Annotated in this window: 58 protein-coding genes and 2 tRNA genes (1 of these 60 only partly in view); 36 read left to right on the top strand and 24 right to left on the bottom strand. The window is 34.4% G+C overall.

The features are described 5' to 3' along the window. Positions 1 to 7: 7 nt before the first annotated feature. Together GQ46_RS15235 and GQ46_RS15230 are read left to right on the top strand one after the other, a co-directional pair. Entirely contained in the window at positions 8 to 808 is an 801-nt protein-coding gene (locus GQ46_RS15235) for a DUF4138 domain-containing protein (RefSeq protein ID WP_027126729.1), read from the top strand. Between the two features lie 84 nt (positions 809 to 892). Beyond that, on the top strand, positions 893 to 1759 hold the full coding sequence (locus GQ46_RS15230) for a cation diffusion facilitator family transporter (RefSeq protein ID WP_025743359.1): 867 nt from the start codon (positions 893 to 895) through the stop codon (positions 1757 to 1759). 53 nt (positions 1760 to 1812) lie between these two features. Here the strand turns inward: GQ46_RS15230 and GQ46_RS15225 are convergent, their stop codons facing one another. The 3 genes from GQ46_RS15225 to GQ46_RS15215 all read right to left on the bottom strand — a co-directional run bounded on the left by GQ46_RS15225 (position 1813) and on the right by GQ46_RS15215 (position 3950). Beyond that, positions 1813 to 2334 carry an ORF6N domain-containing protein gene (locus GQ46_RS15225; RefSeq protein WP_025743358.1) on the bottom strand — a complete coding sequence of 174 codons (522 nt, stop codon included), beginning with the start codon at positions 2332 to 2334 and terminating at the stop codon, positions 1813 to 1815. Between the two features lie 21 nt (positions 2335 to 2355). Beyond that, positions 2356 to 3621 (bottom strand): site-specific integrase, encoded by a 1266-nt coding sequence (locus tag GQ46_RS15220; protein ID WP_025743357.1) that lies wholly within the window; start codon positions 3619 to 3621, stop codon positions 2356 to 2358. Positions 3622 to 3875: 254 nt separating this feature from the next. Then, a tRNA-Pro gene (locus tag GQ46_RS15215) sits at positions 3876 to 3950 on the bottom strand. A gap of 121 nt (positions 3951 to 4071) precedes the next feature. Between GQ46_RS15215 and GQ46_RS15210 the strand changes: the two genes are divergently transcribed. From GQ46_RS15210 to scpA, 7 genes are all read left to right on the top strand, one after another. Continuing rightward, the gene (locus tag GQ46_RS15210; protein ID WP_044403622.1) at positions 4072 to 5178 is read left to right on the top strand and encodes a PQQ-dependent sugar dehydrogenase; all 1107 of its coding nucleotides are present in this window, start codon (positions 4072 to 4074) and stop codon (positions 5176 to 5178) included. A gap of 2 nt (positions 5179 to 5180) precedes the next feature. Further along, positions 5181 to 5600, top strand: coding sequence for a c-type cytochrome (locus GQ46_RS15205; RefSeq protein ID WP_156133251.1), 420 nt, complete (start codon positions 5181 to 5183; stop codon positions 5598 to 5600). Between the two features lie 51 nt (positions 5601 to 5651). Next, the gene (gene udk, locus GQ46_RS15200) at positions 5652 to 6260 is read left to right on the top strand and encodes a uridine kinase (RefSeq protein WP_044403620.1); all 609 of its coding nucleotides are present in this window, start codon (positions 5652 to 5654) and stop codon (positions 6258 to 6260) included. Then, positions 6260 to 6562, top strand: a complete 303-nt coding sequence (locus GQ46_RS15195) for a septum formation initiator family protein (RefSeq protein ID WP_044403618.1) — start codon at positions 6260 to 6262, stop codon at positions 6560 to 6562. Before udk ends, GQ46_RS15195 begins: the two co-directional genes overlap by 1 nt. Beyond that, positions 6555 to 7907, top strand: a complete 1353-nt coding sequence (locus GQ46_RS15190) for a methylmalonyl-CoA mutase subunit beta (protein ID WP_044403616.1) — start codon at positions 6555 to 6557, stop codon at positions 7905 to 7907. Before GQ46_RS15195 ends, GQ46_RS15190 begins: the two co-directional genes overlap by 8 nt. A 52-nt stretch (positions 7908 to 7959) precedes the next feature. After that, positions 7960 to 8673, top strand: coding sequence for a hypothetical protein (locus GQ46_RS15185; protein ID WP_044403614.1), 714 nt, complete (start codon positions 7960 to 7962; stop codon positions 8671 to 8673). A gap of 245 nt (positions 8674 to 8918) precedes the next feature. Then, positions 8919 to 11075 carry a methylmalonyl-CoA mutase gene (scpA, locus tag GQ46_RS15180; protein WP_044403612.1) on the top strand — a complete coding sequence of 719 codons (2157 nt, stop codon included), beginning with the start codon at positions 8919 to 8921 and terminating at the stop codon, positions 11073 to 11075. 52 nt (positions 11076 to 11127) lie between these two features. Here the strand turns inward: scpA and GQ46_RS17265 are convergent, their stop codons facing one another. Both GQ46_RS17265 and GQ46_RS15170 read right to left on the bottom strand, forming a co-directional pair. Then, positions 11128 to 11547: a DUF2141 domain-containing protein gene (locus GQ46_RS17265; protein ID WP_052503502.1), complete on the bottom strand. Its 420-nt coding sequence runs from the start codon at positions 11545 to 11547 to the stop codon at positions 11128 to 11130. 91 nt (positions 11548 to 11638) lie between these two features. Further along, complete coding sequence (locus tag GQ46_RS15170) at positions 11639 to 12652, bottom strand: NAD(P)-dependent oxidoreductase (RefSeq protein ID WP_044403611.1); 1014 nt, start codon at positions 12650 to 12652, stop codon at positions 11639 to 11641. Positions 12653 to 13204: 552 nt separating this feature from the next. Here GQ46_RS15170 and GQ46_RS15165 point away from each other — a divergent pair. After that, complete coding sequence (locus GQ46_RS15165) at positions 13205 to 14413, top strand: metallophosphoesterase (RefSeq protein WP_044403609.1); 1209 nt, start codon at positions 13205 to 13207, stop codon at positions 14411 to 14413. Here GQ46_RS15165 and GQ46_RS15160 read toward each other — a convergent pair whose 3' ends face one another. Next, positions 14414 to 15868 carry a CotH kinase family protein gene (locus GQ46_RS15160; RefSeq protein WP_044403607.1) on the bottom strand — a complete coding sequence of 485 codons (1455 nt, stop codon included), beginning with the start codon at positions 15866 to 15868 and terminating at the stop codon, positions 14414 to 14416. A gap of 195 nt (positions 15869 to 16063) precedes the next feature. Between GQ46_RS15160 and GQ46_RS15155 the strand changes: the two genes are divergently transcribed. From GQ46_RS15155 to GQ46_RS15125, 7 genes are all read left to right on the top strand, one after another. Beyond that, positions 16064 to 16828 (top strand): ParA family protein, encoded by a 765-nt coding sequence (locus GQ46_RS15155; RefSeq protein ID WP_044403605.1) that lies wholly within the window; start codon positions 16064 to 16066, stop codon positions 16826 to 16828. A 2-nt stretch (positions 16829 to 16830) separates the two neighbouring features. Next, a complete protein-coding gene (locus tag GQ46_RS15150; protein WP_044403604.1) occupies positions 16831 to 17742 on the top strand; it encodes a ParB/RepB/Spo0J family partition protein in 912 nt (303 codons plus the stop codon). Further along, positions 17732 to 18334: a DUF5683 domain-containing protein gene (locus GQ46_RS15145; RefSeq protein ID WP_044403602.1), complete on the top strand. Its 603-nt coding sequence runs from the start codon at positions 17732 to 17734 to the stop codon at positions 18332 to 18334. Before GQ46_RS15150 ends, GQ46_RS15145 begins: the two co-directional genes overlap by 11 nt. Positions 18335 to 18446: 112 nt before the next feature. Continuing rightward, complete coding sequence (gene dapB, locus GQ46_RS15140) at positions 18447 to 19148, top strand: 4-hydroxy-tetrahydrodipicolinate reductase (protein WP_044403600.1); 702 nt, start codon at positions 18447 to 18449, stop codon at positions 19146 to 19148. A gap of 66 nt (positions 19149 to 19214) precedes the next feature. Continuing rightward, the gene (gene lepB / locus GQ46_RS15135) at positions 19215 to 20942 is read left to right on the top strand and encodes a signal peptidase I (protein WP_044403597.1); all 1728 of its coding nucleotides are present in this window, start codon (positions 19215 to 19217) and stop codon (positions 20940 to 20942) included. Positions 20943 to 20980: 38 nt separating this feature from the next. After that, a complete protein-coding gene (locus GQ46_RS15130; RefSeq protein ID WP_044403595.1) occupies positions 20981 to 21598 on the top strand; it encodes a WbqC family protein in 618 nt (205 codons plus the stop codon). After that, on the top strand, positions 21598 to 21906 hold the full coding sequence (locus GQ46_RS15125; RefSeq protein WP_044403593.1) for a DUF6122 family protein: 309 nt from the start codon (positions 21598 to 21600) through the stop codon (positions 21904 to 21906). The genes GQ46_RS15130 and GQ46_RS15125 overlap by 1 nt, the downstream gene beginning before the upstream one ends. Positions 21907 to 22032: 126 nt before the next feature. Here GQ46_RS15125 and GQ46_RS15120 read toward each other — a convergent pair whose 3' ends face one another. From GQ46_RS15120 to GQ46_RS15085, 8 genes are all read right to left on the bottom strand, one after another. After that, positions 22033 to 23055, bottom strand: coding sequence for an endonuclease/exonuclease/phosphatase family protein (locus GQ46_RS15120; protein ID WP_044403591.1), 1023 nt, complete (start codon positions 23053 to 23055; stop codon positions 22033 to 22035). Between the two features lies 1 nt (position 23056). Continuing rightward, positions 23057 to 23920 carry a rhomboid family intramembrane serine protease gene (locus tag GQ46_RS15115; RefSeq protein ID WP_044403588.1) on the bottom strand — a complete coding sequence of 288 codons (864 nt, stop codon included), beginning with the start codon at positions 23918 to 23920 and terminating at the stop codon, positions 23057 to 23059. Then, a complete protein-coding gene (locus tag GQ46_RS15110; RefSeq protein ID WP_044403586.1) occupies positions 23920 to 24666 on the bottom strand; it encodes a rhomboid family intramembrane serine protease in 747 nt (248 codons plus the stop codon). Before GQ46_RS15110 ends, GQ46_RS15115 begins: the two co-directional genes overlap by 1 nt. A gap of 3 nt (positions 24667 to 24669) precedes the next feature. After that, positions 24670 to 26517, bottom strand: a complete 1848-nt coding sequence (gene mutL / locus GQ46_RS15105; RefSeq protein ID WP_044403584.1) for a DNA mismatch repair endonuclease MutL — start codon at positions 26515 to 26517, stop codon at positions 24670 to 24672. Beyond that, positions 26518 to 26808 carry a hypothetical protein gene (locus GQ46_RS15100; protein WP_044403582.1) on the bottom strand — a complete coding sequence of 97 codons (291 nt, stop codon included), beginning with the start codon at positions 26806 to 26808 and terminating at the stop codon, positions 26518 to 26520. Positions 26809 to 26812: 4 nt separating this feature from the next. Further along, positions 26813 to 27043 carry a hypothetical protein gene (locus tag GQ46_RS15095; protein ID WP_044403580.1) on the bottom strand — a complete coding sequence of 77 codons (231 nt, stop codon included), beginning with the start codon at positions 27041 to 27043 and terminating at the stop codon, positions 26813 to 26815. Positions 27044 to 27211: 168 nt separating this feature from the next. After that, positions 27212 to 27694 carry a 6,7-dimethyl-8-ribityllumazine synthase gene (gene ribH / locus GQ46_RS15090; RefSeq protein ID WP_044403579.1) on the bottom strand — a complete coding sequence of 161 codons (483 nt, stop codon included), beginning with the start codon at positions 27692 to 27694 and terminating at the stop codon, positions 27212 to 27214. A gap of 2 nt (positions 27695 to 27696) precedes the next feature. After that, on the bottom strand, positions 27697 to 28479 hold the full coding sequence (locus tag GQ46_RS15085; RefSeq protein ID WP_044403577.1) for a tetratricopeptide repeat protein: 783 nt from the start codon (positions 28477 to 28479) through the stop codon (positions 27697 to 27699). 124 nt (positions 28480 to 28603) lie between these two features. Here GQ46_RS15085 and GQ46_RS15080 point away from each other — a divergent pair, with 124 nt between their 5' ends. From GQ46_RS15080 to GQ46_RS15060, 5 genes are all read left to right on the top strand, one after another. Beyond that, positions 28604 to 29683, top strand: a complete 1080-nt coding sequence (locus GQ46_RS15080) for a DNA replication/repair protein RecF (RefSeq protein WP_044403575.1) — start codon at positions 28604 to 28606, stop codon at positions 29681 to 29683. A gap of 72 nt (positions 29684 to 29755) precedes the next feature. Next, positions 29756 to 30175 (top strand): lipocalin family protein, encoded by a 420-nt coding sequence (locus GQ46_RS15075; RefSeq protein ID WP_044403574.1) that lies wholly within the window; start codon positions 29756 to 29758, stop codon positions 30173 to 30175. Positions 30176 to 30216: 41 nt separating this feature from the next. Then, a complete protein-coding gene (locus tag GQ46_RS15070) occupies positions 30217 to 30513 on the top strand; it encodes a DUF721 domain-containing protein (RefSeq protein ID WP_044403572.1) in 297 nt (98 codons plus the stop codon). A 102-nt stretch (positions 30514 to 30615) separates the two neighbouring features. Beyond that, positions 30616 to 30807 (top strand): cold-shock protein, encoded by a 192-nt coding sequence (locus GQ46_RS15065; protein ID WP_044403570.1) that lies wholly within the window; start codon positions 30616 to 30618, stop codon positions 30805 to 30807. A gap of 153 nt (positions 30808 to 30960) precedes the next feature. After that, on the top strand, positions 30961 to 31152 hold the full coding sequence (locus GQ46_RS15060) for a cold-shock protein (protein ID WP_044403567.1): 192 nt from the start codon (positions 30961 to 30963) through the stop codon (positions 31150 to 31152). Between the two features lie 75 nt (positions 31153 to 31227). Here GQ46_RS15060 and GQ46_RS15055 read toward each other — a convergent pair whose 3' ends face one another. Beyond that, positions 31228 to 33804: a M4 family metallopeptidase gene (locus GQ46_RS15055; RefSeq protein WP_044403566.1), complete on the bottom strand. Its 2577-nt coding sequence runs from the start codon at positions 33802 to 33804 to the stop codon at positions 31228 to 31230. Positions 33805 to 33909: 105 nt separating this feature from the next. After that, a complete protein-coding gene (locus GQ46_RS15050; protein WP_044403565.1) occupies positions 33910 to 34329 on the bottom strand; it encodes a nucleoside-diphosphate kinase in 420 nt (139 codons plus the stop codon). A gap of 87 nt (positions 34330 to 34416) precedes the next feature. Between GQ46_RS15050 and GQ46_RS15045 the strand changes: the two genes are divergently transcribed. The 3 genes from GQ46_RS15045 to GQ46_RS15035 are packed head-to-tail and all read left to right on the top strand — an operon-like array spanning position 34417 to position 37118. Next, positions 34417 to 35436: a bifunctional oligoribonuclease/PAP phosphatase NrnA gene (locus GQ46_RS15045; protein WP_044403564.1), complete on the top strand. Its 1020-nt coding sequence runs from the start codon at positions 34417 to 34419 to the stop codon at positions 35434 to 35436. Continuing rightward, positions 35429 to 35968 (top strand): gliding motility-associated peptidyl-prolyl isomerase GldI, encoded by a 540-nt coding sequence (gene gldI, locus GQ46_RS15040; protein WP_044403563.1) that lies wholly within the window; start codon positions 35429 to 35431, stop codon positions 35966 to 35968. Before GQ46_RS15045 ends, gldI begins: the two co-directional genes overlap by 8 nt. Before the next feature lie 31 nt (positions 35969 to 35999). Continuing rightward, positions 36000 to 37118, top strand: a complete 1119-nt coding sequence (locus tag GQ46_RS15035) for a peptidylprolyl isomerase (protein WP_369793447.1) — start codon at positions 36000 to 36002, stop codon at positions 37116 to 37118. Positions 37119 to 37194: 76 nt separating this feature from the next. Here the strand turns inward: GQ46_RS15035 and GQ46_RS15030 are convergent, their stop codons facing one another. Then, positions 37195 to 38655 carry an aminoacyl-histidine dipeptidase gene (locus GQ46_RS15030; RefSeq protein ID WP_044405183.1) on the bottom strand — a complete coding sequence of 487 codons (1461 nt, stop codon included), beginning with the start codon at positions 38653 to 38655 and terminating at the stop codon, positions 37195 to 37197. Positions 38656 to 38761: 106 nt separating this feature from the next. Here GQ46_RS15030 and GQ46_RS15025 point away from each other — a divergent pair, with 106 nt between their 5' ends. The 3 genes from GQ46_RS15025 (at position 38762) to GQ46_RS15015 (ending at position 44302) form a co-directional block, all read left to right on the top strand. Further along, positions 38762 to 39829 (top strand): DUF3810 domain-containing protein, encoded by a 1068-nt coding sequence (locus tag GQ46_RS15025; RefSeq protein WP_044403562.1) that lies wholly within the window; start codon positions 38762 to 38764, stop codon positions 39827 to 39829. A 79-nt stretch (positions 39830 to 39908) separates the two neighbouring features. After that, positions 39909 to 42929, top strand: a complete 3021-nt coding sequence (locus tag GQ46_RS15020; protein ID WP_044403561.1) for an amidohydrolase family protein — start codon at positions 39909 to 39911, stop codon at positions 42927 to 42929. Positions 42930 to 42997: 68 nt separating this feature from the next. Continuing rightward, the gene (locus tag GQ46_RS15015; RefSeq protein WP_044403560.1) at positions 42998 to 44302 is read left to right on the top strand and encodes an amidohydrolase family protein; all 1305 of its coding nucleotides are present in this window, start codon (positions 42998 to 43000) and stop codon (positions 44300 to 44302) included. A 71-nt stretch (positions 44303 to 44373) separates the two neighbouring features. Here GQ46_RS15015 and GQ46_RS15010 read toward each other — a convergent pair whose 3' ends face one another. Beyond that, the gene (locus GQ46_RS15010) at positions 44374 to 45153 is read right to left on the bottom strand and encodes a DUF6503 family protein (protein WP_044405180.1); all 780 of its coding nucleotides are present in this window, start codon (positions 45151 to 45153) and stop codon (positions 44374 to 44376) included. Between the two features lie 90 nt (positions 45154 to 45243). On the opposite strand from GQ46_RS15010, the gene GQ46_RS15005 reads away from it, so the two are divergent. Together GQ46_RS15005 and GQ46_RS15000 are read left to right on the top strand one after the other, a co-directional pair. Continuing rightward, positions 45244 to 46041, top strand: coding sequence for an RNA methyltransferase (locus tag GQ46_RS15005; RefSeq protein WP_044403559.1), 798 nt, complete (start codon positions 45244 to 45246; stop codon positions 46039 to 46041). 2 nt (positions 46042 to 46043) lie between these two features. Continuing rightward, complete coding sequence (locus tag GQ46_RS15000; protein WP_044403558.1) at positions 46044 to 47276, top strand: M48 family metallopeptidase; 1233 nt, start codon at positions 46044 to 46046, stop codon at positions 47274 to 47276. A gap of 116 nt (positions 47277 to 47392) precedes the next feature. Here the strand turns inward: GQ46_RS15000 and GQ46_RS14995 are convergent, their stop codons facing one another. Then, positions 47393 to 48058, bottom strand: a complete 666-nt coding sequence (locus tag GQ46_RS14995; RefSeq protein WP_044405177.1) for a M15 family metallopeptidase — start codon at positions 48056 to 48058, stop codon at positions 47393 to 47395. Between the two features lie 44 nt (positions 48059 to 48102). On the opposite strand from GQ46_RS14995, the gene GQ46_RS14990 reads away from it, so the two are divergent. The 5 genes from GQ46_RS14990 (at position 48103) to GQ46_RS14970 (ending at position 53235) form a co-directional block, all read left to right on the top strand. Continuing rightward, positions 48103 to 48462, top strand: coding sequence for a MauE/DoxX family redox-associated membrane protein (locus GQ46_RS14990; RefSeq protein ID WP_044403556.1), 360 nt, complete (start codon positions 48103 to 48105; stop codon positions 48460 to 48462). A 5-nt stretch (positions 48463 to 48467) separates the two neighbouring features. Further along, the gene (locus GQ46_RS14985; protein WP_044405175.1) at positions 48468 to 49064 is read left to right on the top strand and encodes an alpha-ketoglutarate-dependent dioxygenase AlkB; all 597 of its coding nucleotides are present in this window, start codon (positions 48468 to 48470) and stop codon (positions 49062 to 49064) included. Positions 49065 to 49551: 487 nt separating this feature from the next. Then, entirely contained in the window at positions 49552 to 50478 is a 927-nt protein-coding gene (locus GQ46_RS14980) for an alpha/beta hydrolase (RefSeq protein WP_044403554.1), read from the top strand. Positions 50479 to 51166: 688 nt separating this feature from the next. Further along, a complete protein-coding gene (locus GQ46_RS14975; protein ID WP_044403552.1) occupies positions 51167 to 52477 on the top strand; it encodes a DUF819 domain-containing protein in 1311 nt (436 codons plus the stop codon). A gap of 53 nt (positions 52478 to 52530) precedes the next feature. After that, a complete protein-coding gene (locus GQ46_RS14970; RefSeq protein ID WP_044403549.1) occupies positions 52531 to 53235 on the top strand; it encodes a DUF4369 domain-containing protein in 705 nt (234 codons plus the stop codon). A gap of 116 nt (positions 53236 to 53351) precedes the next feature. On the opposite strand, the gene GQ46_RS14965 is transcribed toward GQ46_RS14970, so the two are convergent. From GQ46_RS14965 to idi, 5 genes are all read right to left on the bottom strand, one after another. Next, positions 53352 to 53425, bottom strand: a tRNA-Thr gene (locus GQ46_RS14965). Positions 53426 to 53482: 57 nt separating this feature from the next. Then, a complete protein-coding gene (locus GQ46_RS14960) occupies positions 53483 to 53749 on the bottom strand; it encodes a hypothetical protein (protein ID WP_044403547.1) in 267 nt (88 codons plus the stop codon). 27 nt (positions 53750 to 53776) lie between these two features. After that, the gene (locus tag GQ46_RS14955; protein WP_044403545.1) at positions 53777 to 54751 is read right to left on the bottom strand and encodes a type I phosphomannose isomerase catalytic subunit; all 975 of its coding nucleotides are present in this window, start codon (positions 54749 to 54751) and stop codon (positions 53777 to 53779) included. A gap of 1 nt (position 54752) precedes the next feature. Continuing rightward, on the bottom strand, positions 54753 to 55163 hold the full coding sequence (locus tag GQ46_RS14950; protein ID WP_044403543.1) for a 6-carboxytetrahydropterin synthase: 411 nt from the start codon (positions 55161 to 55163) through the stop codon (positions 54753 to 54755). 75 nt (positions 55164 to 55238) lie between these two features. Next, positions 55239 to 55772 (bottom strand): isopentenyl-diphosphate Delta-isomerase, encoded by a 534-nt coding sequence (gene idi / locus GQ46_RS14945; RefSeq protein ID WP_044403541.1) that lies wholly within the window; start codon positions 55770 to 55772, stop codon positions 55239 to 55241. Positions 55773 to 56345: 573 nt separating this feature from the next. Here idi and GQ46_RS14940 point away from each other — a divergent pair. Continuing rightward, positions 56346 to 57671 carry the 5' portion of a peptide chain release factor 3 gene (locus tag GQ46_RS14940; protein WP_044403539.1) on the top strand. The gene runs 264 nt beyond the window's last position, so only the first 1326 of its 1590 coding nucleotides appear in the window; the start codon lies at positions 56346 to 56348; its stop codon lies off the right edge, out of view.

Below are 57671 nucleotides of genomic sequence, written 5' to 3'. Positions count from 1 at the left end.
CACTCTTATGAAAACATATATCACATTACTGTTATTGATTTGTTCAATGTCAATTTCAGCACAGCAACCCCTTGACACTATTTACGCCAACGACCAGAAAAACGTTGCCCTGTTTTTTCCAAACCCTATTCGACAAGGAATTACAGGAGCTTCCAATTTTGTATTCACCTATAATCGTGAGAAAGAGCAGTATTTCGGTTTGTTACAGGCGAAGCCTGGAACAGAAAGCAACCTATTGACCGTTACAAGTGATGGTCGCGTTTATTCTTATATTTTGAAATATTCTGAAAAACTTCCAGAACTGAATTATTTTATCAATGAAAATGAAAGCATTGGCAGTGAACTTCCGGAAAAGATTAAGCAGAAGCCAGAAGTTAAACCGTTGAACGAATATGCAAATAGAATAACACATTTTCAAAAATTCAGCGAGTATTTATTAAAATCCAACTTTGAGCGTATTGAAACCAAACGCAAAAAAGGAATTAAAGTCCAATTACAAAAAATAGCGTATGATGCTTCTGAAGTGTATTTGGTTATAGAGGTCAAGAACAGGTCTGGAATCGATTTTGAAATTGACTACATTAAAGTTTATAGAACCAACGGAAACAAAAAGCGTAAAGCCTCTTACCAAAGATTACAACAAGAAGTTATTTACAAACACAAAATGCCATATTCCATTACTGATGGAGAAAGTCAATGCTTTGTGTATGTAGTTCCAAAGTTTGTTTTAGGCGACAACGAAAAGTTAATGCTGGAGCTGAAGGAGCTAAAAGGGAGCAGAAAAATGATTTTGGAAACCAAAATTTAAGAGGTGTTTATCACCTCTTTTTTTTGTGATTAAAAAAGTATCTTTGTTATAAATATAACAAATTTATTGACAACTAAAATTAGAATGAATAACGAACAAACCGCAATACGAACAACTTATTTCAGCATAATTGGGAATACTGCTTTAGCCTTAATTAAAGGACTTGCGGGATTTTTTGGAAATTCTTATGCTTTAATTGCAGATGCGATTGAATCGACAACGGATATTTTTGCTTCATTTTTAGTTTTATTAGGTTTTAAATATGCAAAACGACCAGCGGACGAAAATCATCCCTATGGACACGGCAAAATTGAGCCATTAATTACCTTTGGAGTTGTTACATTCCTTGTTGTTTCTGCCACAATAATCGCCTATGAAAGTATTCAAAACATTCAAACACCTCATAAAATCCCGAAATCTTGGACTTTGATTGTGCTAGGTCTAATAATAGCTTGGAAAGAAATCTCATTTCAAATTGTAATTAAAAAAAGTAAACAAACAAATAGTTCATCATTAAAAGCAGATGCTTGGCATCATAGAAGTGATGCCATAACTTCGGTAATGGCCTTTATCGGTATTTCGATAGCAATCATATATGGAAAAGGTTATGAAACAGCAGATGATTGGGCTGCCTTATTCGCTTCTGGATTCATTTTATATAATAGTTATTTAATATTACGTCCAGCTTTAGGAGAAGTTATGGACGAACAACTTTATGACGAACTGATAATTGAAATTAGAGAAAAATCAACAGAAGTTCAAGGTGTTTTAGGAACAGAGAAATGTTTTATTAGAAAATCCGGAATGAAATTCCACGTGGATTTACACGCAATTGTGAATAATGAAATTTCGGTAAAATCTGGTCACGACATTGCTCATAAGTTAAAAGACCATTTACAAAAAGAAATACCGAATTTAGGACACATACTAATTCATATTGAACCGAATTAATAAAAGCAATATATTCATAAAAATTGTCTATTCTGATAAGCAAAGAAAAGTTACTAATCTTTCCTATCCGTTTTAAAACCAATTCGTTCCCTGTTATGCTGTTCAATCTGTACCTTGTCCTTTTGCAGTAAATAATTCAAAGCCTGATGAATGTCCTTAAATTTGATATTCATTTCTTTTTCAAGTTGGGCTATATGTTCTTTAAGGTTGCTATAATCTGTAAGATGCTGCCGTAACGCTACAAATGCACGCATAATAGATATATTTACGTCAATGGCCTTGTCGCTGTTAAGTACGCTAGAAAGCATTGCCACGCCCTGTTCGGTAAAGGCAAACGGAGTGGCAGGACTAAATTTAATGTTCTCTGGAAGGTTGTCACAATTTGTGATAACCTCTTTCCACTCATCTTTTGAAAGCTGAAACATAAAATCATCGGGGAAACGTTTAAGATTACGTCTAACCGCTTGTTTTAGTACTCTAGTTTCTACTTCATAGAGTTCAGCAAGGTCAAAATCAAGAATAACTTTGTTTCCTTGAATATTATGGATTTTATTTTTTATTATAGATAGTTCCATTGTATTTTTAATTAACTGGAATTATGAATTTTGAGAAACCACTTTAGAGATAGATTCATTTTCTATCTCATTGAATTGAGCCCTTAATTTTTGCATATCATCACTTACTTTACGTTCAATGACTTTAGCATAAATTTGGGTTGTAGATATTCGGGAGTGACCCAACAATTTTGAAACCGTCTCAATGGGCATACCATTACTTAATGTAACCGTTGTAGCAAATGTATGTCGGGCAATGTGGAAAGTAAGGTTCTTTTTAATACCACAAACATCAGCAATTTCCTTTAAATAAGAATTTAGTTTTTGATTTGAGATTTTAGGAAATATACTTCCTTGTGATATTGATTTACGGTTGCTCTTGTATTTTTCAACAATTTGCATCGCCTTTGGCAACAAAGGTATTCGTATGGGCTTTGTCGTCTTTTCCCGTTTGTAATAAATCCAAAGTTCGCCATCGATGCCAATACAGATATTATCCGCAGTTAAATGGATGACATCGATATAACTTAAACTGGTATAGCAACTAAAAACAAACAAATCCTTTACCAATTCCAATCTTGGAATGCTAAATTGTTTATTTTCTATCTCTTGAAGCTCTTCGAGACTTAAAAAGCCTCTTTCGTTTTTAATGAATTTAGATTTGAAATTGATAAATGGGTCGCGTTGAATCCAACCCAATTTAAACGATAAATTTATCATCTTTCTAAAACGCTCGATATGCTTCATTACGGTATTGTTGCCCATTGGCTTTTGATGGTCTTCTGGTATGTAGTCCCGGAGATATTTCTCAAACTTTATGATAAAGTGATAATCAAGTTCCCGTAAATAAAGGTCTGTGGTCTTATAGGATTTCGATAAAAATTTGGAGATATAACTCTGTGTAGTGTAATAATTTTTTTGTGTTCCCCACTTTAATTTGTTTACCATATCTTCATTATGGTAATTGATAATATCTGTAATGGAACGATTATTTTCGTCATTACCGAAATATCGAGCCTTAACGACCTGTGCGGTAATCAATTTATGCTCATTCATTAAATCGCGATAACATTTAAACAGATGATTGTAAGTTTCATCTAAATAACTGTTTAGAATTCTTGATTTCTGATTTGTTCCCCGAGCTCTGTTTTTATGGACATCCCAATCAGACACTAAAACTTTTCGTTTTAGACTGATGGTAGCTCGCTTGCCATTTACCGTAATTCTTGCGTAAATAGATGCTTGGTCATTTTTTGCCCTGGAGAAGTCCGCCCAGAACAAAATACTGAAGGTGGTAGATGTTTTCATTATTTCGTCTTTTAGTTAACAATAATTCGTTGTTATCAGACGAAAGTCAAATCACTTATAAAGATACATTTATTTATTGATTAGCAGACCGTTGGTCATAAATCTGGTCAACACTTTTTGAAATTTTAATTTGTTATCCGATTTGTTGACATTTTTAATCAAAACATATCAATTCTTATGATATTCTTAAAAACAGAAAAACCTGAAAATCATACGATTAACAGGTTTTTGTTATAGATTGATACTATAATTTGTCGGGGTGGCAGGATTCGAACCTGCGACCTCCGCGTCCCAAACGCGGCGCGATAACCGGGCTACGCTACACCCCGAATGTGATTATCTTACACTAAAACAACAAGAAAACCCTGAAATTTTAGAGTGGCAAATATACACTATTATTTAAAAATCAAACCAATTTTATTGTAAATTGTAAAAAACATTTTTTTAATCATGATTAGAGCTCTTAAAACCCTTTCCCTTGCTGTATTTTTTATCTGTCTTAATACCTGTGCTCAGGATAAAAATCCAGTAAACACTCAAAATAGTTACGACATTGTTGTTCCTGAATTAACAAATCCGTGGGCATTTACTTTTCTTCCTGACAATAGTATGCTTATTAATGAAAAGGAAGGCAAATTAATTCATTTTAAAGACCAAGTAAAAACAGAGCTAAAAGGTCTTCCAGAAATTTATGCGCGTGGGCAAGGTGGACTGTTAGACATTGCCTTGCATCCAGATTATAAAACTAATGGTTGGATTTATATTTCTTATGCTTCACCAAAAGGAGAAGACGAAGGTGGAAACACCGCCGTTATGCGGGCAAAAATAAAAGGGGATAGCCTAGTAGAAAAACAATTACTTTATAAGGCAGAACCCAATACCACCAAAGGGCAACATTTTGGCTCACGTATTGTTTTTGATACAAGTGGTTATTTGTTTTTTACTATTGGTGAGCGTGGTGAGCGCGAGGTCAATCCGCAAGACCTTACAAGAGATGGTGGTAAAGTCTACAGATTGCATGATAATGGTGGTGTGCCAGAAGACAATCCATTTGTTGAGATTGAAAATGCAAAAACTGCTATTTATTCCTACGGACACCGCAATCCGCAAGGCATGGAACTACATCCTGAAACTAAAGCCATCTGGACACATGAGCATGGTCCAAAAGGGGGTGACGAGATTAATATTATTAAGAAAGGAGCAAATTATGGCTGGCCAGTTATCACCTATGGTAAGAATTATAGTGGAACAAGCATAACAGATAAAACAAAAAAAGAAGGAATGGAACAACCTTTGCATTTTTGGGATCCTTCTATAGCGCCAAGTGGTATGGCCTTTATTTCTTCTAATAAATATGGCGATTGGAAGGGCAGCCTTCTTGTGGGCTCTTTAAAATTTAGTTATTTAGATCGCTGTACGCTTAAAGGCAATAAGGTAATCAAAGAAGAACGATTACTGGATGGCATTGGTAGGGTACGTTCTATCGAGCAAGGTCCAGATGGTTTTATTTACGTGGGTGTAGAAAATTTAGGCATTGTTAAATTAATCCGTTCGTAATTATGAAGTACTTTAGTTTTACACTAATTACCATTTTTATTATGCTTTCCTGTCAATTTTCTGATAAGAAAATGGCTCAAAACACTGTTCCAGCAGCTCAGGAGTTTTCTAAGGGCAAACAGGTTTATGATGATTTTTGTATACAATGTCATCTGCCAAACGGCGAAGGTGTCCCAAATACTTTTCCGCCTTTAGCACAATCAGATTATTTAAAGACTAAGAGAGAAGCAAGTATTAGCGCATTAAAATACGGTTTAAGTGGTGAAATTGTTGTCAACGGAAAAACATATAATGGAAACATGACAGCCCAAGGCTTAACAGATGAAGAAATCGCAAACGTAATGAACTACATTACAAATAGTTGGGGCAATAAAAACACAAGGTTAATAACTGCCGAAGAAGTTTCAAAGGTGGAACGGTAATATTTTGTTTCAAATTCCTAAATTTGTTCGGTAAAATTTAATAAATCATACATGTTAATAATAGGAATTGCAGGCGGTACTGGTTGTGGAAAAACAACTGTTGTAGAGCAAATAATGAATGAATTACCAGATGGCGAAGTTGGTATCATCTCTCAAGATTCTTATTATAAAGACACGTCAGCTTTGAGCTACGATGACCGCGTTAAAATTAATTTTGACCATCCGCGTTCTATAGATTTTAAACTGCTGCGCAAACATTTAACCGCGCTTAGAAATGGTGAAAGCATAGAACAACCGGTCTATTCGTTTGTAGAACATAACAGAACCAAAGACACTGTTTTAACCCAGCCAAAAAGAGTCATGATTGTTGAAGGTATTTTAATTTTAAGTAAACCGAAAATTAGAGATATGTTTGATATAAAAATATTTGTGCACGCCGATAGTGATGAGCGACTTATACGCCGTGTTAAGCGTGATATTGCTGAACGTGGCAGAGATATTAACGAAGTTCTAACACGCTATCAAACGACCTTAAAACCTATGCATCAACAATTTATTGAGCCTATGAAAGAATATGCAGATTTAATTATACCAAACAATAAATACAATACTGTTGCTGTTGATATAGTAAGAACTATTATTAATGATAGATTGAGTTAATGCTTTCCTATTTTAAAAACATATTCGTCATTATTATTATCGTTTTTTCGATATGGATGCTTTTTTTTGACAGTAATTCGTTGCTAATTCACAACGAGTTAAATCGTGAAATTGAAACATTAGAAGACGAGAAAGACTACTATAGAAAAGAGATTAAAAAAGACAATAAAATTATAAACGAATTAAAAAAAGAGGAAGGTCTAGAAAAATTCGCGCGTGAAGAATATTATATGAAACGTGAAAACGAAGACATTTATATTATAGAGTATCAGGACAGTTTAAAAGTAGAAGACAATGAGTAAAAAACTATTTTCAGATTTTAATACTGTTTCAGCCAAAGCCTGGAAGCAAAAAATACAAGTTGATTTAAAAGGCTTGGACTATAACGACACCTTAATTTGGAACACTGCCGAAGACATCAATGTAAAGCCATTTTATCATCGTGATGATTTTGAAAATCAAGCGTTTTTAAAAGTACCCTCCAACACCTGGAAAATAAGTCAATCTATTTTTGTAGCTGATGAAAAACGCTCAAATAAAAAAGCTGTAGATGCTATTAAACGAGGTGCAGAAAGCATTAAGTTTATTATTCCAAATAAAGAGATTGCTACTTCAATTTTATTAGAAAACATAGACACCTCTTCCACGCCTCTCTATTTTGAATTGCAATTTTTAGATGCGGATTATGTTAAAGCATTAGCACTCACCCCCTCAAAAGCAGGACTCTACATTTTAAACGACAGTATCGGCAATCTTGCGAAATCTGGCAATTGGTTTAATAGTTTAAAGTGGGACCATGAGCAATTAGAACAAATAATAGCGACCCCCAATAATACACTAAGTGTCGATTTAAGTTTGTACCAAAATGCAGGCGCAACAATTGTCCAGCAATTAGCCTATAGTTTAGCACATGCCAATGAATATTTAAATCATTTTGGAAGCGCGTTAAAATCTCAAATAACCTTTAACGTCTCCGTTGGAACCAATTATTTTTTCGAAATTGCTAAACTCCGTGCGCTAAGAGTGTTATGGAAAACGTTGGCTGATGAATACAATGTTCAATCAGACTGTCATATTTTTGCTACGCCTACCAAACGCAATAAAACAATATACGACTACAATACCAATATGTTACGCACCACTACAGAATGTATGAGTGCGATTTTGGGTGGCGCAAATACCGTTTGTAATTTATCCTATGATTCTATTTATCATAAAGACAATGAATTTGGTGAGCGCATATCGAGAAATCAGTTACTAATTTTAAAAAATGAAAGCTATTTTGATGCCGTGGAAAATGCTTCAGATGGTGCTTATTACATTGAGAGCCTAACGCTTCAACTTGCAGAAAAAGCTTTAGAGTTATTCAAAACCATTGAAACCGGTGGCGGTTTTTTAAGTCAGTTAAAAGATGGAACTCTTCAGAAAAAAATAAAAGAGAGCGCTAAAAAAGAACAAGAGGCCTTTGATGCGGGAGACATTACATTATTAGGCACCAATAAACATCCTGATATGAATGACAAGATGAAAGCCGATTTACAACTGTATCCTTTTTTAAAAATGAATAGTAGAAAAACGTTAATTCAACCCATTTTAGAACGTAGATTAGCAGAAACTATAGAACAAAACAGATTAAAAACCGAATAAATACTTAACAATAGACTTTTTAAATAAAAATCATAATAACACTATTAAAGCCATGAAACAAACAACGTTCAAACTTTTCACTCTGTTACTTTTAGTTATAGTATCAAGCTGTGACCAAACAAAAAAATTAGATTATAAATTTGCCGAAAACCCGAAGATTCTGGCTTGTGACTTTCCTAATGTTGATTTATATAATGAAGCCATTTATTCTTTTGAAAATGATATTATTAATACCTATGACATGAGGTCCAAATCTGGTCCTAAGGCTTATTCTTCATTTATAAATGTTTCTATGCGTGGTGGTTTAAAAGTAGAGGATATTGCCAGCGAGCACAGTTTAAAAATTGCTAAACTATTAAAAGAAGAAAATGATTTATGGGCTACAAACAATGGGGAAACAACATTAAACTACTCACATCCTTTAACGGACTGTATGGTTAATAATATAAAAACCACAAGTTTAAAGCAAACCATCAATGCGCTTTTATCTACAAATAGCATACGTCCAAATTTAATTTTAGCGCCTTTAAGTAGTAGTGCTAGAGTAATGCAGGGCGATGGAAGTTTAAAAGCCTACGTCGCGTTCGATTTCTTTTACGCTAAATTATTAGACAGCAAACTTGAAGATTTAAAAAATCCTAATCCACAACCCATTGAAGAAGCGAAACGGGATGAAAAAGTAGATTTCAATGCTGGAACAAAACCAACTCTCCCGGCAGATAATTCAATAGAACAAGATCCTCACGCAGGACATAATCACCAATAAATTAATGCCAGTATCGCATCAAATAGAAGTCATAAAAGTAAGACTTCTTGAAGCTGGATTAAATACTAATTCGTTTTCAATTTTCGATAAAACACAGATTCTCTAAGTATTTCTAATTCAGTTGGCAATGATTTTATTGTTTATTATTTAGATGAATAAGGGAAATAAACATAATCAAAAACGTTTCTCTCTCATAAGTTTATGTGACGATGATATAATCAAAATAAACAATTCTCAATTTTAAAATGGCTAGAAAAGACCTTCAACATATTAAAATAAAATTAGAAGACAGAAGCGCAACGACAAAAGCTAATGACAACTCCTTTCTTACTGCAGAAGACATCGCTGTAAAATCGAAATATTCTAAAACAGATATTAAAAATTTGAAACATTTAGATTTTGTTGCTGGAATAGCACCAAATCTTCGTGGACCTTATTCCACGATGTATGTAATAAGACCTTGGACTATTCGTCAATATGCAGGTTTCTCAACGGCTGAAGAAAGCAATGCCTTTTACCGCAGAAACTTAGCAGCAGGACAAAAAGGTCTGTCTGTGGCTTTCGATTTAGCAACACATCGTGGTTATGATAGTGATCATGAACGTGTGGTTGGTGACGTTGGAAAAGCGGGGGTAGCCATTGACAGTGTTGAAGACATGAAGGTATTGTTCGACCAGATTCCACTGGATAAAATGTCGGTTTCCATGACTATGAACGGTGCTGTCTTGCCAATTATGGCCTTTTATATTGTGGCAGCAGAAGAACAAGGTGTGCCACCAGAAGCTTTGGCTGGAACCATTCAAAATGATATATTAAAAGAGTTTATGGTGCGTAACACGTACATTTACCCACCTACGCCTTCGATGCAGATTATTTCAGATATTTTTGAATATACGAGTGCGCATATGCCTAAGTTTAATAGTATTAGTATTTCAGGATATCACATGCAAGAAGCAGGCGCTACTTGTGATATTGAACTCGCTTACACCCTAGCCGACGGCTTAGAATACATAAGAAAAGGACTAGCAGCTGGTATGGATATTGATACTTTTGCCCCGCGCCTATCTTTCTTTTGGGCCATTGGCATGAATCATTTTATGGAGATTGCTAAAATGAGAGCCGCCAGAATGTTGTGGGCAAAACTGGTGAAACAATTCAATCCTAAAAACCAAAAATCTCTAGCGCTAAGAACGCATTGCCAAACCAGCGGTTGGAGTCTCACAGAGCAAGATCCTTTTAATAATGTCGCGAGAACGACTATTGAAGCCGCCGCAGCTGCTTTTGGTGGCACACAAAGTTTACATACTAATGCACTAGATGAAGCAATCGCCTTGCCTACCGATTTTTCAGCGCGAATTGCCAGAAACACTCAAATATTTTTACAAGAAGAAACCCATATTACCAAAACCGTAGATCCCTGGGCTGGAAGTTATTATGTTGAAAAACTAACCCATGATATTTCAGAAAAAGCCTGGTCTTTAATTGAAGAAGTGGAAGCCTTGGGCGGCATGACTAAAGCCATTGAAGCAGGTATTCCTAAACTAAGAATTGAAGAAGCTGCTGCTAGAAAGCAGGCGCGCATTGACTCAGGACAGGATATTATTGTTGGCGTTAACAATTATGTTTTAGCTGAAGAGGATGCTATTTCAACTTTAGAAGTCGATAATCAAACAGTACGTTTACAGCAAATTAAGGGTTTAGAAAAAATTAAAGCAGAAAGAAACACAGCCAAAGTTAACCAAGCTTTAACTCATTTAACCGAAGCTGCAAGACTATCGTCAGATTCTAAAGGGTCTAAGGTAACCGCAAATAATAATTTACTACATTTAGCGGTGATAGCAGCTCGCGAGCGCGCCACTTTAGGTGAAATTAGTGACGCTTTAGAAGCTGTCTATGGTCGCTATAAAGCGCAAATAAAAACATTTTCTGGTGTGTATAGTAAAGAAATTAAAGACGATAAATCTTTTGCAAGAGCAAAAGAACTAGCCGATCAATTTGCTGAACAAGATGGTCGAAGGCCACGTATTATGATTGCTAAAATGGGGCAAGATGGTCATGATCGCGGTGCTAAAGTAGTGGCTACTGGTTATGCAGATGTTGGTTTTGATGTAGATATAGGTCCATTATTTCAAACACCAAAAGAAGCTGCAAAACAAGCCGTAGAAAACGATGTGCATATTTTAGGGGTGTCCTCATTAGCTGCAGGACATAAAACTTTAGTACCTCAAGTAATAGAAGAACTAAAAAAATATGGTCGTGAAGATATCATGGTTATCGTTGGTGGTGTCATACCAAAACAAGATTATCAATATTTATTTGATGCTGGCGCAGTTGCTGTGTTTGGGCCAGGCACTAAGATAAGTGAAGCTGCGATTACTATTCTAAACATTCTTATAGAATAATTTACTTTAAAAAAACAACAGCATCATTAAAATAGCATCCGCTCTTTCTGAATTAATGAATGAAGGAAAGGGTTATACTCTCATTTTTTTCATTAAAAACAAAACTACAATCACTAAAATTTGGTGCAGAAAATTTTGGTTTAAAATTATTAGAAAATGCATAAGGCTCTTTAGGAATCCCTAAAAAATTCTTATTACAAACCGTATCACCATTAACATCATGATATGCTGAAATTGCATAAGTTCCTTTTGGCAGATCTTTAATAGAAATTGTTTCGCGTTTTTTAGTCACTTTTATAGAATAGGTTTTAAACGCTTTTCCTTTTATTAAAAAAAGGTCAGATTTATTAAATATCCCAATTTCTATAGTTCCTTTCAAGGCTTCTATTTGATCAAACTGTAATGTTAGTTCTGGATTTGGTGAAAAGAATGACTGTATTACAGTCAAAAATGTAATAATTAAATAATTCATTTATTATTTTTTAAATATTAATTTATTAAACAGCGTCTAATTAAACGCATAGAGGCTTAGCATTAAAACTAAAAAACCTAAGACACCTCCCTCAAAAATAATAGCGCATAGCCTCAGTATCTTTATTCTTATAAGCTTTATAAGGTTCAGATTGCTTTAACAAATACGTTTTAATAGGTGTCTTAAACATTTTTATGATTCCTTTTTTTAGCTTCGAAACTTTTTTTGCTTCATTTCTAAAATAATCTTCAATAGTATCTTGTCTAAAATATACAATATCCTCTAAAACATCACCATCCTTATAATACCCACAATGAAAATTCTTATCAGCAAAAGTTCTATCTGGAAAATCCAAAGTACCTAAACCATAAATGTTGAACGAGCGCTCTAAAAATTCTGAATACAACATTCTACATGCTTCACCGCCTCCTAAATTAAAAATGCCATTTAAAAGTTGCGGTTTATAATTAAGCGCATTCACGAAAGCACGTGCGGTATCTCTTGGTGTAGCAATTTCTAAAGCAGTATTTAATGGTTGATGAAACATGAGTTTAGACATTTTATGCGCACCCATAATTGCTGCTAATCTAAAAACACACCACTCTAAGCCAGACCGCATAATCCGGTTTTCTGCTTCAACCTTAGTTCTTGCATAATCATCACCTTCACTCGGAGTTATGGGATCCTCTATAGTAATGTATGGGGCTTTTATTCTATCGCCATAAACAGCAATGGAGGAGCTGTACATAAAAAATGCCTTTGGTGAATGGGTTTTAATATAATTAATTAAATGCTGTGTGCCATTTACATTGACTTGATAGGCTAACTTAGGATTGTCGTTGGCTAATGGTGGAATGATAGCAGCAAGATGAATAACGTAATCAATTTTAATAGGCAACTGCCCTAGTGTATCATTTTGAGTCAAATCGCCATAGATCATTTTAAAATTTTCGTCATTAAAAAATTTAGACATTGCTTTAGACTTAGCTGTTTTAACATCAAAAGCTACCACCTGATATTTATTTATATGGCATAATTGTTTTACAACCTCATAACCTACACTTCCAGATGCTCCGGTTACTAATACGGTTAATTTATTATTCATTGGGTTTTCTTTGTATACATCAACTTTTGAGCCAAAACTTTTGAAATTTAAATATTAAACAGAAAGATACATGCTTTTAAATTAAACAGCTGAGTTACCTTTTTCTTTTAGTAGGATGACTTAACAAGATTTTCAAAATGAATAAATAAATATGTATTAATACTAAACTTCTTTTATAAAGTCAGGCTAACAAAACCAGATAAATTAAAGATCAGTGATATTAACACCAACTAACACCAAGGAAATTAGTGCTACTACTTCATACTTAGAGAACCATTTTAATAGTATACGATCCCATTTTGTTTTAAAAAGTACAGACTTACAAGTCCGCTTTCTGATCGTTTATATTTAATAAGACCTTTTTGATTTATTAAAAAAAATAAAGTATCTTAAAACAATTAATTGGAGTGAACAATAAATGACCTCAAAAAAGTAAAGCTTTTAGTGCCCGCTAATGGAATCTTTATTTCAATCCATAACAAAATGGCTACACTTCATACTTTTTTCCTAGACATAAGACTAAAACAAAAGAGTATAACGCTTTGTAAAACAATGAAAAGTAATTTCTTAAAACATACCCATCTCATTTTTATACATGCTCTTATTTGCTTTGTGTTTAGTTCTCAGATGAAGAGTTTTGCGCAACAACCTGTAATTTACAATACATCGAAAACAGATAGTGTTATTTATATTGACTACTCTAAGGCTAAGCAAAAACACATAAAGCCCATAATGTTTGACGGCAGTGATGGACCATATATAATTAGTGACAGCTTGTTATATAGTGTAAATTCAGAAAACAAACTTTTGGTATCCCCACTTTTTAGAAATGATTCTCTAGTTGTTCGCACCAATAATAATGCGTTCTATTTAAATTTAAAATCAAATTATACCATTCCAGAAACGGTTTATGCTTTACCAGAAAAACTGGTTGTCATATCTGATATAGAAGGTAATTATGAGGCCTTCTCTGGCTTCTTGTATTCCAATGAAATAATTGATATCAATCACAATTGGATTTATGGCAATGGCCATTTAGTTTTAGTAGGTGATTTTATGGATAGAGGCAAAAACGTCACACAAATACTGTGGTTAATCTATAAATTGGAACAGCAAGCAAAAAAACAAAATGGAGTGGTACACTTTATCTTGGGAAATCATGAAATCCTTAATTTTCATGGAGATTACAGATATAATCAAGACAAATATATAAAGGTAGCCCAAGAAATAAGCCAATTGAAAGATAAAAAAGAGGCTATTAAATATTTATATTCTAAAGAAACTGAATTGGGTAAATGGTTGGTGACAAAAAATGTTATTGAAAAAATTGGTGACTATATATTTGTTCATGGCGGATTAAGTCCTGATATTTTAGATTACAAACTAGGCCTGGAGGATATAAATAATCTTGTGCGTTTACGATTTAGTGGTTTAAAAAACCCTGAAGATAAGGTGATTAATTTTCTGTATAGCTCAAGAGGTCCTTTTTGGTATAGAGGCTTTGTTATGGACAGATATACCTATGACAAAATAAAGACCTTCGAACTTGATGCTGTTTTAAAATATTATAACGCAAAAAAAATCGTCATTGGCCATACACCAGTTGAAACGATATCAACTGATTTTAATGGCAGGATTATTAGGACCGATATACGGCATGGAACTAAAAAGTTTTCAGGCAGGACCAAAGGACTACTTATAGAAAATAGGCAGGAATTCGTTATCGATGATAACTGTAAAAAAACAGCGCTACAGCATTAATTATAAAGCCTTGAAGTGTGCATCCAGATAAAGTAATCTGTCTTCTAACCATTTTGTAAGATACGCGTAGTGGGCTTCATTAGATACCTCATTAAGCTTATTCTGCCAAACCAATTGCTCTCGCTCATATACTTTATCTTTTGTAAATGCAGTATAGATTTTATTAATCCTAGATAATAGCGCCTCATTACTAAACTCATTTGCTCTTAGTGCCGCCCATCTGGCTTTAACTTTTCCTTTATATCCGTTCGGGTTAATTTCTATTAATCTTTCAAAAAGACCATTACCTAAAATATTATTTGTGGTTCGCTCACGCTTCCCATCTTGAATAATACCTAAAACACCATCTAAATCCCAAGGGATAAAAAAATAGGGTTCACCTTTGTCATACTTTCCTAGATAATAATTTTTACCTAAATTATCAGTTGCTCTAAGCATGTTTACAAAAAGATAGTAATCTATTGTATTAGAAATGTGAATTGTATTTTCTATGTTTTTAGAAAACGCTTCATCTGTACCATTCACTACCAGATTCTCGAACTTTGATAAATTTTCCCAATCCGATTTATAATCTATAAAAGGGTATCGTGTTAACCAGCCATTCCAATGCGGAAAAAGATTATTGAAACTACTTGGAGCTTTAATAAAAGCAGGACCTCCCTCATAAGAATTTGCTTTATATAACTCTCCGTAAATCGTATTTTCTTCATGCTTTTTTATCTGCAATTGTTTTCTATCGATAGATTCCGAAAATTGATAAATGCCGTAGTATTCGTTATTTTTAAAAACTTCAACATATTTTACTTCGAAACCACTTTTTCCTTTAGGCTCTTTTTGTGCATAATAAGGTTTATGAATTTTAGACCATATATTGGTCGCAATATGAGAGCGTAAGCGTAAAGGCTCATTATACATACCATCAAGAATCCAATCATCATCAGATCGCATACCTTTGAATTTTATATTTTTCTTTTGCTTAGCAATAGTATCTGTCCAAAACTCCAAATCGAATGATTTCTTAGGAAAAGTCAAAGATAAATTCCCACGGTGTCTCACCCCCATTGTACTTTCAACATACTCACTGCCACTAAAAAATGTAAAGTAACCAGGTATTTTTGCATTCCTATTTATTGCCGAAGTATCAATAGTTATGTGAACCAAGGGTGTTTTGGTAATGTATAAAACATAACTCTCGTCATTTGTTACCCTGTGCGCATCTGTATAGGAAAGTTTCTTAGAAGCGTCTTTTAATGTAAAGGTTTCATTAAATTTTAGACTGGTCACTTTTTTATTTAAAGAAAGTATTGAATCTAAATTAGCCACGTGCCAAACGATAATTTTATTCTTTCTATCGATTCCGTAACTTCCTGTTTCTGCAATAATTTCCTGTGCAGACAGGTTTACCCCGCAAGATAAAATGTAAAACGAAAGTAGTATAGGTAGTAATTGTCTCATTGGTTCGTTATAAAATTTGCTTCAGGTAAAAATACCAAATAAATACCTTAACCTGTTGAACTTATACAATAATAATACCATTCTTTATTTAGTTTAACCAACTGTTAACAACTTCCATTTTCAAAACCCATAAATAATTGTATTTTTACGCTGGACTTCTTATATGAAGTTTTACTAATAAAACCAAATCAATTAATGGGTAAAATTATAGCCATTGCCAATCAAAAAGGAGGTGTTGGAAAAACAACAACCTCGATAAATTTAGCAGCATCATTAGGTGTACTTGAGAAAAAAGTATTACTTATCGATGCCGATCCGCAAGCCAATTCCACCTCTGGCATTGGTCTTGACGTAGAAGCTGTCGAGATTGGAACCTACCAACTTTTTGAGCATGCAAACACAGCCAGAGAAGCTATTGTAAAAACAGACACACCAAACCTTGATATTATCCCAGCACATATTGACCTGGTAGCTATTGAAATAGAATTGGTTGACAAAGAAGCACGTGAATACATGCTTAAAAAAGCAATAGAATCTATAAAAGATGATTACGACTATATTTTAATAGACTGTGCACCCTCTCTAGGTTTGTTAACGCTTAATGCCTTAACGGCCGCCGATTCAGTAATTATTCCAATTCAGTGCGAATATTTTGCATTAGAAGGTTTAGGTAAATTATTAAATACGATTAAAAGTGTTCAAAAAATCCATAACAGTGCATTAGATATTGAAGGGCTTTTACTCACGATGTACGACTCGCGTTTGCGTCTCTCCAATCAAGTAGTGGAAGAAGTACAAAAGCACTTTAATGATATGGTTTTCGATACCATTATACAACGAAATGTCAAGTTAAGTGAAGCGCCAAGTTATGGTGAAACCATTATTAACTATGATGCAGCAAGTAAGGGTGCCGCAAATTATTTGAGTTTAGCAAAAGAAATAATTAATAAAAACTCCTAAACATGGCGAAGGCAACAAAGAAACAGGCTTTAGGCAGAGGGCTTTCGGCTTTGCTGAAAGACCCAAGCAATGACATACAATCTGTACAGGATAAAAATGCAGACAAAGTAATAGGTAACATTGTGGAACTGGAATTGGATTCTATAGACATGAACCCGTTTCAACCACGTACTAATTTTAATGAAGAATCACTTCGCGAACTAGCTTCTTCAATAAAAGAGCTTGGTGTAATCCAGCCTATAACAGTAAGAAAATTAGGATTTGACAAATACCAATTGGTCTCTGGTGAGCGTCGTTATCGCGCGTCGTCTTTAATAGGCCTCGAAACCATTCCTGCTTACATTAGAATCGCTAATGATCAAGAAAGTTTGGAAATGGCTTTGGTTGAAAATATTCAGCGCCAAGATTTAGATCCTATAGAAATTGCACTTTCATACCAACGTTTAATAGACGAGATAAATCTAACGCAAGAGCAAATGAGCGATCGCGTTGGAAAAAAACGGTCTACTATAGCAAACTATTTACGTTTGTTGAAGTTGGATCCCATTATTCAAACAGGTATGCGTGATGGTTTTTTATCTATGGGTCATGGTCGTGCGATTATTAATATTGAAGATCAAACGATACAGTTGGCTATTTATGAGAAAATTTTATCTAATAAATTATCGGTTCGTGAAACAGAAGCCTTAGTAAAAAACTACAACACCACAAAAGAAGTTAAAGTCCCTAAAAAAGAGACTGAAGCCGAAGAATTGCCAAAATATGTTAAAAAAGGGATCTCGGCATTTTCAGAATACTTTGGGCATAAAATAGACGTTAAAGTATCCAGTAATGGTAAAGGTAAAATAACGATTCCTTTCCATTCTGAAGAAGATTTTAATCGTATAAAAAAGTTAGTCAAAGGTGCTGAATAAACCGCTTATAACACTCCTTTGTTTTTTATGTCTTGGTTTTTCTACCGAAGCACAAAACGAAAAAAACAAAAAAAAAGATACTACATTAGGTGCCAATAAAGAGCTAAAAATCGCGTTCGATTCTACTCTAGTAAAGCAACCCATAGATCCTTTGGCGCCAGCACGTGCAGCCTTCTACTCTGCTGTTTTACCTGGTTTAGGTCAAGCTTACAATAAAAAATATTGGAAAATTCCTATTGTTTATGCAGCATTGGGAACAAGTATCTATTTTTACACCTCAAATAATAAAGACTACAAGCGCGTTAGAGAAGCTTATAAACGCCGATTGGCCGGTTTTGAAGATGATGAATTTCAAGGGCGTTTTACAGATGATGGTTTACGGGAAGCCCAAAAATCGCTCCGTAGAAATAAAGAATTATCACTTTTAGTCACCGTGGGATTGTATGCTTTGAATATTATAGATGCTAATGTAGATGCACATTTACTGCAGTATAATATTGATGATGATCTCACTTTAAAACCACATTATAAAATTGATGCCTTTGATAATACGGGTAGTTTGGGTCTGACTTTAAACTTTAAGATAGATTAAATTAATTATCTAATATCTATGTATTAATGGGGTTTCTCCCGATACTTCGGGATTAAGGAAATAAAAACAAAACTAAATTCCCGTCTATAAGGGAGTGAAAATAAAATTGGATATGAAAATCGCTTTACTAGGCTATGGTAAAATGGGAAAAACAATAGAAACGATTGCCGTACAGCGTGGGCATACGATTGTTTTAAAAACCTCCGAAACTATAAATGAAGGCATTAAGGAAGCAGACGTAGCTATTGATTTTAGTGTGCCTGATGCTGCTGTGCACAATATTTCAAATTGTTTTAATCATAACGTTCCTGTTATTTCAGGTACTACCGGTTGGTTAGACCATTATGAAGACATGGTTCTGTTGTGCCAAGAAAAGCAAGGCGCTTTTATTTATGCCTCAAATTTTAGTTTAGGGGTGAACATTTTTTTTGAGCTCAACAAAAATTTAGCAAAAATGATGGCTTCATTAAAGGATTACCACGTGACCTTAGAAGAAATTCATCATACACAAAAATTAGATGCTCCTAGTGGTACTGCCATCTCGTTAGCACAAGACATTATTGCAAATCATGAGCGTTATGACCATTGGGCATTAGATCAAAAACAGGATAAGACAATTCCTATTACAGCAAAACGTATAGAAAATGTTTCCGGCACACATAGTATTGACTATATAAGTGACGTAGATACAATAGAAATAAAGCATACCGCACACAGCAGACAAGGCTTTGCTTTAGGCGCCGTAGTCGCTGCAGAATGGCTTCTAGGCAAAACAGGGGTTTTCACGATGAAAGACGTGTTAAATATAGGTTAAACGAAAATAAAATTGTAACATTTGCTAAAAGGAAATCACTTATAGGAAATTAAAAATATTGAGATTATGAATGGTACACAATGGTTAATTTTTTTCATGATAATACAAGTCATTCATGGCTTAGGTACTTGGAAATTATATGTGAAGGCTGGCCGACAAGCATGGGAAGCTTTTGTTCCTGTTTACAATGCTGTTATTCTAATGAAAATTATTAGACGCCCATGGTGGTGGACCATCTTACTTTTTTTACCGATTGTAAACCTAATTATGTTTCCTGTTGTTTGGGTAGAAACGGCCCGTAGTTTTGGAAAAAACACTAATTTGGATACCTTTTTAGCAATAATCACTTTAGGATTTTATAATTTCTATTTAAACTATGCTGCTAAAGATGTCATTTATATAGAAGACCGCAGTTTGCAACCAAGATCAAGTGCAGGCGATTGGGTAAGTTCTATTTTATTTGCAATTGTGGCTGCAACTATTGTGCATACTTATTTTGTTCAACCTTTTGTGATTCCGTCTTCTTCTTTAGAAAAATCACTTTTAATTGGTGACTTCCTTTTTGTGAGTAAAGTAAATTATGGTGCCAGAGTCCCAATGACAACCGTTGCTCTTCCAATGGTTCACGATTCCATTCCTTTGACTAAAAGTAAATCGTATTTATTTAATGATGATTTTGAAGCACGCAAAACCTCGTGGAAAAATAAGTTACAATTGCCTTATTTACGTTTTCCGGGCTTCGAGAAAATAGACCGTAATGAAATCGTTGTATTTAATCAACCAGCAGATACCTTGCTGGATATGAATGATTTTACACCAGACCGAAACTATTACAAACCTATAGACAAGAAAACCAACCTGGTTAAACGTTGTATAGGAACTCCTGGAGACACCCTTGAAATTAAAAAGGGGTATGCCTATATAAACGGAAAGAAAAATGAATTACCAGATCGTGCTAAGCTTCAGTTTTTTCATACGATAAAGACTAAAGCTAATATTCAAACCCTTTTTAATAAATATGGCATTACTGAAAGTCAAGAAACTCCTGTTTTTGAAGTGAAATCTGAATTTTGGAATGATGAGAAATTTCAGGAGTATTTAAAAACAGATAATATTGCTTTAGATGTTGTGGCTTCAGATTCTTTAACCACAAGAGTTACTGGGGGAATGACACAAAGAATTTTCGATAAATTAAAAGTAAAGATTGTCGATAAGTTCTATAATGCGAATATGACTGAAGAACTTGCCGCCCAAATAGCGAAAGATCCAGCTGTATCTTCTGTTGAAAAGGTGAACTCTAAAACGCCCAACAGCAACTTATTTCCTCAAGACTCTGAGTATACTTTTAGTGTTGATAATTTTGGTCCTGTAGTCATTCCTGCATCTGGAAAAAGTATTGATTTAACCATAAAAAACCTTCCGCTTTACAAACGTGTTATTAGTGAATATGAAGGTAATAATGTAACCTCTAGAGGCAATCAAATTTTAATTAATGGTGAAGTTGTAACCAACTACACCTTTAAACAAAATTATTATTGGATGATGGGTGACAACAGACAAAACTCTATTGACTCACGCTTTTGGGGGTTTGTACCTTTTGATCATGTGGTTGGAAAACCTGTTTTAATTTGGTTTAGTTACGACTGGAAGACAAAAAGCATCCGTTGGGACAGATTATTTACAACCGTTCATGGTAATGGCAAACCGGTCTCTTACTTAATACCTGTGCTCTTATTAATTGGTGCAATAGTAGCCTTTAATCGGTTTAGAAAGCGTAAAAAAGTGACCAAGTAGTTATTTGTTTTTGTAATTCGACATAAACGCAGCTTCACATGAACCTCTTAATCCATCCCACATACTTTCCTAGCATCGCGACATTTGTCGCTATAGTAAAGGCAGAAGGTGTGGTGTTGGAAATCCAGGACAACTACCAGAAACAAACGTATAGAAACCGTTGCTATATTTATGGCGCTAATGGAAAGTTACAATTAAGTGTTCCTGTTGTTTATTCCCAAAAAAACAGAGCGAAATATGCTGAAGTTAAAATTGCTAATGAATACAATTGGCAAGATATTCATTGGAAATCTTTAGAATCGGCTTACAGAACTTCTCCTTTTTTTGAGTTCTATGCAGATGAATTAGAACCCTTGTTTACTGAAACCTTTGATACGCTTTTGGAGTTTAATATGAAATGCTTTGCCATTGTTTGTGATTGTCTTCAATTATATTTAACCTTTAGTCAAACAGAATCTTTTGATAAAGCACCTCAAAACATTAACGATTTAAGAGGTTTAGTAGACGCTAAAAAAGAAAAACGTCACGCTTTTGAAAATTACACGCAAGTGTTTAGCAACAAACACGGTTACATAAGTAACTTAAGTATTTTAGACCTCTTGTTTAATGAAGGCCCAAATGCTCTATTCTATTTAGAATCTCAAAAAATCTACTAATGTTGCAGTCCAGCATTCACTATGGAATTCATTTTTTAGCACCGCTTGTTGTAGCTCTTCTATTTTTTAAATCGTATTGGGTCAAGGCGTATATTATAATGGTTTTAGCAATAATAATAGATTTAGATCACCTATTGGCTACTCCTGTTTTTGATAGCAATCGCTGCAGTATTAATTACCATCCACTACACACTTACTATGCTATGGTGCTTTACTTGTTGCTCTTATTTCCTAAGAAAACCAGACTGGTAGGCTTGGGTTTAGTGATGCATATTATAGCAGATAGTGCCGATTGTTATATGATGTGATGGTTTGCTCACAAAAAATCTCGATAACGTGAAAGTAAATAGGATTACTTCTGAATTTCTTCAACGCAGCTTGAAATAAAAGATAATTGAAGACACTCCTACTGAAGACTATTTACTATATACTGCCTACTGAAGACTCAAAGTAGCCATTACAGGATAATGATCACTATACTCTACATCGTAGGTTTTAAAACCGTTTATAGCAAACGCTTTATCAGCCAATATAAAATCAATACGCATTGGAAAAAACTTAAAGTTATACGTTCTTCCAAATCCATTACCAGCCACTTTAAAGCTGTCTTTTAAACCGTTTTTTATTTCCTTGTATACATAAGAGAATGCTGTATTATTAAAATCACCACAAACAATCATTTTATAGGGACACTGCTTTTTGTGCCGTAAAAATAATTCGGCTTGAAACTGCTGGGTTTTAAAGGTTTGTCCTGCACCCTCGAATAGTTTCTCACCGTCCTCTTTAACTAGATCTTCAATATCGGCATCAATATGCAACGATTGTAAATGTATATTATAAATGCGAATGGTATCTTTCCCTTTAACGATATCAGCATAAATAGCGTTATTTGAGGTGTTTGGAAATTCTACTGAACCAGAATGTACAATTGGAAATTTTGAAAAAATAGCTTGACCATACGTTTTTTGTTTACCCAATAGTTTTTCATATTTATATTGGTATTGTGATAAATCTATGATTTCACGTTTGTGATACTCTTGAATAGACAAAACGTCTGGTGCTTCTTCTTTTATAAAATCAACAAGTTTTTGTCTGGTGTTTTTTTCTGAAATCCATTCATACAAATTAAACAACCGCACGTTATAATTCATTACTGAAATATTATTTTCATCTTCAACCATTTTAGATTGCGAAAACTTATACAAGGATCCAAAAGAAAAATAACCAATTACTAAGACCAATAGCGATAATAGCAACTGTTTTTTGATTTTTATCAACCAATACACAAAAAACAAAGCATTTAAAACAATAAGAAAGGGTGCGCCTAAGCCTATTACAGATAAGGCCGAAAATGTTTTTGGAGGTAAAAAAGGTAACAGGTACGATAACAATAATGCAAATGCAACGATTGAGTTAATGAAGAATAATACTTTATCAAAAAACGTTAGTCCCTTCATATTATTTACCAACTTTAAACAAAAATTCTTTTTCGGCAGCAGTTAGGCTATCGTAGCCACTTTTACTAATTTTATCTAAAATGGCGTCAATTTGCTTCTGTTTATTTAAGCCACTAAACTCACCCTGAGTATACCCACCCACTTTTGATTTCTTTTTATGTACTGTTTTAAGATTGCCTTTTTTGCCAGTTTTAAACCAACCGGCTAACACCGCTGTAAAACGCTCAAAACCTTTACCAATATCATTGCCCTTTGCGAGTTGTTTTGCATAAACATAGCCTAATAGCGCTCCACCTAAATGGGCAAGATTACCACCACTATTTAAACCGAACACTCCTATAACATCAAAAACGACTAAAGCGGCTCCAATGTACCAAAGCTTGATGTTAAAATTTAATAGCCTAATCTCACTGTGAGGATTATAAGCACATAAAAATATAAAAAGCGCACGAACAGCGGCACTAGCACCAACCAGTGGACCATAGCTTTGTGAAAAGAATGAAGGAAACACGTTATAGCAAAGCAGAAATAATAATCCGCCAGCAATAGCACCTATAAAATAGATATTTACCGCTGTTTTAGGCTTAAAAAGATTTAAAATCATGCGCGAACAGTAATACAACCAAATCATGTTAAATAGTAGATGCCAAAAGCCATAGTGCAAAAAGGCATAACTAATAATTGACCAAGGTTGCATTAACGCATCAAATAAATCGGGAGGCAGTTCAAAATAACTAAAAACAGTTGGAACAATACGCCTAAAAACTAAACTAAAAAGAAAGAGACCAACGTTAATAACGATTAGTTTTTCAAGAATATTTAATCTTGCTAGTTTGTATTTAATATCTTCTATCAGGTCACTCATTAATCGATTCTGTATTTATTAAATGTATCATTTTTCCAAAAATACATAATTATGAAGCCTACAAATGCACCCCCAACGTGTGCCATATATGCGGTATTACTTGGACTAAAAAAGGACTGACCTGTTAACGCCGATATCACATCTAGTAGTATAATTCCTGGAATAAAATATTTCGCTTTAATAGGAATTGGCAAGAAAATGAGCATCAGTTCAGCATTGGGATTAAGCATCCCAAAAGCTACCAAAACACCCATAATACAGCCCGAGGCTCCAACCATTGAAGACTTGTATGTTTGATAAAAGCTATTTATTTGTTCTGTTTGTAAAGTTGTCGTCTGAAAATTCCATTGACCTGTATTCATAATATCCATAACACGTTCAAATGATATTCCTGAAGCTTGCAACTCTGAAAGTAAATAAGAATAATTAAAATAATGGTATCCTAACTGAAATAAAACAGCGCCTAAACCTGCCGCGAAATATAAAACAATAAAGCGTTTAGCACCTAAACTCTGTTCAACAGCAGAGCCAAACATCCATAACGCAAACATATTAAACAGTAAATGCATAAAACCACCATGCATAAACATATGAGACACAATCTGCCATGGTTTAAACAAATCGTTAGCAGGGAAATATAAGGCTAACCATTTATATAAGAATTCATTGCTACCAATAAGAGTGGCGACAAATAAAATGACATTAATAATCAATAAATGCTTAACGGTTTCAGTAATCTTAATCATAGTTTACACAAATTTTTTATCCAGTTCATCAACAGTCATCGTTATAAATGTGGCCCTGTTGGTAGGTGATACGCTAGGTGCTTTACACGCAAACAACGCATTCACCAAATGTTCTTGTTCAGGTACTGTAAGTGATTGCCCCGTTTTAACAGCCAAAGTTTTAGCTAAGGATTTTGCTAACAAATCAGTCGCACTAAAATTGCTATCTGGCACTTCGTTTTCAACATCACTTATTAATTGTTCTAAAATAATGGACACTTCACTTTCAGGAACACTTACAGGGACACCTGTGATCTCTACTAATTCTTCTTCTAAGGTTTGAAACACAAATCCAGTATGCTCCAAATCGGCTTTTAGCTGACTGATAATTTCAATTTCCTGTGGCGAAAAATGCAATTGTAGCGGGAACAAGAGCTGCTGACTCATTGCTTCTTTAACGGTAATATTCTTTAAAAAATCTTCATACAGTATTCGTTGATGTGCACGATGTTGATCGATAAATAACACACCAGATTTTACAGTACTTACCACATATTTATTATGAAATTGGTAGGTGCTTTGTTTCTGTTCCACTGGAGTGCCATTATCAAAAATAGAAGCGTTTTTTTGCTCACTTTCATAATGTACTTCACTGTAATCTTGTCGTGTTTGGGTGCCTTTGCTTTCTAAACCTACATAGAGGCTTTCCCAATGGGCGGCGGGTTCTTTTCTATAATTTGAGGTTTGATTTGTAGCGCCTTGCTTTTCATCTGCAAAAGGATTAAAACTCCTATCTACAGTCACAGAAGGTGTGCCTTTTTGCTGATAGCTATAGGGCGTGTCTAAATTGGCATCTCGCTCAAAGTCTAAAACTGGCGCAATATTAAATTGCCCTAAACTATGTTTTACTGCTGAGCGCAATATAGCATATAGGGTATGCTCATCGTCAAACTTAATCTCTGTTTTTGTAGGATGAATATTAATATCTATGGTTTGCGGATTCACTTTTAAATTCAAGAAATAACTAGCATGTGCTCCATCTTTTAATAAGCCGTCAAAAGCCGAACCTATCGCATGATTTAAATAGGCGCTTTTAATAAACCGGTCATTAACAAAAAAGAATTGCTCTCCTCTAGATTTTTTAGCAAACTCAGGTTTTCCAACAAATCCAGAAATTTTAAGCACTTCTGTATCTTCGTTTACAGGTACTAATTTCTCGTTCGTTTTGGTTCCGAAAATATTAACAATACGCTGTCTATAATTACTTTCTGGTAAATTAAACACTTCGCTGCCGTTATGAAACATCACGAATCCAATACTAGGATGCGCTAAAGCCACACGATGAAATTCATCTATAATATGGCGTGTTTCTACAACGTTAGATTTTAAAAAATTACGTCTTGCAGGAATATTAAAAAAAAGGTTTTTCACAGAAAGAGAGGTTCCTTTTGGAGTCACAACAACCTCTTGTGATTGTACTGCACTACCTTCAATAACGATGCAGGTTCCAACATCATCTCCTTCCTGCTTAGTCTTCAACTCTACATGGGCTATGGCTGCAATACTCGCTAAAGCTTCGCCTCGAAATCCTTTTGTATTTAATTGAAAGAGATCATCGGCTGTTCTAATTTTAGACGTGGCATGACGTTCGAAACTTAATCGCGCATCTGTTACGCTCATCCCATTACCGTCATCAATAACCTGAACCAGGGTTTTTCCTGCGTCTTTAATAATCAATTTAATAGTGGCTGCACCAGCATCTATGGCGTTTTCAAGTAATTCTTTCACTACAGAAGCAGGTCGTTGCACGACTTCTCCTGCTGCGATTTGATTAGCAACATGATCTGGTAAAAGCTGAATAATATCTGCCATTTATGGTTTTGAGAAAAAGATTGACAAATCGAAATCTATAAAAAATAAAAAAAGAAGTATCAAAACAAAAACAATAATGACAATACGTCTGCTAGCTGCCTTATCTGGTGCGTTTTTTAACTCATTAAATGCAGAACTGAGTTTCGATTTAATACCACCATTGCTACCAACTGTTGATCTAAAATCGTCAAACTTATGTTTCATTTCAAACGGACTCCCCTCTCCATTTCCTTTATAGAAGCGTGGTGTATAATTGTAGCGTTTGTTTTTTTTATGTGGAATTATGCCCATAATACTATCCTATTTTTGTTTCTAAGTAGTAAAGTACAGCAATAATAATGCCTAATAAAAGTAATAAAAGTGGTAAAGTTATACCCTTTCTCTTATCTGAGCTGGTGCGTCTGGTTCTATCCCATTCGTTTGAAATCTCTCGTTTAGACACATGCTCATTTTCTCTCGCTGAATGGTCCTCTTTAGAATACCGTGACTGATAGTTAAACTTTTTATGCTTTCGTTGCTTTAACACCTGCTGATTTTAGCCTTATTATTACACTCAAAAATACTGAAAATACTAGAGACCTAAGGATGGTTCTGGCTTAAATTTGTTAACAAACCCTGTTTGTTTTTGAATGAACGGCAGTTAATCGTTTTGTATGCCTAAACTAAAGCATAGGAAGGATGAATAAATATTGCGTTACTGCTCGTTTAAAAAAGCCATCTTAATGGCAGCCACCGCAGCTTCAGTACCTTTATTACCGTGAATTCCGCCAGAGCGGTCTAGGCCTTGTTGCTTATTGTTATCTGTCAAAACACAAAAAATAACAGGAACATCATGTAATACATTCAGGTCCTTAATTCCTTGAGCTACACCTTCACAAACAAAATCAAAATGTTTGGTTTCTCCTTGAATAACAGACCCAATAGCGATTACCACATCTACTCGTTGTCGTTGCATTTTCTTACAACCATAGATAAGTTCAAAGCTTCCAGGCACGTTCCAACGCGTAATGTTTCCTGGTTCCACATTGTTTTCAATTAAGGTGTCGTAAGCCCCTTTAAATAAACCTTCGGTGATTGTATCATTCCATTCTGAAACAACAATCCCAAACCGATAGTTACTCGCGTTTGGGATTGATGCTTTATCATATTCAGATAAATTATTATTTACTGTTGCCATCTTTATTTGTTTGCCATCACTTTTGCTTTTGCAATAAACGCATCTACTTGAGAAGCTTCATTAACATCAGAATAGTTGTCTTTAATAATATTAAAGTATTCTAATGCGTCACTTGCTTCCCCTAACTCTAAAGCAATTACTCCTGCTTTATAGTAGTTAGTTGGTGCCGTTAATTCGTTGTCACGCATTTCAGCCGCTTTTACGTAGTATTTTAAAGCCTCTTCCTTTTGATCTAATTGAACAAAAGCATCTCCAATAGCCCCTTTAGCCATTGGTCCTGTCATTTGATCCTCACCAGAATACTGATCTAAATGTGTGATTGCATTTTTGTAATCTTTCAAATTTAAGTAAGAAACACCTGCATAGTAATTTGCTAAGTTTGCTGCTTCCGTTCCACTATAGTTCTCAATAATGTCTAACATGCCGTATTTACCTTCGCTACCTTTAAGCACCAAATTATACAAAGAATCATTAGCTGTGCCATTCACCGCTTCATTGTATTGCTTTTGAGCGTGGTACATTTCATTCATCGCTTCTGCCTGCGCAGGTATTTTTACAAATTTTTGGTAACCCAAGTAGCCCAAAACTAAAGCTGCTACTACTCCAATAACGATAAAAATATACTTTTGATTTGTAGCAACGAAATCTTCAGTCTTTGAAGCCGTCTCGTCTAAAGTATTAAATACCTCAGCTGTTGTTGAGTTTTCTTCAAGGTTAGGATCATTTACTGTATCCTTCATCTTTTCCTTCTTTGCTTTGTAACCTCTTTTATTGTACGTTGCCATTTATGTTTTATTTAATCGTCGCAAAAATAAAATTTTTCTGCATATATAAAAGGTTATTTATTTGTTATTTTGCACTTCTTATTTATTAACACCATTAGCATACGCCCGTTTTTTCAAAATACCTATGATTTTAAAATCACTTTCCTTACTTAATTACAAGAATTTTGAGAGCAAAACCTTCGAATTTAATGAAACCATCAATTGTTTGGTTGGCAACAATGGTGTAGGAAAAACGAATGTTTTAGATGCTATTTATCATCTTTCCTTTGGTAAAAGTTACTTCAATCCTATTGCCTCTCAAAATATAAAACACGACACCGATTTTTTTGTCATCAATGGAGAATACAATAAGCAAAATAAAGAGGAAAAGATTGTTATTAGTTTAAAACGCGGACAAAAGAAAATTATCAAACGAAATGCTAAAGCCTACGAAAAATTTAGTGAACACATTGGCTTCCTGCCACTTGTCATTATTTCACCCGCAGATCGTGACTTAATCATCGAAGGTAGCGATACCCGACGTAAATTTATAGATAGTGTGATTTCGCAAAGCGATACGTCTTATTTAAACGATTTAATTAAATATAATAAGGTTTTAGGACAACGTAATGCGCTACTAAAATATTTTGCATTAAACCATACGTTTAATGCTGACACTTTAGATATTTATAATGCACAATTACACCAGTTTGGAACCGCTATTTTTCAAAAAAGAGAAGCCTTTTTAAAAACCTTTCTCACTATATTTAAAAAGCGCTACCAGGCCATTAGTAATGGCAATGAAAGGGTTGATTTAGTTTATAAAAGCGATTTATTTGATGGAGAATTAAACGCCCTTTTAAAACAAGTGATTAACAAAGACAAAGCGATACACTATACTAGTGTTGGCGTTCATAAAGACGACTTAATTTTCAATATAGATGAACATCCCATAAAGAAATTTGGTAGTCAAGGCCAACAAAAATCATTTTTAATTGCATTGAAATTAGCACAATTCGATTTTATTAAAGAGCAAAGTGGCGTCAATCCCATTTTGCTATTAGATGATATTTTTGATAAGTTAGATGAAGAACGCGTGACACAAATAATCAAATTGGTCGATGCTGAGAATTTCGGACAATTATTTATTAGTGATACCCATGCTGAACGTACAGAAAAAGCAATAAAACAAGTGCATCAATCGTATGAAATTTTTAAATTGTAATTGATAACCGTCCTGTACTCACAAAGCCGGACGTTTATGATTCAGTAATCTCTTAAATAAAACAAATACACTATGAAACAGGTATTATCCATTTTATTTTTAATGGTTTTATTAGGCAGCTGTTCTAAAAATCCTGAACAGTTTATACCACACCTTGAGGGGTATTGGGAAATAGAACGTGTGACTTTGGCCGACGGCACAAAAAAAGAATATACCATAAATGAAACCATCGATTTTATTGCTATTAACGATAGTTTAAAAGGGTTTAGAAAAAAAATGAAGCCTAGATTCGATGGTAAATACGAAACATCAAACGCTGTGGAGGAACTTCAGCTAAAAGTAGAAAATGACAGTTTAAATCTATACTATTCCACTAAATATGCTCATTGGAAAGAAACCGTTTTAATGGCAAATAGTAGTCAATTAAAAATTATAAACGAAAATAAGGCCGTATTTTTATACAAACGCTTTACGCCTATAACCGTTGAGTAACTTAAAATTAATAAGGCATCCGCTTTTTTCAGAAAATAAATATGGCAAAACGCAATAACAACATATTAAATATTCACGAGGCTTTAAAAGACTTTGTAGAAACCAATAAACTAGAAAAAGGACTTGATAAAGTTAATGTTCGTGAAGCTTGGGCCAATTTAATGGGAAACGGTGTAAACAATTACACCACTGCTATTGAACTAAAGAACGACACCCTTTTTGTACAACTAAGTTCCAGTGTTTTAAGGGAAGAATTAAGTTATGGTAAGGACAAAATAATGACCATGCTCAATGAATCTTTGGGTAAAACATTGGTTAAAAAATTAGTACTACGTTAAAGGTTACCAAATGATTAACAAGTTAAAATTAAAGAACTAAAAATTATTTTTTTAAATTAAATTACTATATTTGAGTTATTATAAATTAAATTATTTTTTAAAATGGCTCAAGGCACAGTAAAATTTTTCAATGATTCTAAAGGTTTCGGTTTTATAACTGAAGAAGGATCAGACAAAGAACATTTCGTACACATCTCTGGCTTAATCGACGAAGTTCGTGAAGGAGATGCCGTAGAATTCGATCTACAAGAAGGACGAAAAGGCATGAACGCAGTAAATGTAAAAGTTATATAATTATATATTCAACTTACCTTTTTACAAAGAAAACCTATCATATTATGATAGGTTTTTTTTATTTTATAAAATTAACACAGTAAATAATTAATTTGTGTTAATAATGATATTATCTTTGTAGGTAATTAAATAATTAATTTAAATTTTATTACAATGAGTAAAGGCACAGTAAAATTCTTCAATGACTCTAAAGGTTTTGGTTTCATTACAGAAGAAGGTGTAAACAAAGACCATTTTGTACACATTTCAGGTTTAATTGACGAGATTCGCGAAGGTGATGAAGTTGAATTCGACTTACAAGAAGGTAAAAAAGGATTAAACGCAGTAAACGTAAAAGTAATTTAACATATACTACAGCACTTTTTTAATGCAAAAGCCCACTCAAATGAGTGGGCTTTTCTTATTTAATAGCGTCTACTTTTAGTGTTTCAATAATTTAATCACACCTTGAGCCGCTTCTGAAGTTACCGTCATAAAATATAATCCAGAAGCTACCTGAGATAAGTCTATTGCTCTATCTGAAGTCATAGTAGACAAATCTACCGCCTTTATAAAGCGTCCGTTAATATCATGTATTTCGGCGGTTAACAATTTAACTTGTCCGATTTTCTTTAAATTAAAAACACCATTCGATGGATTCGGATAAACAGATACTAAGCTATCAATGGCGTTAAACTGTTTGTTTGAAAGTACATAAGCACAATTATACACCACAAATTCATCAACATACCAGCCTTCACGACCGTTACAACCATCTGTTCCAAAATCAAATCTAACTTGCAACGTGCTATTGGCCGTGATACCTAATGACGATAAATCAATAATACTTTTTCCCCAACTTCCTTTATTTGAACCTTCATCTGATCCTGTAAAGGCATCCTCTCCACGCATTGGATTATCATTTCCTACTGCTTGATCGTTTAAAACACCATTATAAGGGTTAGTCGTAAACGCTGCTGCCGGAAGCACGGTAAACGCACCGCCATCAATACTTATTTTAAAGTTACCTCCATCCCAATCAGCTTCAGTAGCTACATAATGGTTAAAAGCTAATTCATACAGCCCATCTGTAAAATCTGGTATTGTAATTACTGGACTTTCTAAACGTAATATCCCGTTTTGAAAATCTGATGAACAATCACCACCATATAAATCACCAATTGGAGCATTTATCGCATAAATACCACTACCTGGTCTGTTATTGGGTAAGCTTGACTCTATTTCCCAATCTCTTGGGGTCCATGTCGCACTAGGTGCTATGACTTGATCTAAGGTCCAACTCCCTAAACCATTTTCCCAATCCTCAAAAAAGATAGGACTAGTATTTGCCGCATCACATAAATCTGGCGCAGGCACTAATAGCGCTTGGTAACCACAAGCATCAGGATTTGTTCTTAATTCTACTGCTAGTATTACCTTATTTAATTGAATAACATCTGCAGCTGTAATGCTTTCTCCAGATAAACCCGCTGGCATAGCTTCTGTTGTTAATCCATTCAAATTAATTCCTATTAAATCATTTGCTGAAGCTTCTAAAGCATCTGCCAAGTTTTTAAAATCACTAGTTGCCGTTAAGTATTGGCTTTGTGCTCTCCAAAAAATATGAGCTGCTTTAGTAAAGCCGATGCCACTAATAACTTGTCCGTTATAACTCCCCCCATCCACTAACAAAGCATAGGCATGATTTGGGATTCCAGAATTAATATGTACTCCACCATTATCAAATGAACTGCATATGTATTGACCATCTGTTACCTTTCCTGGATCACCTTCACATGTTGGACTCCACATGTCTCTTAGGTTACTAGAAAAACCTGTCGCATCTTCTCCTATTAACCACCGGTTAGACTCATTACAGGCCTGAAGTATCCTAACCACATTATTCTCTCCTACATCCTCATAATTATTTAATAAATCTATAGTTTCTCCCCAAATATCTGAGTACGATTCGTTAATTGCTCCAGATTGCCACATGTAAATTAAATTACTAGTGAATTGAGTATAGGCATGACCCCATTCGTGTCCTATCACATCATCAGCTGCTGTACCGTCGCAATAATTAGCCGTAGAACCATTCCAGTTCGCGTTAGGGCAACTAATATTTGGATCATTATTTACAGTACGCATTTGGGCATCAGCGCCATCATAAGAAGCAAAACCAAAAGCGTTGTTAAAGAAGTGATACGTATGACCCGAAGCTACAACCTCATTTTGTTGCCAAATACTTAAAGTGCCAGGAAACGCATCGCCTTCTTGCCAAACAGGATTTCCTGTATTGTTTTCGTAAACAGTACGATCGAGTGCATGGGCAATACCAGTATATTGTTCCACTACCGCACCAGTATGAGCATCTAAAAACAAAAATTCTCTAACATCTCTATTATTTCGTACCTCTACTTCATAAACCAAGTAGTTAGCACTTTCTATACCTCTCGCCAAGCCTTTATTAAACACCTGTAATTTACTATCATGAACTAATAAAGAGGCACCAGAATAATTGATGTCCTGTTTTTCAATCTCTTGCAAAGCAATTGCATTTGCTTCTTCCTTACTTAAACTAGGAACTGCATTCAATTTTATATTTGGTATATAGTTTCCATTTATAGCTGTTACGTTTTTTTGACTATTAAAATGAACTAATAACTTCCCATCATAAACAGGCACCCCGTTGTGCAGTTGTTGCAATACAACACGGCTTAAGCCATAATTATCGTGTTCTGTTTTTAATGATACCAATGCGGCGCTCACATCATTAATAGTATACAGCTTTTTATTAGCTTCTAAAAAACTGTATGCTTTTACCTTTAAAGTTGAACCTGCAACCTTTAAAGCATTATTATTGGTAAACCTAATGAATTCAGGAACGCCAGAAACGTCATTAATAGTTACCGCAGACTTTGTTTTTGCTTGAAAATCTAAAATGGATTTTCTAAGATTTTGGGCAAATACGGTGCATGTAAATAACAGACAAAAAGAGAGTAGTTTTAAACTTTTCAAAAATTAGACTTTTTTTGTTGCTAAAATAACTGATTATCAGGCATAAAAAAAGCCTGAATTTGTTAAAATTCAGGCTTCATATATTTTTAAGTGTGTTTCTATTTACTAGAACATTTCTCTTCCAGAAAAATGAAAAGCACTTTCAATAGCAGCATTTTCATCACTATCGCTACCATGCACCGCATTTTCTCCAATAGAAGCTGCATATAATTTTCTAATAGTCCCTTCTGCAGCATCTGCAGGGTTTGTAGCTCCAATTAAAGTTCTAAAGTCTTCCACTGCATTATCTTTTTCTAAGATCGCAGCTACAACAGGACCACGTGTCATGTACTCAACTAATTCACCAAAGAAAGGTCTTTCGTTGTGTACTGCATAAAATGCTTCAGCATCCGCTTTAGTCATTTGTGTTAATTTCAGCGCTACAATTCTAAATCCTGAAGCGTTGATTTTTTCTAATATTGCGCCAATGTGTCCTTTTTCAACACTATCTGGCTTAAGCATCGTAAATGTTCTATTTGTTGCCATTTGTTATTTTTTTATGGCTGCAAAAGTACTGTATTTCTTCAATAAAACAATATAAATCCATATTAAAAAATTGTATCTTCGTGCGCTATGAGTACACAAGATATAATAGAGATAAAATCACTTTTATCAACACCAAAAAAGATAGCAATTATTCCTCACAAAAACCCTGATGGTGATGCGATTGGCTCAACATTAGGACTCTTGCACTATCTGTTAAAGTTAAATCATGAAGCCGTAATTATTGCGCCTAATGATTATCCCGATTTTTTAAAATGGTTACCCAAAGAAAGTACAATCTTGAAACATGAGACCGATAAAGAACGTACTGAAGTAATTATAAATGAAGCTGATATTCTTTTTACTTTAGATTTTAATGCACTCCATAGAACGGGCCATATGGAAACTGTTTTAGAACAAAGTCAGGCGATTAAAATCATGATCGATCACCATCAACAACCAGATGACTATGCTAACTATATGTTTAGTGATGTCTCTATGAGTTCAACTTGTGAAATGGTCTATCATTTTTTAGATAAACTAAATGCTTTAAACGAAATAGATGAAGACATTGCAACCTGTCTTTATGTAGGAATAATGACAGATACTGGATCATTTCGATTTCGCTCTACAACCAGTACAACGCACCGTATTATAGCCAATTTAATTGATAAAGGCGCAGACAACACGCACATACATAATAATGTTTACGATACGAATAGCTATAATCGTTTACAGCTTTTAGGCTGTGCGTTGAGTAACTTAAAAGTATTGCCTGAATATAGAACGGCATACATTACGTTATCTCAAGAGGAGTTACAAAAACTAGATTATAAAAAAGGAGACACAGAAGGCTTCGTTAACTATGCATTAGCTTTAAATGATACCGTTTTAGCCGCTATTTTTATTGAAGATAAAAATCAAGGTATTATTAAAATATCGCTACGATCAAAAGGCGATTTCTCTGTAAACGAATTGTCTAGAAAACATTTTGAAGGTGGCGGACATACAAATGCTGCTGGAGGAAAAAGTGACACCACTTTATCTCAAACCGTTGAAAAATTTATTAGTATATTACCACACTATAAAACAGCCCTAAATAATGAATAAATTAGTCGTATTTCTTTTGCTAATTTTATATCTTAGTTCTTGTAAAACACCAGAAGCACGGGAGCCTGAGTCTGTAAGCACTGGATCTTTTATTAAAGAATCTGCCGAACGGAATAAAAAATTATTCCTGTTAGAACAAGAGCAAATAGAAACCTACATTGCAAATCAAAGTGATAAGCGTTTTCTAACTTCAGAGCATGGGTTTTGGTTTTCAAAAGACACGATACAACAAGATACGGTATTAAAAACGCCAGCGTTTGGCGATCTCATAAAATATGAACATTATATCGCTGATTTAAATGGAAATATCATTTATACAGAAGAAGAATTAAAAACACGTGAATACCTTATGGATAAACAAGAATTGTTTACCGGTTTACGGGAAGGATTAAAACTTATGAAAGCAGGAGAAACCTATACGTTCATTTTTCCCTCTCAAAAAGCTTATGGTTATTATGGAGATGAAAATAAAATTAGAACTAACATCCCAATCGTCACACAAGTAACAGTAAATTCAATCACAACAAATTAATACGAATCCAATGAATAATTTAATGCAAACTATGAAAATTTTAATTATTGCGCTCCTCATCAGTGCCACTGCAGCATCATGTCAAGATAAGTATCCAGAATTAGAAGATGGCTTATATGCTGAAATTGTAACGAATAAAGGAACCATGGTAGCCAAATTAAACTATGATTTAGCGCCGGTAACCGTTGCTAACTTTGTCTCACTTGCTGAAGGCACCAATTCTAAGGTAGATTCTATTTACAAAGGAAAAAAATTCTACAATGGTGTTACGTTTCATCGTGTTATAGATGGTTTCATGATACAAGGTGGTGATCCAACAGCTACTGGTGGTGGTAATCCAGGTTACCGTTTTAAAGATGAAATAAACAGTGCAAAGCATGATAAACCAGGGGTGCTATCTATGGCAAACTCTGGACCAGCAACCAACGGCTCTCAGTTCTTTATAACAGAAGTAGCAACACCAAATTTAGACCCTAAACATACCGTTTTTGGTGAATTAGTAATTGGTCTAAATGTTCAGGACTCTATTTCGAATGTTAAGGTATTACAACCTAGAGCACAAGATAAACCTGAAAAGGATGTGGTCATGGAAGAAGTAAATATCATTAGAAAAGGTGAAGCTGCTAAAGCATTTGATGCCCCTAAAGTATTTGACAGTTACTTTGTAGAATTAGAAGAAGAAACAAAAAAGCAAGAGGAATTACTTGAGGCTTCTCGTGAAAAGTTTATAAAAGATAATGAAAATTTAGAAGGAGAGGTTATTCGTTTACCTTCTGGTGTCGTTATGATTAGGACTAAAGAAGGGACAGGTGTTGTGCCAACCCCTCAACAACAAGTTTTAATTGATTACGCGGGTTACTTAGAAGATGGTACATTATTTGACACTAGTTGGGCATCTGCCGCTAAAGAAGCTGGAAAATATGACGAAAACAGAGATGAGAATGGAGGGTACAAACCATTTCCTACGCTTTACAGCACAAGTGCGCGGTTAGCTCCTGGCTTCAGAGAAGCGATGTTAAATATGAAAGTTGGAGAGAGAGCTCGGATTTTTATTCCTTCATTTTTAGGGTATGGAAGTAGAGATTACGGTCCTATTCCTGGTAATTCAAACTTAATATTTGATATTGAAATAGTAGATCTTGTTAAATAGAAAACACCCTCTACTATAAGACAAAAAAAAGCCTTCAAAATAAATTTTGAAGGCTTTTTTTTCATTTATTAACTATTTACTTTTTAGGAATATTTTTAAGAATCTCTAAAACAAATTTCCAGTATTTTTGAGCTGAAGAAATACTTGCTCGTTCATCTGGTGAGTGTGCCCCTCTAATGGTTGGGCCAAAACTAATCATTTCCATTTCTGGATAGTTACTGCCTAGAATACCACATTCCAGACCTGCATGGCAAGCGGCAACGTGGGCTTTTTCTCCATTAATTTTTTCATACAAATTACTTAATACTTTTAAAATAGAAGCATCCATATTTGGTGTCCAACCCGGGTAATCCCCTGAAAACTCGACTTCACAACCCGTTAATTCAAAAGTAGCGCGTAGGGTATTTGCCAAATCCATTTTAGAACTATCAACCGATGACCGTGTTAAACATCCTATTTTTATTTCACCTTCTTTAACGATTACTCTAGCGACATTATTTGAAGTTTCCACTAAATCAGGAATATCTGCACTCATTCTATACACACCGTTTATAGCAGCATATAATGCACGTGTCATCCCTTCCTGCACACCTAAATCCATTATTTTCTCAGGCGTTTCAGTTTTTGAAACCACTATTTCTAAATCTGGTTCTAATGTTTTTAGTTCGGTCTTTATAATTTCGGCTAGCGCACTCATTTCAGCATTAAACACAGCATCATGTAATGTATCAATCGCTACAATTGCGCTACTTTCTCTAGGTATCGCGTTGCGCAAGCTACCGCCATCAATTTCTGAAATACGTAAACCAAAATTTTCAAAACCATCAAACAACAGGCGGTTCATTATTTTATTAGCGTTACCCAATCCTTTATGAATATCCATACCCGAATGTCCTCCCTGCAAACCTTTGACTCTTATTTCATATCCCGTCTTGAACTCAGGAGTCTCTTCCTCTTTATATGCTCTTGTGGCGGTAACATCTATACCTCCCGCGCAGCCTACTCCTATTTCGTCATCTTCTTCTGTATCTAAATTCAATAAAATGCCACCAGATAAAACCCCACCTTTTAAGCCCATGGCGCCCGTCATGCCTGTTTCTTCATCAATGGTAAATAAGGCTTCAATAGCTGGATGTACAATAGCTTTGCTTTCTAGTACCGCCATAATCGTAGCCACTCCTAGCCCGTTATCTGCGCCCAAAGTTGTTCCTTTTGCTCGAACCCAATCACCATCAATATACATTTCTATCCCTTGCGTCTCGAAATCGAAATTCGTATCTGTATTTTTTTGATGTACCATATCTAAATGCGATTGCATCACGATAGTCTCTCTGTCTTCCATTCCCGCTGTTGCAGGCTTCTTTATAATAACATTCCCTACTTCATCTTCAATGACTTCTAAACCTAAATTGTTTCCAAACGCTTTCATAAAAGCAATCACACGCGCTTCTTTTTTCGATGCTCTAGGTACAGCATTTAAATCTGCAAACTTATTCCACAACGCTTTAGGTTCTAAACTTCTTATTTCTGAATTCATCTTCTCTGTTTTTTGTATTAGACCAAATAAAATTAACAATTCACTTTATAGTGCAAAGGTAATTATTCAGCACTCATTTTTGTAAACATTTACTTAAATTTGAATTATGTTTAAAAACAAAAAACGAATCGTTGCACTTGCTATTATTCCTGCTTTTATCACAGTAAAGATTTTAGCACAATTTCCAGACTTTATTGAAAACTATTACAGCAATGGCATATACCCTTTACTCTCACAAACATTACGCTATAGTTTGGGATGGCTTCCCTTTTCTTTTGGCGATTTCGTATATGCATTTGCAATTATCTATAGTATAAGATGGCTTGTTATTAACAGAAAACGGATGCTTAGAGATTTTAGAAATTGGAGTACTGATGTTTTTGCAGCAGTTTCCATAATATATATCGCGTTTCATTTGTTTTGGGCCATGAATTACTACCGGTTACCATTGCACCAAAACCTCAATTTAGACGCTGAATATACTACTGAATCATTGATTGCTGTGGCAGAAAAACTCATAACAAAATCGAATACCATTCATCTTGAACTTGTTAGTCACGATAGTATTAAAGTAGAATTCCCCTACACTAAAAATGAGGTTATAGACAAAACACCTTTAGGTTATGCCGCTTTGCAAAAAAACTTTCCACATTTAGAGTACAAGGGTAAAAGCATTAAAAAATCGTTATTAAGCTGGCCATTAACCTATATGGGATTTAGTGGTTATTTGAATCCATTAACGAATGAAGCTCATGTAAACGGTTTAATTCCTGTATTTAAAATTGCAACTACTGCCTCACATGAAGTCGCGCATGAATTAGGGTATGCAGCAGAAAACGAAGCAAATTTTATAGGGTGTTTAGCAGCAACAAGTCATGAAGATATTTATTTCAACTATTCGGGCTATACTTTTGGGTTGCGCCACTGTTTACACGAAATATACCGGCGAAATCCGGAAGAATACGACCGTCTGATTACGACGATAAATACCGGCATAATAAAAAATTACCAGGAAGTACGTGAATTTTGGGAATCTAAAAGAAACCCAATTGAGCCACTATTTCAATCCACTTACAACGGCTTTTTAATCGCAAACAATCAAACAGATGGCATGAAAAGTTACAGTTATGTTGTGGCTTTATTGGTTAACTATTTTGAAAACAAAACTTTTTAAAAAGTTAAAAACTAACATTCGTTTGTTTTGAACCACAGCTTATTATTATATTTAAGCCTAAAATCCTTTTGAACCAATCATGACAAAGAAACTTCTAGTATTCAGTTGTTTTTTGTGTAGCTTATTAGCACTAGCACAAGAACACATTCCTAAAAATGACGGTGTAAAAACCATACATTCAAATTACACAGCCTTTACAAATGCCAAAATCTACATCTCACCAACTCAGGTGATAGAAAAGGGGACTTTACTTATTAAAGAGGGTAAAGTGGTATATGTTGGTGAATCAGTAACTATTCCAAAAAACTGTCTAGTTACAGACTTATCCGGTAAAAGTATTTACCCTTCTTTTATTGATATCTACTCTACTTTTGGTATTAAAAAACTTGAAAGTCCTAGTGACGATTCAAAAAGCCCACAGTATGAGGCATCTCGTGAAGGTTACTATTGGAATGACCACATAAGAGCAGACCAAAATGCCATCAATCATTTTGAATATGATGATAAGGAAGCCGAAAAACTTCGAAAGGCAGGTTTTGGAGTTGTTAACACCCATATTGAAGATGGTATTATTCGTGGTACAGGTACTTTAATAGCCTTAAATTCTGAAGATTCTAATGCCAAGAGAATTCTTTCTGAAGCCTCTGCACAATATTTAGGAATTAGTAAAAGTAAAACATCAAGACAGTCTTACCCAAATTCAATCATGGGCGCCTTTGCCTTATTGCGTCAGGTAAATATGGATGCCGATTGGTATGCTACTGGTAGTATAAAAGAAAAAGACCTCGCTTTAGAAGCCTTTAATGCTAATAAAAACAAGGTTCAAATTATTGAAGCTGGAAGCAAAATGAATGCGCTTCGATTAGATAAAGTTGGAGATCAATTTAATACACAATATGTATTTGTTGGTGGTGGTGATGAGTATGAATACATAAAAGAAATTAAAGCCACCAAAGGGTCCTTTATTATACCTGTGAATTTTCCGGATGCCTATGATATGGAAAATCCCTTTTTAGCTAGTTCGGTACAGTTAGATGATTTAAGAGAATGGAATCAAAGACCATCAAATCCTAAAATACTAGCCGACCATAATGTTGCTTTTGCATTCTCAACTTATAAGCTTAAAGACTCTAAGGATTTTATGGCTAACCTGCGCAAAGCTTTAGAAGCAGGGCTGTCACAAGAGAAGGCTCTAGCCGCCTTAACGACAGTACCCGCTCAAATCATAGGTAAAAGTAACGTTTTAGGAACACTAACTGCTGGTTCCTATGCAAACTTTTTAGTGACTTCAGGTGATTTATTTGACAAAAAAACTACCATTTATCAAAACTGGGTGACCGGTATTAAAAATGAGTTGATTTCTATGGATACTAAAGATATACGTGGGGATTATACTTTGAGCTTGAATAAAACAGAATATGAATTAACGATTAAAGGTGAGATTGAAAAATTAAAATCTGAAGTTAAAGCAGATAACAAAAAATTGGGTTCTAAAATAAGTTTTGAAGGCGATTGGCTAAACCTCACCTTTTCTACAATAGACACAACCAAACAAGAATTTATTAGATTGGTTTCCAGCATAGATAATACAGATAGTTTTAGCGGAAAAGCGTATCTCCCTAACGGAAAGGAAATCCCTTTTTCGGCTAAAAGAAGCGTAAAAGAAAAAGCTTCTGAAGACAAAAATGAGGACAAAAACGAAGACGAAAAAGAAGATAAGGATAAAGACGCCGAAGACAATGATGCTTCAGCCGACGCTAAAACCAGCTACCCTGTAACGTATCCCAACATGGCTTATGGGTTTAAAACCTTACCACAGCAAGAAACGTTACTCTTTAAAAATGTCACCGTTTGGACCAATGAAAAAGATGGTATTCTTGAAAATACAGATGTATTGATTAGGGGTGGTAAAATTTCAAAAATAGGTCAGAACCTCAGTTTTTCTGATGCTAAAATTATTGATGGTAAAGGCAAACATTTAACAGCTGGTATTATAGATGAACATGCACACATCGCAACCGCTTCGGTTAACGAATCTGGTCATAATTCTACCGCAGAAGTCACTCAGGAAGATGTTATCAATCCAGAAGATATAAACATCTATCGCAATCTGGCTGGTGGGGTTACGTCTATTCAAATTTTACATGGTTCCGCCAATCCCATCGGAGGTCGTTCAGCGATTATTAAGCTAAAATGGGGCGAATCAGCAGATAATTTACTGTATAAAGACATGCCAAAGTTTATAAAATTTGCTTTAGGAGAAAATGTGAAGCAAAGTAATTGGGGGTCGAACAGCACGATACGTTTTCCACAAACACGAATGGGTGTTGAGCAGGTTTACATCGATTATTTTCAGCGTGCGAAAGAGTATGATGCCTTAAAGAAAAGTGGGAAACCGTATCGCAAAGATGTAGAAATGGAAACACTGGCCGAGATTTTAAATAAAGAGCGCTTTATTAGCTGCCATTCATACATTCAAAGTGAGATAAACATGTTAATGAAGGTTGCAGAGCAGTTTAACTTTAGTGTTAATACGTTTACACATATTTTAGAAGGTTATAAAGTAGCAGATAAAATGAAAGCGCACGGTGCTGGTGGTTCTACATTTAGTGACTGGTGGGCGTATAAATATGAAGTAAACGATGCGATTCCATATAATGCAGCAATTATGCATAATGCTGGCGTAACAGTGGCTATAAATAGTGACGACAGTGAGATGTCAAGACGTTTAAATCAAGAAGCCGCTAAATCTGTAAAATATGGAAACATTAGTGAAGAAGAGGCTTGGAAATTTGTGACTTTAAATCCGGCAAAATTATTACATATCGATAATCGTGTCGGGAGTATTAAAGTTGGGAAAGATGCAGATGTTGTGTTGTGGAGTGGTCATCCTATGTCTATTTATACTAAAGCCGAAAAAACCATTATTGAAGGTGTTACCTATTTTGATATTGATCGTGATAAACAATTACGCGAGGCGATTAAGAAAGAAAAAAATGAGTTAACGAATTTGATGCTTCAGGCAAAAAACAAAGGCTTAAAAACAAAACCGATAGAAAAGAAGGAAAAAAAACATTTTCACTGCGATAGTGATTTTTAGTGAGCAGTATTCGGTATGAAGTTTACAGTAATCAGTCACACTCAAATAAATAAAATATAGTTTTCAAGATGAAAAATTTAAAATATAAAATACTTGTTTTTGCTTTACTACTTTCAGTTGTAGTAATAGCACAACAAACACCCGCTCCAAAGCAAACAAAAGACATTGCTATTTTTGGAGCTACCGCTCATATTGGTGATGGCACTGTGATAGAAAACAGCTGTTTAATTATCAAAGATGGTAAAATCGCAACTATTGCCAGTGCTGAACAAGTAAAATTTAATGTTAAGGGAATGGATATTATTACCGCCACCGGACAACATATTTATCCTGGTTTCATTGCGCCAAATACGACTTTGGGTTTAGTGGAAGTTGATGCCGTTCGTGCGTCTGACGATGCTGATGAGGTGGGTGCAATGAACCCACATATTCGCAGTTTAATTGCCTATAATACCGAATCTAAAGTTGTAGAATCTATGCGGCCAAATGGTGTATTGATGGGGCAGATTACGCCTCGTGGCGGACGCATTTCAGGCACTTCTTCTGTGGTACAATTTGATGCCTGGAACTGGGAAGACGCCGTGATTAAGGAAGGCGATGGTATTCACCTAAACTGGCCTAGCTCATTTTCTCGCGGCCGCTGGTGGTTAGGAGAACCTTCTAATTTAAAAGTTAATGAAGAGTATAAAAAGCAAGTTGATGAGCTAGTGGCTTATTGTAATGAAAGTAAAGTGTATCACTCTGGCAACCAATCGCCAAAGCACCTCCCTTTCGAAGCATTGCAAGGATTATTTGATGGCTCTAAAACCTTATTTATACATGTGGATTCTGAAAAAGGCATTACAGACGCTATTCATTTTTCAAAAGAAAATGATGTAAAAAACATGGTCATTGTTGGCGGTTATGAAGCGGATAAAGTTGCCGCGCTACTTAAGCAACACAACATTCCTTTATTATTACAACGTGTACATAGCGAACCAAAAAGTGACGATGATGATTACGATTTTCCCTTTAAGCAAGCAAAACAACTGGTAGATGCTGGCGTTTTAGTAGGTTTAGAAAACGCTGGAAGTATGGAGCGTATGAATGCCAGAAATCTTCCTTTTTTAGCTGGTACTTGTGCCGCTTATGGTTTAACGAAAGAACAAGCCTTAAGCCTAATCACATTGAACACAGCTAAAATTTTAGGTATAGAAGATACCGTTGGCTCTCTTGAAGTTGGCAAAGATGCTACTCTTTTTATTAGCGAGGGTGATGCTTTAGATATGCGTACTAACAAATTAACCAAAGCTTTTATTCAAGGTCGTGACATAAGCTTAGAATCACACCAAACGGAATTATACAAGCGCTATTCTAATAAGTATAAAAAATAGTTAATTCCCTTAATACTAAAAAAGCGAGCATTCCATAAATAGAATGCTCGCTTTTATTTTTAAAGATATCACTACTGTTTTTCAAAAAGCGAAGCCTTAGGTGCTTGTTTCGATATCGAAACATTTACAAAACTACTTACTTTATCCTTTTTCTTGCCTATTTTGAAACCGTCAGCCTCAAACCATTCTAAAGTTTTTGGTAATTGAAAGCCATTTACCTCCTGCCAATCACTGTATCTAATAAAGTGCCACGCTGTGCTTTTTTCATTTGTAAAGTAAGTCACCGTATACCCGAGCCAAGTCATTTTATTGGTTTCCGGATCGTAATACAAAAGGTACTCATCCTCGGGAGATACACCAACTCCAGCATCATAAGACACTTTAATACCCGGATAGCTTTTGTCTTCAAAAACTAAAGGTGCTACATTAGTATACGTAATTCCATCATCTGCCAAAACAAAAGGCATGGCATAGAAATAAAACATAAGGTTATAATAAAATTCTGGCTTGCTTTTAAAAGCTGTTGTGTCTTTTTCCGATATCCAAACCGCTTCACCATTAAAACCAATAGTATAATCTGGTGCTTCAATCCGCGCTTTTCTAGACTTCAAATTAGTCGTTGTTTTTTCGTTTCCGCCTTCTTTTTCTAATTCAAACACCAAGGTTTTAGCCTGATTCCAATGATCAATACCACCATGAGCATCAAAAACTTTAGTCATGTTTTCTGGATATATAGAAGTTGTTATGTCCAGATTCTCTATTGAATAATCCTGATTTTCAGCAATTTTACTTTCTTGTTTGCATGACAATAGGATTAAAAGTAATGCTGTTACAAAGCTCTGGTTTTTCATAAACATAAATTTTGTTTTCAATTCAGTTATAAACTTGAAATACATTTTACAATTTAATACTGTAAATTTGCGTTAAATTATTTAAAAATAATGGTGTTTAAGCAAATTTCAAGTACACAAAACGCTCTAATAAAACAGATAGTTCTATTAAAAGAAAAATCGCGGGAGCGAAAAAAAACAGGCTTATTTATTATTGAAGGTGCGCGAGAAATACAATTGGCTTTAAAAGGAGGCTACACGCTAGAAGCCGTATTATTTTACCCTGAATTATTTTCTGAAGATGCATTGAAGACCTTAGGTATTTCGGCTGAAATTATAGAGATTAACAAAGAGGTCTATCAAAAAATTGCCTATCGCGATACTACTGAAGGTATTATTGCCATAGCTAAAAGCAAGAAAAATACTATTTCTGATTTAAAATTCAACACCAAAAATCCTTTAGTTTTAGTCGCTGAAGCACCAGAAAAACCAGGTAATATTGGTGCCCTTTTACGTACCGCTGATGCTGCCAATGTAGATGCTGTTATTATTGCTAATCCTAAAACGGATTTATACAACCCGAATATTGTGCGCTCTAGTGTGGGTTGTTTATTTACAAATCAAATTGCTACTGGAAGTACAACCGAAATTATTAGCTTTCTTAAATCAAAAAATATTAATATTTATAGCGCTATCTTACAAGAATCTGAAGCGTATCACACTCAGGATTTCGCAACACCAACGGCTATTGTTGTTGGTACAGAAGCCACTGGATTGAGCCAAGAATGGCGAGACGCTTCCACTCAAAATATTAGTATCCCCATGCAAGGCGCTATTGACTCGATGAATGTTTCTGTTGCTGCTGGAATTCTTATTTTTGAAGCAAAACGACAACGTAATTTTAAATAACTATGACGCCTACGACTCTCTTTTATATCATAATTGCAATCATCATAATCGACTTTATCATCGACAAAATATTAGATACTTTAAACGCTAAGCGCTTTAATGACCCTATTCCTAAAACATTAAACGATGTCTATGATACCCCCGAATACCAGAAATCACAAGATTATAAAAAGACCAATTATAAATTCGGATTAATCACCTCTACCTTCACTTTATTGCTAACACTTGCTTTTTTCTTTTTTGATGGTTTTGCTTTGGTCGATAATTTGGCTCGTGACTATACTACAAACACGATTTTAATTACGCTTATTTTCTTCGGAATTATTATGCTGGGTAGTGATATTTTAACGACGCCATTCGCATATTATAAAACCTTTGTAATTGAAGAACGCTTTGGGTTTAATAAAACCACCAAAAAAACGTTCTTTTTAGATAAACTAAAAGGCTGGCTGATGCTACTACTTATTGGTGGTGGTATATTAGCAGTACTGACCTGGTTTTATGAATCAACAGGCCGCATGTTTTGGGTTTACGCCTGGATTCTTATTACTGTTTTTACGCTTTTTATGAACCTTTTTTACTCTCGATTAATTGTGCCGTTATTTAATAAACAAACGCCTTTAGAGTCTGGTAACCTTCGGGATGCTATTTCAAATTATGCACAAACTGTAGGCTTTAATCTTGATAAAATTTTTGTGATTGATGGCTCAAAACGCAGTACTAAAGCTAATGCTTATTTTTCAGGGTTTGGAAGTGAAAAACGCGTGACACTTTACGATACTTTAATAAATGATTTAGAAGACGATGAAATTGTTGCTGTTTTGGCACATGAAGTTGGCCATTACAAACGCAAACATATTATTTTTAATCTGGCCGCTTCAGTCGTTTTAACAGGTTTTACTTTATTTATACTGTCGCTGTTAATTTCAAATCCGATACTATCACAAGCCTTAGGTGTTAGGATTCCTAGTTTTCATATTGGCTTAATTGCTTTTGGGATTTTATATGCTCCGCTCTCTGAAATTACTGGTTTAATTATGAATTGGTTTTCACGCAAATTTGAATACCAAGCAGACGATTATGCTAAAAACACCTACAAAGCAGAACCGATGATTACTTCGCTTAAAAAACTCTCTAAAAACAGTTTGAGTAATTTAACGCCGCATCCTGCTTATGTGTTTATGCATTATTCACATCCTACTTTGCTGGAGCGCATTGAGAATTTGAAGGGCTAAGTTAGCGGCGTTTTAAAACAAATAATACTCCTTCAACCCGGGCGTTTTCTGCCAGATAAATTATTAACAAAAAATATTGAGGCTTTAGCTAAAAACGCAATATTTGAGGCAATAAACTACTCCACCAAAAAATCAAAATACAGATTGCGATACGGTTCACCTCTTAAAGTAAAATGCCACCATTCTTGTGCATAATTTCTAAAGCCATGCTTGGCCATTACTTTTTGAAGTCGTTGCCGGTTTTTACGTTGCGTTTTATTTAGGTTACTGTTTTTAATCCAGGAGGCACTACCAAAAAAATCGTAAGGTGAGCCCATATCCAAAGGTGCTCCGGTTTCCAAATTCACTAACGTGATATCCAAAGTACTACCGCTACTATGGCGTGATTTTGAAGCGATATACCCGGCGTTAAATAAGTTTTTCTTTTCTACTTCTGGATAAAACACCCCCTTCATTAAGGTATCATTCTCAACTTTTGCCCAGCGCACAAAGTGATCCACCGCTTGTTGCGGTCTGTAAGCATCATAAATCTTAATAGATAAATTTTGTTTGGCTAATTCAGCCTGCACTTTTGTTAAAGCTGTAGCCGCTTCTGTCGTTAAAATAGCAACATTATTAACATAACCATCTATAGGAGTTCCAACAAAATTATTATCAGTACAATAACGGAGTTCGGTTTGGATGGTTGGAATTACCTCATTGACATATACAAAGCCCTTTGGCAATTGTGCAAAAGAGAAAAATGAAAAAAGTGTTAGTAAAAAGCTATAGATATATCGCATGAAAACCATTTTATATGCTAATTTAGAGAAAAATTTATTTACCTATGATATATCCTTGGCATCTTTACTTAATGGCTGCAATCTATATTTTTGCGGGCATTATGCACTTTATAAAACCAAAAGCGTACTTACGTATTATGCCACGGTATCTACCAAATCATAAATTATTGGTAAAACTTAGTGGTATTGCCGAAATTATTCTGGGTATAGGCTTATGTATTCCGCTCTTAAAAAACCCATCTATATATGTTATTATCTTAATGCTTATGTTCTTTTTGATGGTGCATTTTTATATGTTAACTGGCAAAAAAGCGTCTGCTGGCATACCTAGATGGATTCTTCTTTTACGCATTCCATTACAATTTGGATTGATGTATTGGGCGTATTGGTATCTGCAATTATAAAAAACATGTTATTTCCTTCAGAAGAAATAAAATTAAATTTACCCGATGCTGAGATTAGTTATTTTCCTAATTTCTTTTCTCAGGCAGAAGCCCTTCAATATTTTAAAAGTATATTTAAAAAAACCAACTGGCAACAGGATGCCATTACTGTTTTTGGAAAAACGCATTTACAGCCAAGACTTACGGCACTCTTTGCGAATAACAAAAAATCGTATCGTTACTCAAACATCACCATGCATCCTGAACTCTTTTCTGAAGCGTTACTAACAATTAAACAAAAAATAGAAACAGTTACCGATACTGATTTTACGACTTGCTTAGCAAACTTGTATCGTAACGGACAAGATAGCAACGGTTGGCACGCCGATAACGAAAAAGCTTTAGGGCAAAACCCCGTTATCGCTTCGGTGAGTTTTGGTGAGGCCAGAACATTTCATTTAAAACATAGAAAAGATAAAACATTAAAGCATAAAATACGCTTAGAATCTGGTAGTTTACTGCTTATGAAAGGTGAAACACAACACCATTGGTTGCACCAAATAGCAAAAACAAAAAGAGCGGTACAACCTAGAATAAATCTCACTTTTCGCGTTATTAAATAAGGTAATAGTGTTACTCTTTGTCACTAAGTCTATAAGGATGATATGAAGCTTCGTTTACATCAGTTATAAAAACTGGAATAGGCTAAGGCTAATTTCACGAAACGTACAAACACAAAAAAGCCGAAGTCCCTCAACTTCGGCTTTCCGTTATTTGCAATTATATGTTTTTCGTAGATTTAGGGTCTCTATATCGACTAAAAAGCGCTGCAAATATTAATTAATTAATCCATTGAACTAAAAGTATGTATTCTAGTACACTTCAAATGTAGGGTAGAAATTTGAATTTAGACGTTTAAGAGTCCGTAATTTCGATGAAATACATAAAATTTTAACAAAACCCGATTAAAAACACTTAATTATCGATGAAATACCTCTTTTATAAAAAACGATCGCTCCTTTTAGGTCAAAATAATTAATGTAAATTAGCTCATAATTATATTCTTTGGCACTCAATTTGAAATACTATCGTGTTATAAACATTTAAATTATGAAAAGTAAACTGTTAATATTTGTTTTAATTGGTAGCCTTTATTTGGGATTTTCTCAAGAAAAAAAATTTTCTGCCCGAGATATTGCCATAAATGAGTTTATAGATGGTACACTTCTCTCTCCCAATAACCTTACAAAACCTAATTTAGTGATCATTATTGCCGGTTCAGGGCCTACAGATAGAAATGGGAATCAGAATTTTTTAAAGGGAAATGCGCTTAAGAAATTGGCAGAAGGACTCTCTAATAGAAATATTGCAACCTTTAGATACGACAAACGCATTGTAAAACAAATACGTAATGGTAGGGTAGATAATAACATCATGTTTGATGATTTTGTAAAAGATGCGGCTTCGGTCATTGACTATTTTAAAGCTAAGGATACATTTAATAAAATTTATGTTATTGGACACAGTCAAGGTAGTTTAGTTGGTATTTTAGCAGCAAAAGACAAGGCAGACGGTTTTATCTCATTGGCAGGTGCAGGACAATCTATAGACCAGGTAATTATAGAACAAGTTGAAAAAACAGCGCCCATGCTTATTGAAGATACCAAACGTGTTTTTAAACTATTGGCTGATGGAAAAACAACTAATGACTTCCCTCCCGCTCTGGCTTCCATTTTTAATAAGCAGATACAACCTTTTATTTCGAATTGGATGTATTACAAACCTCAAGAAGAGATTAAAAAGCTTGACATGCCTATTCTAATTATTAATGGCACAAAAGACTTACAAGTTTCTGAGGCTGAAGCTGAATTACTAAAAGATGCTGCACCAAAAGCGACATTAAAAATTATTGAAAAAATGAATCATGTTCTCGTGCCTATAGAAGGTGATAATTTAGAGAATTCAAAGTCTTATAACGAATCTTCAAGAGCACTATCTGCAGATTTATTTGATAGTATTGTAGACTTTATAAAATAAAAACTACATACCCTATAGCAAAAGCCTCTCGATATCGAGAGGCTTTTTAGTGTTAAACCTACCATAATAGAAAAAGCATCTCAGAGAGAGATGCTTTTTCATACTAACCAACCAAAAATATGATAATTATCACTCCTAGATTAAGGTAACCACACCCTAAACTAATCTCTGTAGATAATTATACCATCTATATTTCAACTAACGTGCCAAACCTATTTGTTGTACCCAGCCGTAGCGTTTTTTGCGAAATATTTAACATTTACTAGGGCCACTAAATAGAAACAGCATCCTATTTAGAATGCTGTTTCTTACTAACCAACCAAAAAATATGAAATTAACCACTCTTCTTTTAAAGTAACCACACTCTAAAAGCGTCATTGTAGTTAACTCGTTTATTAGATTTCAATTTGTGTGCCAAAATGATTTTTAGGACTAAAAACAGCAAGTATTAACACATTTTTAGACTTTATAATACAAATAGAAAAAGCATTCCATAAGGAATGCTTTTTCATACTAACCAACCAAAAATTTTATAATTACTACTCGTTGTTTAAAGTAACCACACTTTAAAAAAGTCACTGTAAGTAATTACTATTAGAATAATTCAATTAGTATGCCAAACTTTGTTTTTACTTCTTTTTTATCCTGTTTTAATTTGCTATTTTGCGTGCACTAAAACAAACAAAAAATGAACACAACCCCTTTATTTACCAATGACACTGTCATTTTTGGTGTATTGATGATAAGCTTAGGATTTATATTTTATACGGAATCACTAAAAGGTGGTTTTTGGGAAAAGTTTTATAAAATTGTGCCTGGCCTTTTTATGGCTTATATGGTACCTGCTTTATTTACAACTATTGGTTTGATTGCTCCTGAATGGGAATCAACATCTGACGCTGGAGAAATAGTTACTGGTAAATCTAATCTCTATTTTGTAGCTAGTCGTTACTTATTGCCTGCTGCATTGGTATTAATGACATTAAGCATTGATTTAAAAGCCGTTTTCAATTTAGGTTGGCGGGCGTTAGTGATGTTTTTTACTGGAACTATAGGTATTGTAATAGGTGGCCCCATTGCTATATTATTAATTTCCATGGTCTCTCCAGAAACTGTAGGAGGCGCGGGACCTGATGCGGTTTGGAGGGGATTATCAACCTTAGCTGGAAGCTGGATAGGTGGTGGCGCGAACCAAACTGCTATGCTAGAAATATACGGTTTCAACCAAGCAAAATATGGTACAATGGTATTTGTCGATATTGTGGTAGCCAATGTATGGATGGCCGTTTTACTTATTGGAATTGGAAAATCTGATCGTATTAACAAATGGTTAAAAGCAGATAATTCGTCCATTGAAGAATTAAAAGAAAAAGTGTCAACCTTTTCGGCAAAAATAAAAAGGGATGCTTCATTAACAGACTTAATGATTATAGCGGCTATCGCATTTGGCTCTGTAGGCATGGCGCATTTATCGGCAAGTTTCTTAGCGCCTTTTTTCGAAAGACTCGTTTCCAATATAGAATCACCAACAACTAAAAACATATTCACTTTTCTAGGCTCTACCTTCTTTTGGATGATAAGTATCTCTACTATTATTGCGATACTATTATCGTTTACCAAAGCCAGAAATTATGAAGGCGCTGGTGCTAGTAAATATGGCAGTGTATTTATTTACATACTTGTCGCTTCTATTGGTATGAAAATGGATTTAACGCTTATTTTTGATAATGCTGGGCTCATTGCTGTTGGTATTATTTGGATGAGCATACATGCCTTATTATTAATAATTGTAGCGAAGTTTATTAAGGCCCCTTATTTTTTCTTAGCTGTAGGTAGCCAAGCTAATGTTGGTGGCGCAGCGTCGGCTCCAATAGTGGCATCAGCATTTCATCCTTCGTTAGCTACTGTTGGGGTATTATTGGCTGTTTTTGGCTATGCCGTTGGAACCATAGCTGCAATAGGTTGTACTATTTTAATGGAATTAGCTGCTGCCGGTTAGTATTTAAACAATTTTTATAGCATATTTGCGCTCTTAAAATCAAATAAAAACACATGCAAAAATTAATAGTATTAGCCTGTTTATGTTTTTTGTTCTCTTGTGGAAATGAGACAACATCAGACAAACTTATTGTAAAAGGAAACATTAAAGGCTTAAAAAAAGGAACAGTCTATTTAAAGAAAGCTAAAGATAGTTTGTTAATAACCGTTGATTCTTTAAAAATTGATGGCAATTCACAATTTGAATTAGAAAGTGACATTATTGAACCTGAACTCTTCTTTTTATATCTTAATAAAAATGATAATCTTGACGATAGAATCTCTTTTTTTGGTAACAAAGGCATCACAGAAATTAACACGACGCTTAAAAACTTTGTTTTTGATGCTAAAGTGACTGGTTCTAAACAGCAAGATGTTTTAAATGAATACAGACTTGTATTGTCAAAATTCAATAATCAGAATTTAGATTTAATAAAAGAAAATTTTGATGCAGCAAAAGCTCAGGATACCGCTTTAGTGTTTAAAACTGAAAAAGCCTATAAAAATCTGGAGAGACGAAAATACCTTTACACTGTTAATTTTGCTATTAATAATAAAGATAGCGAAGTCGCTCCTTATTTAGCTTTAACAGAACTGTACAATGCTAATATTAAACTTCTAGACACTGTAAACAATTCGTTGACACCAAATATTAAAGCCTCTCTATATGGAAAAGCATTACAACGCTTCGTAGATAGAATAAAGCAAGAAGAGCAATAAGCCTAATTTACATTCTTAATTTTCATAGAATCAAGCCTTTCTTTATTGAAAGGCTTTTTTTATTTTAAGCAATGGCATAAAAAAACTCCAACCATAAAATGATTGGAGTTTGTTAGAGCCGATGGAGGGACTCGAACCCACGACCTGCTGATTACAAATCAGCTGCTCTAGCCAGCTGAGCTACATCGGCGAAACGAGTGCAAATATAAATTTCAATTTCATATTTACAAACATTTTTTTAAAAATTTTAAAGCTTATTTATTCTTTCGATAAGTTCACGTCCTTTAGTCTCTAATTCTGAGTTGATTGACTTAAAGTGTGCTTTTTTATTTTCTACATTATTAGCATTAACTCTTGCTATTAAATCGTCAAAAGTTACAATTGCGTCGTCAATGATTTTTTCACTATCCTTTGCGTCTTTAGATGGGTTTGAGTACTCCCAAACATAAACTGCTTCAATAATGTCACCTAAAACATAATTGATGTCTTTTTTTAGGTCTCTTTTATTTGCCATAATACTAAAATTTAATTTTGCGCAAAATTAAACATAAACTTCTAATAACGTTGCTTTTTCTGCACTAATTTCATAAGACATGAAACAGGCTGGTATTAACAAGGTTTCGCCTTTTAATAATGTTTCAGAATGGTTGTTTACTTTAATAGTGGCTGCACCATCTACACAGAGATAGATAATAAAAGAATCGAAGGTGTTTTTCTTCTGAAGTGTTTTGTTAGTTACCAGTAAATGATTCACTGTAAAATAGGGACAAGCTACCATTTCACTAGACTTGTTTTTAGCTTTTGAATACTGCACTCTAAAATCATCTTTCATCTTAAAATTGATGGCTTCTAAAGCTAAATCGTTATGTAACTCACGTGCATTACCTTCACTATCCATCCGGTCCCAATCGTAAATACGATAGGTAATATCACTCGTTTGTTGTATTTCGGCTAATAAAACGCCTGCACCTATAGCATGTACCCTACCAACATCAATAAAATAAGCATCTCCTGTTTTTACTTTATCAAAATTTAATATTTCTGTAAGTGTTTTGTCTTCTAAATGCTGTAAATAGACTTCGGGTGTTACTTCTTGATTAAATCCCACAATAATATTAGCATTATCATCTGCCTGCATGACATACCACATTTCGGTTTTCCCGAAGGAATTATGGCGTTTTGCTGCTAATGTATCATTAGGGTGCAATTGAATAGATAAATCTTCCTTAGCGTCAATAAATTTAATAAGTAATGGAAATTTATTACCATAGACTTTATAATTCTTTTCACCAATTAAATCTGATTGGTACTGCTCTAACAAAGATTTAAGTGATTTATTTTTAAAAGCGCCATTAACAACTCTTGAGTTATCACCCTCAACATCACTAATCTCCCAACTTTCTCCAAGAGTAACAGAGTCGCTTTTTTTATTTAACAAGGCATCCAGCTTTTTGCCTCCCCAAATTTTATCTTTAAGAATGGGCTTAAACTTTAGTGGATAGAGTTTATTAATCATATTATTTACCTGAATAGCTTACAAAATTACGCGGTGTTTCATAAAGTGTCACTTCTAAATCAAGGTTGGACTCTAATTTTGATTTGATTTTTTGATGAATAATCACAACGATATTTTCTGCTGTTGGATTCAATTCCTTAAATTCAGGGACATCTAAATTTAGATTTTTATGATCAAAAGCGTCTTCAATTTCAGTTTTAATAATATCTTTTAAAACTTTTACATCTATAACATAGCCCGTTTCCTGATCTATTTCTCCGGTAACGCTAGCTATCAACTCGTAATTATGTCCATGAAAATTTGGATTGTTACACTTTCCAAAAATGGCATCATTCTTTTCCTGACTCCAATCTTTTCTGTATAATCTATGGGCTGCATTAAAATGTGCTCTTCTACTTACTGTAACTTTCATGTCTTTTTACGTATTGCTTTTGTGGTTACCTGTAACCGCTTTACTCCTTTATTTTTCAATGATAAACTACTAGTTTTAAGAGGCTTTATCAGTAATATTTATAAATTCATAAAACTTATCGAAAATGATTTTAAACCATGCCGTGTATAAATCTGGCTGTTCTTTCATATCTTTTTTTACAGACTCTAAAGACATCCATTTCCATGCCTCGACTTCTGCTTTGTTTATTTTGGGCTCCTCGTTAAAGTACCCAATCATGATGTGATCTAATTCATGCTCGGTTAGTCCATTATCAAAAGGTGCCTTGTAAATAAAGGATGTTTTTTCGGTTAGCGGCGTTACAAACCCCATTTCTTCCATTAAACGTCTTTTACCTGCATCGAGATTGCTTTCTCCTTCTCTTTGATGGCTGCAACATGTATTAGTCCATAAGCCAGGTGAATGGTATTTGCTTAACGCCCGTTGCTGAATCATTAGTTCATTCCTTTCATTAAAAACAAATACTGAAAATGCACGATGTAATAGCCCCTTTTCATGGGCTTCCATTTTTGGCATTAAACCTATTTGCTCGTCTTTTTCGTTTACTAGAATTACTTTTTCTTCTGTCATATTCTTAATTGAGGAAAACAAATTTACAAAATAGAGAAAAGAATAAGTTCGTTTTAAGTTTATTTTAATACTAGTAAAAAGTAAAAGACATTACCAAAATAAGGTTATGCTTTTGTGTTCCCTTAACTTTATTTTCTGTTTTTACTTTTTTTATAACCACAAACCTGCTTCATCAGTTCTGCTCGTATTCCTCTTTACTACAATTAAAGCACTTAGAACAACTATTTATTACTTTGATACGCTACATGCCCAACTTCTGAAATTCGATCAATTAAGACAGCTCTCTTATCAATAATAAAAGCCTTAGTAACACTATGTATTCTTTCCACCATGCTTTATTATCTGTCGCTTCAACTTTTGAATTTAAATAGCTTTTAAAAATTTACTAATCCACTAGCTTATGATTTAAAAAGCAGTAAAAAAGCAGAAGGTTTATTAATTAAATTCTTTTTTTGAAGGAAAAAGTACTGAATGAGGTATAACACCTAATTATAAATCATTAAAATATAACTTAACACGGTGTAATTTTATTCATTTAAAAACATTAAAAGTATATTTGCACAAATTATTTTTATGAAGTTTTTAGACGAAATCAAAAGAAGGAGAACCTTTGGTATTATATCGCATCCTGATGCAGGAAAGACCACTTTAACTGAAAAATTATTGCTATTTGGAGGTGCCATTCAAGAAGCGGGTGCAGTAAAAAGCAATAAAATTAAGAAAGGGGCTACCAGTGATTTTATGGAGATTGAACGTCAGCGTGGTATTTCTGTTGCGACATCGGTACTTGCTTTTGAATATGATGGCATAAAAATCAATATTCTTGATACCCCTGGTCACAAAGATTTTGCTGAAGATACCTTTAGAACCTTAACCGCTGTAGACAGTGTGATTGTTGTTATTGATGTTGCAAAAGGTGTTGAAGAACAAACTGAAAAATTGGTGGAAGTTTGCCGTATGCGCAACATTCCAATGATTGTATTCATAAATAAAATGGATCGAGAAGGTAAAGATGCTTTTGAATTATTAGATGAAATTGAACAAAAATTAGGGTTAAAGGTAACCCCATTGAGCTTCCCCATTGGTATGGGCTATGATTTTAAAGGCATTTATAATATCTGGGAGAAAAACATCAATTTATTTAGTGGCGATAGTCGGAAAAACATCGAGGAAACTATAGAGATTTCTGATTTAAATTCTAAAGAGTTAAATAAATTAATTGGTGATAAAGCGGCAGACACTTTACGCGAAGAGTTAGAATTAATAGAAGGTATTTACCCAAAATTTGATAATGACGCTTATTTAGAGGGGGCGCTTCAACCCGTGTTCTTTGGTTCTGCTTTAAACAGCTTTGGTGTGAGAGAATTATTAGATTGTTTCGTTGAAATAGCACCAAAACCAAGAGCGAAAAAAAGTGAAGAACGCCTAGTAAAACCAGATGAAGATAAGTTTACAGGTTTTGTTTTTAAGATCCATGCTAACATGGATCCTAATCATAGAAATCGTTTGGCTTTTGTAAAAATAGTCTCTGGTGAATTTAAACGTAACACGCCTTATTTGCATGTTAGACATAATAAGAAAGTGAAATTTTCAAGTCCAAATGCTTTTTTTGCTGAAAAGAAAGAAATAGTAGACATCTCCTATCCAGGAGATATTGTGGGCTTACAAGACACAGGAACCTTTAAAATTGGTGATACATTAACCGAAGGAGAGGTGCTTAATTATAAAGGTGTACCAAGTTTTTCACCAGAACATTTTAGATATATTAATAATGCAGATCCTTTAAAATCTAAACAATTATATAAAGGCATCGACCAATTGATGGATGAAGGTGTGGCTCAATTATTTACACTAGAATTGAACGGCAGAAAAGTAATTGGTACTGTTGGTGCTTTACAA

This window comes from Lacinutrix sp. Hel_I_90, from assembly GCF_000934685.1.
Lineage (GTDB): Bacteria > Bacteroidota > Bacteroidia > Flavobacteriales > Flavobacteriaceae > Lacinutrix.
This window is presented reverse-complemented; position numbering and strand designations above follow the sequence as displayed.

Bases quoted from the DNA above. Each gene is read 5' to 3' on its own strand.
- GQ46_RS15170 (WP_044403611.1), bottom strand. From the start codon at position 12,652: ATGAATAATAAATTAACCGTATTAGTAACCGGAGCATCTGGAAGTGTA.
- GQ46_RS15220 (WP_025743357.1), bottom strand. From the start codon at position 3,621: ATGAAAACATCTACCACCTTCAGTATTTTGTTCTGGGCGGACTTCTCC.
- GQ46_RS15120 (WP_044403591.1), bottom strand. From the start codon at position 23,055: ATGAAGGGACTAACGTTTTTTGATAAAGTATTATTCTTCATTAACTCA.
- GQ46_RS14980 (WP_044403554.1), top strand. From the start codon at position 49,552: ATGAAAAGTAAACTGTTAATATTTGTTTTAATTGGTAGCCTTTATTTG.
- GQ46_RS15085 (WP_044403577.1), bottom strand. From the start codon at position 28,479: ATGGCAACGTACAATAAAAGAGGTTACAAAGCAAAGAAGGAAAAGATG.
- GQ46_RS15160 (WP_044403607.1), bottom strand. From the start codon at position 15,868: ATGAGACAATTACTACCTATACTACTTTCGTTTTACATTTTATCTTGC.
- GQ46_RS15225 (WP_025743358.1), bottom strand. From the start codon at position 2,334: ATGGAACTATCTATAATAAAAAATAAAATCCATAATATTCAAGGAAAC.
- lepB (WP_044403597.1), top strand. From the start codon at position 19,215: ATGAATGGTACACAATGGTTAATTTTTTTCATGATAATACAAGTCATT.
- GQ46_RS15100 (WP_044403582.1), bottom strand. From the start codon at position 26,808: ATGGGCATAATTCCACATAAAAAAAACAAACGCTACAATTATACACCA.
- GQ46_RS15025 (WP_044403562.1), top strand. From the start codon at position 38,762: ATGTTTAAAAACAAAAAACGAATCGTTGCACTTGCTATTATTCCTGCT.
- GQ46_RS15190 (WP_044403616.1), top strand. From the start codon at position 6,555: ATGAGTAAAAAACTATTTTCAGATTTTAATACTGTTTCAGCCAAAGCC.
- GQ46_RS15005 (WP_044403559.1), top strand. From the start codon at position 45,244: ATGGTGTTTAAGCAAATTTCAAGTACACAAAACGCTCTAATAAAACAG.
- GQ46_RS15065 (WP_044403570.1), top strand. From the start codon at position 30,616: ATGGCTCAAGGCACAGTAAAATTTTTCAATGATTCTAAAGGTTTCGGT.
- GQ46_RS15015 (WP_044403560.1), top strand. From the start codon at position 42,998: ATGAAAAATTTAAAATATAAAATACTTGTTTTTGCTTTACTACTTTCA.
- GQ46_RS14950 (WP_044403543.1), bottom strand. From the start codon at position 55,163: ATGAAAGTTACAGTAAGTAGAAGAGCACATTTTAATGCAGCCCATAGA.
- GQ46_RS14995 (WP_044405177.1), bottom strand. From the start codon at position 48,058: ATGCGATATATCTATAGCTTTTTACTAACACTTTTTTCATTTTTCTCT.
- GQ46_RS15030 (WP_044405183.1), bottom strand. From the start codon at position 38,655: ATGAATTCAGAAATAAGAAGTTTAGAACCTAAAGCGTTGTGGAATAAG.
- GQ46_RS15150 (WP_044403604.1), top strand. From the start codon at position 16,831: ATGGCGAAGGCAACAAAGAAACAGGCTTTAGGCAGAGGGCTTTCGGCT.
- GQ46_RS14960 (WP_044403547.1), bottom strand. From the start codon at position 53,749: ATGGCAAATAAAAGAGACCTAAAAAAAGACATCAATTATGTTTTAGGT.
- GQ46_RS14970 (WP_044403549.1), top strand. From the start codon at position 52,531: ATGCAAAAATTAATAGTATTAGCCTGTTTATGTTTTTTGTTCTCTTGT.
- GQ46_RS15165 (WP_044403609.1), top strand. From the start codon at position 13,205: ATGAAAAGTAATTTCTTAAAACATACCCATCTCATTTTTATACATGCT.
- GQ46_RS15020 (WP_044403561.1), top strand. From the start codon at position 39,909: ATGACAAAGAAACTTCTAGTATTCAGTTGTTTTTTGTGTAGCTTATTA.
- mutL (WP_044403584.1), bottom strand. From the start codon at position 26,517: ATGGCAGATATTATTCAGCTTTTACCAGATCATGTTGCTAATCAAATC.
- udk (WP_044403620.1), top strand. From the start codon at position 5,652: ATGTTAATAATAGGAATTGCAGGCGGTACTGGTTGTGGAAAAACAACT.
- GQ46_RS15130 (WP_044403595.1), top strand. From the start codon at position 20,981: ATGAACCTCTTAATCCATCCCACATACTTTCCTAGCATCGCGACATTT.
- GQ46_RS17265 (WP_052503502.1), bottom strand. From the start codon at position 11,547: ATGAATTATTTAATTATTACATTTTTGACTGTAATACAGTCATTCTTT.
- dapB (WP_044403600.1), top strand. From the start codon at position 18,447: ATGAAAATCGCTTTACTAGGCTATGGTAAAATGGGAAAAACAATAGAA.
- GQ46_RS15205 (WP_156133251.1), top strand. From the start codon at position 5,181: ATGAAGTACTTTAGTTTTACACTAATTACCATTTTTATTATGCTTTCC.
- GQ46_RS15010 (WP_044405180.1), bottom strand. From the start codon at position 45,153: ATGAAAAACCAGAGCTTTGTAACAGCATTACTTTTAATCCTATTGTCA.
- gldI (WP_044403563.1), top strand. From the start codon at position 35,429: ATGAATAAATTAGTCGTATTTCTTTTGCTAATTTTATATCTTAGTTCT.
- GQ46_RS15210 (WP_044403622.1), top strand. From the start codon at position 4,072: ATGATTAGAGCTCTTAAAACCCTTTCCCTTGCTGTATTTTTTATCTGT.
- GQ46_RS15045 (WP_044403564.1), top strand. From the start codon at position 34,417: ATGAGTACACAAGATATAATAGAGATAAAATCACTTTTATCAACACCA.
- ribH (WP_044403579.1), bottom strand. From the start codon at position 27,694: ATGGCAACAGTAAATAATAATTTATCTGAATATGATAAAGCATCAATC.
- GQ46_RS14975 (WP_044403552.1), top strand. From the start codon at position 51,167: ATGAACACAACCCCTTTATTTACCAATGACACTGTCATTTTTGGTGTA.
- GQ46_RS15195 (WP_044403618.1), top strand. From the start codon at position 6,260: ATGCTTTCCTATTTTAAAAACATATTCGTCATTATTATTATCGTTTTT.
- GQ46_RS14955 (WP_044403545.1), bottom strand. From the start codon at position 54,751: ATGATTAATAAACTCTATCCACTAAAGTTTAAGCCCATTCTTAAAGAT.
- scpA (WP_044403612.1), top strand. From the start codon at position 8,919: ATGGCTAGAAAAGACCTTCAACATATTAAAATAAAATTAGAAGACAGA.
- GQ46_RS15185 (WP_044403614.1), top strand. From the start codon at position 7,960: ATGAAACAAACAACGTTCAAACTTTTCACTCTGTTACTTTTAGTTATA.
- GQ46_RS15125 (WP_044403593.1), top strand. From the start codon at position 21,598: ATGTTGCAGTCCAGCATTCACTATGGAATTCATTTTTTAGCACCGCTT.
- GQ46_RS15035 (WP_369793447.1), top strand. From the start codon at position 36,000: ATGAAAATTTTAATTATTGCGCTCCTCATCAGTGCCACTGCAGCATCA.
- GQ46_RS15155 (WP_044403605.1), top strand. From the start codon at position 16,064: ATGGGTAAAATTATAGCCATTGCCAATCAAAAAGGAGGTGTTGGAAAA.
- GQ46_RS15000 (WP_044403558.1), top strand. From the start codon at position 46,044: ATGACGCCTACGACTCTCTTTTATATCATAATTGCAATCATCATAATC.
- GQ46_RS15235 (WP_027126729.1), top strand. From the start codon at position 8: ATGAAAACATATATCACATTACTGTTATTGATTTGTTCAATGTCAATT.
- GQ46_RS15060 (WP_044403567.1), top strand. From the start codon at position 30,961: ATGAGTAAAGGCACAGTAAAATTCTTCAATGACTCTAAAGGTTTTGGT.
- idi (WP_044403541.1), bottom strand. From the start codon at position 55,772: ATGACAGAAGAAAAAGTAATTCTAGTAAACGAAAAAGACGAGCAAATA.
- GQ46_RS14990 (WP_044403556.1), top strand. From the start codon at position 48,103: ATGATATATCCTTGGCATCTTTACTTAATGGCTGCAATCTATATTTTT.
- GQ46_RS15110 (WP_044403586.1), bottom strand. From the start codon at position 24,666: ATGATTAAGATTACTGAAACCGTTAAGCATTTATTGATTATTAATGTC.
- GQ46_RS15080 (WP_044403575.1), top strand. From the start codon at position 28,604: ATGATTTTAAAATCACTTTCCTTACTTAATTACAAGAATTTTGAGAGC.
- GQ46_RS15070 (WP_044403572.1), top strand. From the start codon at position 30,217: ATGGCAAAACGCAATAACAACATATTAAATATTCACGAGGCTTTAAAA.
- GQ46_RS14985 (WP_044405175.1), top strand. From the start codon at position 48,468: ATGTTATTTCCTTCAGAAGAAATAAAATTAAATTTACCCGATGCTGAG.
- GQ46_RS15050 (WP_044403565.1), bottom strand. From the start codon at position 34,329: ATGGCAACAAATAGAACATTTACGATGCTTAAGCCAGATAGTGTTGAA.
- GQ46_RS15230 (WP_025743359.1), top strand. From the start codon at position 893: ATGAATAACGAACAAACCGCAATACGAACAACTTATTTCAGCATAATT.
- GQ46_RS15115 (WP_044403588.1), bottom strand. From the start codon at position 23,920: ATGAGTGACCTGATAGAAGATATTAAATACAAACTAGCAAGATTAAAT.
- GQ46_RS15075 (WP_044403574.1), top strand. From the start codon at position 29,756: ATGAAACAGGTATTATCCATTTTATTTTTAATGGTTTTATTAGGCAGC.